General features: G+C 72.5%; 48 protein-coding genes and 1 pseudogene. 31 read left to right on the top strand and 18 right to left on the bottom strand.

Features of this window, described 5'->3' with window-relative positions:
* Positions 1-293: 293 nt before the first annotated feature.
* From trpD to NYF13_RS26195, 3 genes are read right to left on the bottom strand one after another with little or no spacing between them, the layout of a single operon-like run.
* On the bottom strand, positions 294-1,337 hold the full coding sequence (gene trpD / locus NYF13_RS26205; RefSeq protein ID WP_315660294.1) for an anthranilate phosphoribosyltransferase: 1,044 nt from the start codon (positions 1,335-1,337) through the stop codon (positions 294-296).
* A 7-nt stretch (positions 1,338-1,344) separates the two neighbouring features.
* The gene (locus NYF13_RS26200) at positions 1,345-1,755 is read right to left on the bottom strand and encodes a hypothetical protein (RefSeq protein ID WP_315660293.1); all 411 of its coding nucleotides are present in this window, start codon (positions 1,753-1,755) and stop codon (positions 1,345-1,347) included.
* 60 nt (positions 1,756-1,815) lie between these two features.
* Positions 1,816-2,241 carry a hypothetical protein gene (locus tag NYF13_RS26195; RefSeq protein ID WP_315660292.1) on the bottom strand — a complete coding sequence of 142 codons (426 nt, stop codon included), beginning with the start codon at positions 2,239-2,241 and terminating at the stop codon, positions 1,816-1,818.
* Between the two features lie 95 nt (positions 2,242-2,336).
* Between NYF13_RS26195 and NYF13_RS26190 the strand changes: the two genes are divergently transcribed.
* The 4 genes from NYF13_RS26190 to NYF13_RS26175 are packed head-to-tail and all read left to right on the top strand — an operon-like array spanning position 2,337 to position 6,726.
* Positions 2,337-2,963 (top strand): heme-copper oxidase subunit III, encoded by a 627-nt coding sequence (locus NYF13_RS26190; protein ID WP_315660291.1) that lies wholly within the window; start codon positions 2,337-2,339, stop codon positions 2,961-2,963.
* A gap of 57 nt (positions 2,964-3,020) precedes the next feature.
* Positions 3,021-3,839, top strand: a complete 819-nt coding sequence (locus NYF13_RS26185; RefSeq protein WP_315660290.1) for a c-type cytochrome — start codon at positions 3,021-3,023, stop codon at positions 3,837-3,839.
* Positions 3,836-4,987 carry a ubiquinol-cytochrome c reductase iron-sulfur subunit gene (locus NYF13_RS26180; protein WP_315660289.1) on the top strand — a complete coding sequence of 384 codons (1,152 nt, stop codon included), beginning with the start codon at positions 3,836-3,838 and terminating at the stop codon, positions 4,985-4,987. The genes NYF13_RS26185 and NYF13_RS26180 overlap by 4 nt, the downstream gene beginning before the upstream one ends.
* Positions 4,984-6,726, top strand: a complete 1,743-nt coding sequence (locus NYF13_RS26175; RefSeq protein ID WP_315660288.1) for a cytochrome bc complex cytochrome b subunit — start codon at positions 4,984-4,986, stop codon at positions 6,724-6,726. The genes NYF13_RS26180 and NYF13_RS26175 overlap by 4 nt, the downstream gene beginning before the upstream one ends.
* Before the next feature lie 70 nt (positions 6,727-6,796).
* Here NYF13_RS26175 and NYF13_RS26170 read toward each other — a convergent pair whose 3' ends face one another.
* Positions 6,797-7,081 carry an Lrp/AsnC ligand binding domain-containing protein gene (locus NYF13_RS26170; RefSeq protein ID WP_315660287.1) on the bottom strand — a complete coding sequence of 95 codons (285 nt, stop codon included), beginning with the start codon at positions 7,079-7,081 and terminating at the stop codon, positions 6,797-6,799.
* 50 nt (positions 7,082-7,131) lie between these two features.
* On the bottom strand, positions 7,132-8,850 hold the full coding sequence (locus NYF13_RS26165) for a DEDD exonuclease domain-containing protein (RefSeq protein ID WP_315660286.1): 1,719 nt from the start codon (positions 8,848-8,850) through the stop codon (positions 7,132-7,134).
* A 96-nt stretch (positions 8,851-8,946) separates the two neighbouring features.
* Between NYF13_RS26165 and NYF13_RS26160 the strand changes: the two genes are divergently transcribed.
* The 4 genes from NYF13_RS26160 to NYF13_RS26145 all read left to right on the top strand — a co-directional run bounded on the left by NYF13_RS26160 (position 8,947) and on the right by NYF13_RS26145 (position 13,940).
* Complete coding sequence (locus NYF13_RS26160; RefSeq protein ID WP_315660285.1) at positions 8,947-10,329, top strand: NYN domain-containing protein; 1,383 nt, start codon at positions 8,947-8,949, stop codon at positions 10,327-10,329.
* A gap of 90 nt (positions 10,330-10,419) precedes the next feature.
* Positions 10,420-10,689 (top strand): hypothetical protein, encoded by a 270-nt coding sequence (locus NYF13_RS26155; RefSeq protein WP_315660284.1) that lies wholly within the window; start codon positions 10,420-10,422, stop codon positions 10,687-10,689.
* Between the two features lie 953 nt (positions 10,690-11,642).
* Positions 11,643-12,701 carry an NlpC/P60 family protein gene (locus NYF13_RS26150; protein ID WP_315660283.1) on the top strand — a complete coding sequence of 353 codons (1,059 nt, stop codon included), beginning with the start codon at positions 11,643-11,645 and terminating at the stop codon, positions 12,699-12,701.
* Between the two features lie 81 nt (positions 12,702-12,782).
* Complete coding sequence (locus NYF13_RS26145) at positions 12,783-13,940, top strand: glycosyltransferase family 4 protein (protein WP_315660282.1); 1,158 nt, start codon at positions 12,783-12,785, stop codon at positions 13,938-13,940.
* 13 nt (positions 13,941-13,953) lie between these two features.
* Here NYF13_RS26145 and NYF13_RS26140 read toward each other — a convergent pair whose 3' ends face one another.
* Positions 13,954-14,586 (bottom strand): uridine kinase, encoded by a 633-nt coding sequence (locus NYF13_RS26140; protein ID WP_315660281.1) that lies wholly within the window; start codon positions 14,584-14,586, stop codon positions 13,954-13,956.
* A gap of 188 nt (positions 14,587-14,774) precedes the next feature.
* Here NYF13_RS26140 and NYF13_RS26135 point away from each other — a divergent pair, with 188 nt between their 5' ends.
* The 8 genes from NYF13_RS26135 (at position 14,775) to NYF13_RS26100 (ending at position 24,861) form a co-directional block, all read left to right on the top strand.
* Positions 14,775-15,944: a cytochrome P450 gene (locus tag NYF13_RS26135; RefSeq protein ID WP_315660442.1), complete on the top strand. Its 1,170-nt coding sequence runs from the start codon at positions 14,775-14,777 to the stop codon at positions 15,942-15,944.
* A 22-nt stretch (positions 15,945-15,966) separates the two neighbouring features.
* Positions 15,967-17,253, top strand: coding sequence for an adenosylmethionine--8-amino-7-oxononanoate transaminase (locus NYF13_RS26130; RefSeq protein WP_315660280.1), 1,287 nt, complete (start codon positions 15,967-15,969; stop codon positions 17,251-17,253).
* A gap of 217 nt (positions 17,254-17,470) precedes the next feature.
* Positions 17,471-19,726 (top strand): SulP family inorganic anion transporter, encoded by a 2,256-nt coding sequence (locus NYF13_RS26125; RefSeq protein WP_315660279.1) that lies wholly within the window; start codon positions 17,471-17,473, stop codon positions 19,724-19,726.
* 193 nt (positions 19,727-19,919) lie between these two features.
* Positions 19,920-22,106: a bifunctional SulP family inorganic anion transporter/carbonic anhydrase gene (locus NYF13_RS26120; protein ID WP_315660278.1), complete on the top strand. Its 2,187-nt coding sequence runs from the start codon at positions 19,920-19,922 to the stop codon at positions 22,104-22,106.
* 60 nt (positions 22,107-22,166) lie between these two features.
* The gene (gene bioD, locus NYF13_RS26115) at positions 22,167-22,886 is read left to right on the top strand and encodes a dethiobiotin synthase (RefSeq protein WP_315660441.1); all 720 of its coding nucleotides are present in this window, start codon (positions 22,167-22,169) and stop codon (positions 22,884-22,886) included.
* A gap of 75 nt (positions 22,887-22,961) precedes the next feature.
* Positions 22,962-23,987, top strand: coding sequence for a biotin synthase BioB (gene bioB / locus NYF13_RS26110; RefSeq protein ID WP_315660277.1), 1,026 nt, complete (start codon positions 22,962-22,964; stop codon positions 23,985-23,987).
* Entirely contained in the window at positions 23,974-24,180 is a 207-nt protein-coding gene (locus tag NYF13_RS26105) for a hypothetical protein (RefSeq protein ID WP_315660276.1), read from the top strand. The genes bioB and NYF13_RS26105 overlap by 14 nt, the downstream gene beginning before the upstream one ends.
* Positions 24,181-24,255: 75 nt before the next feature.
* A complete protein-coding gene (locus NYF13_RS26100) occupies positions 24,256-24,861 on the top strand; it encodes a DUF2567 domain-containing protein (protein WP_315660275.1) in 606 nt (201 codons plus the stop codon).
* Positions 24,862-25,026: 165 nt separating this feature from the next.
* On the opposite strand, the gene NYF13_RS26095 is transcribed toward NYF13_RS26100, so the two are convergent.
* Together NYF13_RS26095 and NYF13_RS26090 are read right to left on the bottom strand one after the other, a co-directional pair.
* Positions 25,027-25,743 (bottom strand): LON peptidase substrate-binding domain-containing protein, encoded by a 717-nt coding sequence (locus tag NYF13_RS26095; protein WP_315660274.1) that lies wholly within the window; start codon positions 25,741-25,743, stop codon positions 25,027-25,029.
* Between the two features lie 39 nt (positions 25,744-25,782).
* The gene (locus tag NYF13_RS26090; protein ID WP_315660440.1) at positions 25,783-26,418 is read right to left on the bottom strand and encodes an NUDIX domain-containing protein; all 636 of its coding nucleotides are present in this window, start codon (positions 26,416-26,418) and stop codon (positions 25,783-25,785) included.
* 124 nt (positions 26,419-26,542) lie between these two features.
* On the opposite strand from NYF13_RS26090, the gene nadA reads away from it, so the two are divergent.
* The 5 genes from nadA (at position 26,543) to NYF13_RS26065 (ending at position 31,853) form a co-directional block, all read left to right on the top strand.
* Complete coding sequence (gene nadA / locus NYF13_RS26085; protein ID WP_315660273.1) at positions 26,543-27,553, top strand: quinolinate synthase NadA; 1,011 nt, start codon at positions 26,543-26,545, stop codon at positions 27,551-27,553.
* Positions 27,550-29,193 carry an L-aspartate oxidase gene (locus tag NYF13_RS26080; protein WP_315660272.1) on the top strand — a complete coding sequence of 548 codons (1,644 nt, stop codon included), beginning with the start codon at positions 27,550-27,552 and terminating at the stop codon, positions 29,191-29,193. Before nadA ends, NYF13_RS26080 begins: the two co-directional genes overlap by 4 nt.
* Entirely contained in the window at positions 29,190-30,080 is an 891-nt protein-coding gene (gene nadC / locus NYF13_RS26075) for a carboxylating nicotinate-nucleotide diphosphorylase (RefSeq protein ID WP_315660271.1), read from the top strand. Before NYF13_RS26080 ends, nadC begins: the two co-directional genes overlap by 4 nt.
* 90 nt (positions 30,081-30,170) lie before the next feature.
* Entirely contained in the window at positions 30,171-31,328 is a 1,158-nt protein-coding gene (locus NYF13_RS26070) for a S8 family serine peptidase (protein WP_315660270.1), read from the top strand.
* Between the two features lie 162 nt (positions 31,329-31,490).
* Positions 31,491-31,853: a hypothetical protein gene (locus tag NYF13_RS26065; protein WP_315660269.1), complete on the top strand. Its 363-nt coding sequence runs from the start codon at positions 31,491-31,493 to the stop codon at positions 31,851-31,853.
* A gap of 5 nt (positions 31,854-31,858) precedes the next feature.
* On the opposite strand, the gene NYF13_RS26060 is transcribed toward NYF13_RS26065, so the two are convergent.
* The 6 genes from NYF13_RS26060 to NYF13_RS26035 form a co-directional block, all read right to left on the bottom strand.
* Positions 31,859-32,230: a hypothetical protein gene (locus NYF13_RS26060; RefSeq protein ID WP_315660268.1), complete on the bottom strand. Its 372-nt coding sequence runs from the start codon at positions 32,228-32,230 to the stop codon at positions 31,859-31,861.
* A complete protein-coding gene (locus NYF13_RS26055; RefSeq protein WP_315660267.1) occupies positions 32,227-33,546 on the bottom strand; it encodes an alpha/beta hydrolase in 1,320 nt (439 codons plus the stop codon). Before NYF13_RS26055 ends, NYF13_RS26060 begins: the two co-directional genes overlap by 4 nt.
* Positions 33,547-33,580: 34 nt before the next feature.
* Positions 33,581-34,891 carry a WXG100 family type VII secretion target gene (locus tag NYF13_RS26050; RefSeq protein ID WP_315660266.1) on the bottom strand — a complete coding sequence of 437 codons (1,311 nt, stop codon included), beginning with the start codon at positions 34,889-34,891 and terminating at the stop codon, positions 33,581-33,583.
* On the bottom strand, positions 34,888-35,286 hold the full coding sequence (locus NYF13_RS26045; RefSeq protein WP_315660265.1) for a hypothetical protein: 399 nt from the start codon (positions 35,284-35,286) through the stop codon (positions 34,888-34,890). The genes NYF13_RS26050 and NYF13_RS26045 overlap by 4 nt, the downstream gene beginning before the upstream one ends.
* A gap of 104 nt (positions 35,287-35,390) precedes the next feature.
* A complete protein-coding gene (locus NYF13_RS26040) occupies positions 35,391-35,693 on the bottom strand; it encodes a hypothetical protein (protein ID WP_091617569.1) in 303 nt (100 codons plus the stop codon).
* 19 nt (positions 35,694-35,712) lie between these two features.
* Positions 35,713-36,054 carry a WXG100 family type VII secretion target gene (locus tag NYF13_RS26035; protein ID WP_315660264.1) on the bottom strand — a complete coding sequence of 114 codons (342 nt, stop codon included), beginning with the start codon at positions 36,052-36,054 and terminating at the stop codon, positions 35,713-35,715.
* 296 nt (positions 36,055-36,350) lie between these two features.
* On the opposite strand from NYF13_RS26035, the gene NYF13_RS26030 reads away from it, so the two are divergent.
* Positions 36,351-37,775, top strand: a complete 1,425-nt coding sequence (locus NYF13_RS26030) for a long-chain fatty acid--CoA ligase (protein WP_315660439.1) — start codon at positions 36,351-36,353, stop codon at positions 37,773-37,775.
* Between the two features lie 19 nt (positions 37,776-37,794).
* Here NYF13_RS26030 and NYF13_RS36800 read toward each other — a convergent pair.
* The 3 genes and pseudogenes from NYF13_RS36800 to eccCa all read right to left on the bottom strand — a co-directional run.
* Positions 37,795-38,214, bottom strand: a pseudogene (locus NYF13_RS36800) (nucleotidyltransferase domain-containing protein); the annotation flags it as partial.
* A 57-nt stretch (positions 38,215-38,271) separates the two neighbouring features.
* Positions 38,272-38,985: a trypsin-like serine protease gene (locus NYF13_RS26025; protein ID WP_315660263.1), complete on the bottom strand. Its 714-nt coding sequence runs from the start codon at positions 38,983-38,985 to the stop codon at positions 38,272-38,274.
* A gap of 335 nt (positions 38,986-39,320) precedes the next feature.
* A complete protein-coding gene (gene eccCa, locus NYF13_RS26020) occupies positions 39,321-43,268 on the bottom strand; it encodes a type VII secretion protein EccCa (RefSeq protein WP_315660262.1) in 3,948 nt (1,315 codons plus the stop codon).
* Between the two features lie 133 nt (positions 43,269-43,401).
* On the opposite strand from eccCa, the gene NYF13_RS26015 reads away from it, so the two are divergent.
* The 9 genes from NYF13_RS26015 (at position 43,402) to NYF13_RS25975 (ending at position 55,751) form a co-directional block, all read left to right on the top strand.
* Positions 43,402-44,178 (top strand): WXG100 family type VII secretion target, encoded by a 777-nt coding sequence (locus NYF13_RS26015; protein WP_315660261.1) that lies wholly within the window; start codon positions 43,402-43,404, stop codon positions 44,176-44,178.
* 29 nt (positions 44,179-44,207) lie between these two features.
* Positions 44,208-45,347, top strand: a complete 1,140-nt coding sequence (locus NYF13_RS26010; RefSeq protein WP_315660260.1) for a hypothetical protein — start codon at positions 44,208-44,210, stop codon at positions 45,345-45,347.
* A 3-nt stretch (positions 45,348-45,350) separates the two neighbouring features.
* The gene (locus NYF13_RS26005; RefSeq protein WP_315660259.1) at positions 45,351-46,706 is read left to right on the top strand and encodes a hypothetical protein; all 1,356 of its coding nucleotides are present in this window, start codon (positions 45,351-45,353) and stop codon (positions 46,704-46,706) included.
* Between the two features lie 100 nt (positions 46,707-46,806).
* Entirely contained in the window at positions 46,807-47,316 is a 510-nt protein-coding gene (locus tag NYF13_RS26000) for a hypothetical protein (RefSeq protein WP_315660258.1), read from the top strand.
* Positions 47,313-47,636, top strand: a complete 324-nt coding sequence (locus NYF13_RS25995) for a YbaB/EbfC family nucleoid-associated protein (protein WP_315660257.1) — start codon at positions 47,313-47,315, stop codon at positions 47,634-47,636. Before NYF13_RS26000 ends, NYF13_RS25995 begins: the two co-directional genes overlap by 4 nt.
* Positions 47,633-49,015 (top strand): type VII secretion integral membrane protein EccD, encoded by a 1,383-nt coding sequence (gene eccD, locus NYF13_RS25990; protein WP_315660256.1) that lies wholly within the window; start codon positions 47,633-47,635, stop codon positions 49,013-49,015. Before NYF13_RS25995 ends, eccD begins: the two co-directional genes overlap by 4 nt.
* A gap of 123 nt (positions 49,016-49,138) precedes the next feature.
* A complete protein-coding gene (locus NYF13_RS25985) occupies positions 49,139-53,968 on the top strand; it encodes an RHS repeat-associated core domain-containing protein (RefSeq protein WP_315660255.1) in 4,830 nt (1,609 codons plus the stop codon).
* 59 nt (positions 53,969-54,027) lie between these two features.
* Positions 54,028-54,552: a type VII secretion system-associated protein gene (locus tag NYF13_RS25980; RefSeq protein ID WP_315660254.1), complete on the top strand. Its 525-nt coding sequence runs from the start codon at positions 54,028-54,030 to the stop codon at positions 54,550-54,552.
* Between the two features lie 419 nt (positions 54,553-54,971).
* The gene (locus NYF13_RS25975; protein ID WP_315660253.1) at positions 54,972-55,751 is read left to right on the top strand and encodes a class I SAM-dependent methyltransferase; all 780 of its coding nucleotides are present in this window, start codon (positions 54,972-54,974) and stop codon (positions 55,749-55,751) included.
* A gap of 26 nt (positions 55,752-55,777) precedes the next feature.
* On the opposite strand, the gene NYF13_RS25970 is transcribed toward NYF13_RS25975, so the two are convergent.
* Positions 55,778-56,794 (bottom strand): type VII secretion protein EccE, encoded by a 1,017-nt coding sequence (locus NYF13_RS25970; RefSeq protein ID WP_315660252.1) that lies wholly within the window; start codon positions 56,792-56,794, stop codon positions 55,778-55,780.
* Between the last annotated feature and the right edge of the window lie 877 nt (positions 56,795-57,671).

The raw sequence follows: 57,671 nt of genomic DNA, 5'->3' as shown, positions 1-57,671 counted from the left end.
GCGGCCTCCGGGCCGCCCGGCCGATGGTCACCACCGCGCCGGATGACGCCGTGGTGGCCGGTATCCCGGAGTGGCTGGACCGGTCGTCCGCCGAGCCGGTCCGGGTGCGCGCCCGCCTGGCCCCACGCTCTCGCGTCATCACGCCTCAGCGTCCTAGTGCCCCTGTGGCCGCGTTACGGCTTCAGCTCACCCGCTTTCGGCTCCAACCACCTCTAGCGCCTACTGCGCCGCTCTCGGTCTTCCTGAGGCGTCGCAAACGCTCGTGAGCGACGGGGGGCCTGGGCCCCCGCCGCTCACGAGCGGGAAAAGGCGATCCAGCGGTCCAGCAGTGCCGCCGCGGCCCCGGAGTCGATGGCGTCGGCGGCGCGGTCCAGGCCGGCGGCCAGATCGTCCTCCAGGGAGCCGGAGAAGCCGGTGAACGCGGCCAGCGCGGCGGCGGCGTTCAGCACCACCGCGTCGCGCACCGGGCCGGTCTTGCCCGCGACCAGCTCGCGCACGACCTCGGCGTTCGCCGCGGCGTCCCCGCCCCGCAGGTCCTCGGCCGTGGCGCGCGGGAGGCCGAGCACGGCCGGGTCGAAGGTCCGCTCGGTCACTTCGCCGCCGGAGACCGTCCAGACCGAGGTGGTCGTGGTGGTGGTGATCTCGTCCAGCCCGTCGTCCCCGCGGGCCACCAGCACCGACATCCCGCGCCGGGCGAAGACCTCGGCCAGCACCCGGGTCTTGTCGCGGTAGGCGCAGCCGATCAACGCGCTGCGCGGCTGCGCCGGGTTGGTCAGCGGGCCGAGCAGGTTGAACGTGGTCGGCACGCCGAGCTCGCGCCGCGGCGGCCCGGTGTGGCGGAAGGCCGGGTGGAAGGCGGGCGCGAAGCAGAACCCGATGCCGATCCGGTCGATCGACCGGCGCACCGCCTCGGGCGGCAGGTCGATCCGCACGCCGAGCGTTTCCAGCACGTCGGCGGCGCCGGACTTCGACGAGGCGCTCCGGTTGCCGTGCTTGGCCACCGGCGCGCCCGCGGCGGCCGTGACGATCGTCGCCATGGTGGAGATGTTGACCGAGTCCGAGCGGTCGCCGCCGGTGCCGACGATGTCGACCGCGGGCCGGGACAGCTCGATCCGGTGCGCGTGGGCCAGCATGGTGTCGGCCATGCCGGAGATCTCGTCCGCGGTCTCGCCCTTGGCGCGCAACGCCACGGCGAACCCGCCGATCTGCGCCGGCGTGGCCGCCCCGGACATGATCTGGTCCATCGCCCACCCGGTGGCCTCGGCCGAGAGGTCCTCGCGCGCGATCAGCCGGTTCAGCAGGGCCGGCCAGGTGGAGGGGGCCGGGGCCGCACTCATCGCGGGCTCAGCCGTGGACGACGGGCACACGCCCGGCGCGCAGCACGCCGGCGACGGTCTCCGCCGCGGTCAGCGGGTCGAGCGGGTGCACCAGCACCGCGTCGGCCTGCGACCAGGTGGCCAGCCAGCGGTCGTCCCGGCGCCGCACGGCGACCACGATCGGGGGGCAGTCGGCGATCTCGTTCTTCAGCTGCCGGGTCAGCCCGATGCCGCCGGTGGGCTGGGCCTCCCCGTCGAGGATCGCGAGGTCGACGGTGCCTGCGTCCATTTCGGCCAGCACGTCGGCGATCCCGGCGGCCTCCACGTACTCCACGCGGCCGAGGTCGGTGGCCGGCCGGCGGCCGACGGCGTTCACGATCGCGTCGCGCACCTCGGCCTTGTGGCTGAACACCAGGATCCGCTTCGCCTGCTCGCCCATCAAGCACGCCTCCGTCTCGTCGGGGTGGAACTGCCGCGATGGTATCTGCCGAGATGCTCGTCACGCCGACGCGGTCGGTGACTCACCCGGTTGCCGCGCGTCCCAGCCGAGCGCGTCGCCGCCGAGGCGCTGGGCGAGCCCGGCCATCCGGGACCGCTCCTGGGCGCAGTGCAGCGCGTCGAGCACCTGCACCCGCACCGCGTGCGCGAGGACCCGATCGCCGTCCGGCCCCTGTTCCCGCAGCTCCCAGCCGTCCTGCGCGAGGATCGAGGCCGCTTCGGCCAGCCGGCCCGGCGGAAGGCTGAGGTGGTGCACGAGAACGGCGGGCGCGGCGGCGACCCAGGCGGGTGAACTCGCGAGCGCCGCGGAGTCCGCCACGGCCGGGTCGAACGCCGTCACGACGATCTTCAAATCGGGCGTGTCGGGCGTCAGACCGGGCTTTTCCCGTTTTCCGGCCAGGTCACGAAGCCGATCCAGTAAACCCATGAGTAACTCTCACGTCCGCCGGTCGAGGGTGTGATGCGAAGCTCCCACGCCCCGCCGTGGACCCGAACGGCGGGGTGCCCGTGCGGGAGGACATAATGCGATTCGTGACAACGGCAGCTCCCACCATCAGCCAGCGGGTCCACTCGCTGAACCGGCCGAACATGGTCAGTGTCGGCACCGTCGTGTGGCTGTCCAGCGAACTGATGTTCTTCGCCGGACTGTTCGCCATGTTCTTCACCGTGAAGGCGCAGAACCCGGTCGGCGCGGCCTGGCCGCCGCCGCTGCACGGCGAGGAGTTCCACCTCAACGTCGGCTACGCGATCCCGTTCACGGTGATCCTGGTGCTGTCTTCGCTGACGTGCCAGTTCGGGGTGTTCGCGGCCGAGCGCGGCGACGTCTACGGCCTCCGGCGCTGGTACATCATCACGCTGATCATGGGCGCGATCTTCGTGTTCGGTCAGGCGAACGAGTACCACAACCTGGTCGAAGAGGGCCTGACCATCCCGTCCGGCCCGTTCGGCACGGTCTTCTACCTGGCCACCGGATTCCACGGTCTGCACGTGATCGGCGGCCTGATCGCGTTCGTGTACCTGCTGATCCGCACCAAGCTCAGCAAGTTCACGCCCGCGCAGGCCACCTCGGCGATCGTGGTGTCGTACTACTGGCACTTCGTCGACATCGTGTGGGTGGGCCTGTTCGCGGTCATCTACATCCTTCCCTGATCCGCGCCCGCCACCACAGCCCCATCGGCCCGAACTGACAGCAAGGGTTGCCGAAAGATGACCACCAGCAATAAGTCCCCGGAGCGCCGCTTCCGCGCGCGCTCGAAGCTGCGCAGGCGCTTCGCCGGCCTGCTCGCACTCGGTGTCGCGTTGGTGGGAGCCGGCGCGCTGTACGCCGTGTTCGCGCCCGAGCCGCAGACGGCGCAGGCGCAGGGTGACCCGGCGCTGCTGCGCCAGGGGGAGCAGGTCTACAACAACACCTGCATCGAGTGCCACGGAGCGAACCTCGAGGGCGTCAAGGACCGCGGTCCGAGCCTGATCGGCATCGGCGACGCGGCCGTGTACTTCCAGACCTCGTCCGGCCGGATGCCCGCCGTCCGCCAGGAGGCGCAGGCCGAGCGGAAGCCGCCGAAGCTGAACTCGAACGAGATCGACGCGGTCGGCGCCTACGTGCAGGCGCACGGCGGTGGCGTGCAGCGGCCGGCCGAGACCGGCGAGGCGCTGCGCGGCAGCAACCCGGCCCGCGGTGGTGAGCTGTTCCGGCTCAACTGTGCCTCGTGTCACAACTTCACCGGCCGTGGTGGGGCGCTGTCGGCGGGCAAGTACGCGCCCAACCTCGACCCGGCCACGGAGGAGCAGATCTACGACGCGATGCTCACCGGGCCGCAGAACATGCCGAAGTTCTCCGACCGGCAGCTCAACCCGGACGAGAAGAAGGACATCGTCGCCTACGTGAAGTCGGTGTCCGACGGCAACAACGACCCCGGCGGCAACGGCCTCGGCGGGGTCGGCCCCGCTTCGGAGGGCCTGATCGCTTTCGTTGTCGGAATCGGCGCGCTGATCGGCGTGACACTGTGGATTGGATCGAAGGCATGAGTGCCGAAGGGCCCCAGCCGCCCTCGGAGGCGGAGCTGGCCGGGATGGACCGCGACCAGCTGGTGAAGCTGGGCGGACAGCTGGACGGCGTCGAGATCATCGACTACCCGGAACCGTGGCCGGTCAAGAACACCCGCGCCGAGCGGCGCGCGGAGCGCCTGGTCGCGTTCTGGTTCGTGCTGTCGGCGATCGCCGGGCTGGCCTTCGTGGTCGTGCTCGCCTGGCCGAAGTGGTGGGAGTACAAGGCGCCGAGTGACCCGTCCGGGCACGAGACCTACAGCCTCTACACCCCGGCCCTGGGCGTCACGCTCGGCCTGGCCGTGCTGTCGCTGGGCATCGGCGTGATCCTGTACACCAAGAAGTTCGTGCCGGCCGAGACCTCGGTCCAGCAGCGCGGCGACGGGCCGTCCCAGGAGGTCGACCGCGCGACGATCCTGGCCCAGCTGGCCGACGCCGGCAGCCGCAGCACCATCGCCCGCCGGTCGCTGATCAAGCGCACCGCGATCGGCGGCGCCGGCGTGCTCGGTCTCGCGGCCGCGGCCCTGCCGATCGCGTCCTTCATCAAGGACCCCTGGAAGGACACGAACAACAAGGACTCGCTCTGGCACACCGGCTGGCAGCCGGAGTTCAAGGGCGAGAAGGTCTACCTGCGGCGCAACACCGGCAGCCTGGACGAGGACGTGGAGAAGGGCGTCACCCGCGTGCGGGTCGAAGACCTCGACGCGGGCGCCATGGAGACGGTCTTCCCCTACCGCGATTCGGAGAAGGGCGACCGCGAAAAGCTGGCCGCCGCGCTGACCCGGGTGGACAACCCGGTCATGCTCATCCGGCTCCGCCCCACCGACTCCGCGCGGGTCGTGAAGCGGCAGGGCCAGGAGGACTTCAACTTCGGCGACTACTACGCGTACACGAAGATCTGCAGCCACGTCGGCTGCCCGACCTCCCTGTACGAGCAGCGCACGAACCGCATCCTCTGCCCGTGCCACCAGTCACAGTTCGACGCGCTGCACTACGCCAAGCCCATCTTCGGCCCGGCGACCCGGCCGCTCGCGCAGCTGCCGATCACGGTTGACGAAGAGGGATACTTGGTTGCGCGGAGCGACTTCATCGAGGCCATCGGTCCGGCCTTTTGGGAGCGTAAGTCATGAGTTCTCTCACCACGCCCACCAAGGGTACGAGTGCGCTGGAGAAGCAGCTGGGTCTGGCTGCGGACAGCGCTGATCAGCGTTATCACATGGCGAAGGGTTTGCGGCACCAGTTCAACAAGGTGTTCCCGACGCATTGGTCGTTCCTGCTGGGTGAGATCGCGTTGTACAGCTTCATCATTTTGTTGCTGTCGGGTGTGTATTTGACGTTGTTCTTCGATCCCTCGATGGAGGAGGTCGTCTATCACGGCAGTTTCCAGAACATGCAGGGTCTGGAGATGTCGAAGGCGTTCGCGAGCACGTTGGACATTTCGTTCGATGTGCGTGGTGGTTTGTTCGTGCGGCAGTTGCATCACTGGGCGGCGTTGATCTTCGTGGCGTCGATGATGGTGCACATGCTGCGGATCTTCTTCACGGGTGCGTTCCGGCGTCCGCGTGAGGCGAACTGGGTGATCGGCAGTTTGTTGCTGGTGCTGGGTATGTTCGAGGGTTTCTTCGGCTATTCGCTGCCGGATGACCTGCTGTCGGGGACGGGGATCCGGGCGACGTTGTCGGGGATCGTGTTGTCGGTGCCGGTGATCGGTACCTGGATCCATTGGGCGTTGTTCGGCGGGGAGTTCCCGGGCACGGAGATCATCCCGCGGTTGTACACGATCCACATCCTGCTGGTGCCGGGGATCATGCTGGCGTTGATCGGGGCGCATCTGGCGTTGGTGTGGTATCAGAAGCACACGCAGTTCCCGGGGGTGCGGCGCAAGGAGACCAATGTCGTCGGTATCCGGATCATGCCGGTGTTCGCGCTCAAGGGCGGGGCGTTCTTCACGCTGGTGATCGGGGTGCTGGCGTTGATGTCGGGGTTGTTCCAGATCAACCCGGTGTGGAATTTCGGGCCGTACAACCCGGCGCAGGTGTCGGCGGGGTCGCAGCCGGACTTCTACATGGCGTGGGCGGACGGGATGCTGCGGATCTGGCCGGCGTGGGAGGTGTATCTGGGGAATTACACGATTCCGGCGGTGTTCTTCCCGGGTGCGGTGGGGATGCCGGTGCTGATCGGGTTGCTGCTGGCGTATCCGTTCCTGGAGCGGCGGTTGTCGAAGGACACCGCGCATCACAATCTGCTGCAGCGTCCGCGGGACGCGCCGGTGCGGACGGCGCTGGGGGCGATGGCGCTGGGGTTCTTCCTGGTGATCGAGTTGTCGGGGTTCAACGACATCATCGCGGATCAGTTCGACATTTCGCTGAACGCGACGACGTGGGCGGGGCGGATCGGGGTGCTGCTGGTGCCGCCGGTGGCGTATTACCTGACGTACCGGTTGTGCCTGGGGTTGCAGCGGGCGGATCGTGAGGTGCTGGAGCACGGGGTGGAGACCGGGATCATCAAGCGGTTGCCGCATGGTGAGTTCATCGAGGTCCACCAGCCGCTGGGCGGGGTGGACGGGCACGGTCACGCGGTGGCGCTGGCGTATCAGGGTGCGAGTGTGCCGAAGAAGATGAACAAGCTCGGTACCGCCGGGCACGCGGTGCCGGGGTCGTTGTGGACCCCGGACCCGCCGGAGGAGTCGGCTGCGCTGCACCGCGCTTCCCACACCAACGGCAACGGGCACAACGGCAACGGCAATGGGCACAACGGGAACGGGCACGGGCCCGGCAGCAACGGTTACGGTCACGCCGGGCAGGACGACATCGGCGGAACCCCCCAGGAAGCCCACCCCGAAACCCACCAGATCGGTTCCGGGCACTAGCGGTTTCGGATACCAGGAAGGCCCCTTCACCCCGGCGGGTGGAGGGGCCTTCCTGGCATCCGGTGGCCGTTCAGGCGCCTTCGACGCCGATCTCGAACGCCGAATCGGTGTCCGCGCTCGAGTAGGAGCGGAACGCGATGTGCGTGACCGTGTCCAGCACCCCGTCGACCTTGCCGATGCGGCCGGGCACGAGGTCCGCCAGGTCCTCGTGCGCCTTGACCCGCACCTTGGCGATCAGGTCGACGTCGCCGGCGCAGGAGTAGACCTCCGCCACCCCGTCCAGGTCCGCGATCTTCTGCGCGGCCTCCGGAATCGCGTCGGCCTCTAGATTGATCAGCACGATCGCCGTGATCACAGCGTTCCTCCACTCCCTGGCGGTAACCGACGAGCGCGATCGTAGCCGGGTCAGCCCGCCACCCGCTCCAGCGTCCGGGCGCCCGCGGCGAGGTCGAGCCAGCCGCGCCAGCCCGCGACGGCAGCGGGCTCGGCCCAGGGCCGGGTGGTGCGCACCAGCCGCACCCCGGGCCGCGCCAGCCAGCGCAGCAGCACGCCGACTTCTTCGCCGGACGCGCCGCGCAGCGGCCCTTCGCCCGGCAGCACGGTCTCGGCCGCCGCGACCAGTTGCTCCACGACCGGCATGGGCGGCACGCCCCGGCGCGCGACCCCTGCGGACGCGAGCTTGCCGTACCGGATCACCGACAGTTCCCAGCCGCCGCTGCCGTCCGGGGAGGCGGCGATCAGCTCCGCGATCGAGGCCAGCGCGGACTGGCGGTGCGCCCGGCCGACCGCGCGGACCAGGTCGGCCAGCTCGTCGCGGTGGCGGGCGGCCTGCTCGTAGTGCCGGCCGCCGGAGAGCCGCTCGAGCTGCGCGGCGGCGGAGTGCAGCGGGCTGCCGTCGCGGCCATCGATCAGCTCGAGGGCGGCGGAGACGCCGGGGGAGTACTCCTCGACCGTCTGCCGGCCTGCGCACGGCGCGCCGCAGCGGCCCAGCTCGGCCAGCACGCAGGGGGTGCCCGAGGGCGACTTCGCCGAGATGCGCTGGGTGCACGTGCGCAGCCCCGCGGCGCCCGCGAGCGTGTCGGCCGCCGTGCGGGCGTCGGCCTGGCTCCGGAACGGCCCCAGCGTGCCCGCGCGCGGCAGGCGGACGACCGAAAGCCGGGGGAAGGCCTCGTCGGTCAGGCCGACCCACCAGACGCGGTGCGGGTTCTTCGAGCGCCGGTTGTACATCGGCCGGTGCGCCGCGATCAGCCGCAGCTCGCGGATCTCGGCCTCCAGCGAATGGGCGCACTCGATGGTCTCGACGCGCTCGGCCAGCCCCACCATCTCGCGGATCCGGCCACGGCTCTCCGAGCCGGTGAAGTACTGCCGCACCCGCCTTCGCAGGTCTCGCGCGGTGCCGACGTACAGCACCTCCTCCCGCGGCCCACGGAACAGGTAGACGCCCGGGCGCGCGGGCAGATCGGCCGCCAGGTGCCGTTTGCGGCGCTGGGCGGCGGTGACCTCCGGCAGGTAGTCCACGAGTTCTTCGACCGTGTGCACGCCCAGGTTGCCGACTCGCTCCAGCAGGGCGTGCAGCACGTCGACCGTGGCCCGGGCGTCGTCGAGGGCGCGGTGGGTCGGCCGGGTGCGGGCGCCGAGCAGCATGGCCAGCGACGAGAGCCGGTAGCTGTGCGCCTCCTCGCGCGGGATCACGCGCCGGGCGAGCTTCACCGTGCAGACCACGGTCGTGCGCGGCCAGACGTAACCGTGGCCCTCGCAGGCGGCCCGCATGAAGCTGGTGTCGAAGCCCGAGTTGTGCGCGACCAGCACGGCACCGGCGATGAACTCCAGGAACGCGGGCAGCACCCGCTCGATCCGCGGCGCGTCGTAGACCATGGCCTGGGTGATCCCGGTCAGCTCCACGATCTGCGGCGGGATCGGCGCCCCCGGGTTGACCAGCGTGGCGAACTCGCCCAGCACCTCACCGGAGCGGACCTTGACCGCGCCGATCTCGGTGATCCCGTTCGGTCCGGGCTTGGTGCCGGTGGTTTCGAGGTCGAACACGACGAACGTGGTGTCCCGCAACGGGGTGCCGAGCTCGTCGAAGGCCAGCTGTGCCTGGCCGGGCCGCGGTCCGGTGTTCATGATGGCGCACCCTAGGACGGGGCACCGACAATCCCGGGACGTGAGCGGCGGGTGGCGCGCGGCGCGCGATCCGCCGCCGGGGCCTACCCTGGACCAATGCAGCCACAGCCCGTGGAACCGGACGAAACCGGGGAGGCCTCCGGCCCCTCGGTGGTTCCGGACCGGGCCGGGGAGGCCGCGCCCGATGCGACCGAGCCCGTCACCTGGTCGGCGCTGCCGGACGCGGTGCGCGAGCGGATCGCCGAGCTGGCCGCCGCCGCCGTGGCGAAACTGCCGGTGGCGGACGTGCCGCGCCAGCTCCGGCCGGTCGCCAAGTTCGCCCCGGCCAAGCGGGCGAAGCTGGGCGGCGCGGCGCTGCTGGCCGCCCTGGGCGATTCGGCCCAGTTCCGCACCGCGGTGCTCGAATGGCTGCGTGAGCACCGCACCGACGCGCTCGACCCGAACGCGGCCGATTCGGTCTTCGCCGCGGCCGCCGCGGTGCTGCTCGGCGAGTCCGGCGCGGCCGGCCGGGTGCGGCTGATCGCCAAGAACGCCGAGGAAACCGCGCTACGGGCCGAGCGGGACGCCGCGCTGGCCCGCAATCAGCGGCTGGAGGCCGAAGTCGCCGAGCTGCGGTCCGAGCTCGACCAGGCGCTCCGGGCGGCCGACAGCGCCCGTGGGGAGCGTGAGGCCGAGGTCGAGAAGCTGCTGCGGCGGTTGCGGGAGCAAGGAGTGCAACTGCGCCAGGCCCGCGACGCCGCCGAAGCGGCCCGGAACGAGGCCGACCGTGGAGACGTGGCTCGAGCCGTCGAGCTGGAGGCGCTGAACGCCCAGCTGGTCCGGGAGCGGCAGCGGGTGGCCACCGAGCGGTCTCGGGCCGAACGGGCGTCCGCGGACGCCGAGATCGCCCGTCAGTCCGCGCGCGAGGCCCGCGAGGCCGACGAGGTGCGCTTGGGCCTGCTGATCGACACGATCGGCGGCGCGGTCGGCGGGCTGCGCCGGGAACTGGCCTTGGGCGACCGCGGCGCACGGCCCGCGGACCTGGTGCGCGGCGTGACGTCCGGGCTCGGGCCGGGCGGCCGGATCCAGGACGTGCCGGCGCTGGACCGGCACCTGGCCCTGCCGAACGTGCACCTGATCGTGGACGGCTACAACGTCACCAAGACCGGCTACCCCGAATTGGCCCTGGCCGACCAGCGCGACCGGCTGATCCACCAGCTCTCCGCCCTGGCCGCCCGCACCGCGGCCGAGGTGACCGTGGTCTTCGACGGCGCCGGGGTGCTGTCCGTGCCCGCCGCGGTCCCCCGGGGCGTGCGCGTGTTGTTCTCCGACCGCGGCGTGCTGGCGGACGACGTGATCCGCGCGCTGGTCGCGGCCGAGCCGAAGGGCCGCCCGATGGTGGTGGCGACCTCCGACCGGGCGGTGGCCGACTCCGTGCGCGCGGCCGGGGCGCACCCGGCGGCTTCGGCGCTGCTGGTGAGCCGGCTCGGACGGGTCTGAGACCCCCTCCCGGCTCGCTTCGCGCCGGAAATTGTCGGTGGTGGCTTCTACCGTGATTTCCGATGAGCACGGCTGAGTGAGGAGGCCCACGTGGAGAATCCGTCGCACCGCCCGCCCGGCGCCTTGGACGTCGATCTGGCGGACATCGAAGACCTGGTGATCGATTGTTCTCGCTGCGCGGTGCGCGGCGAGGCGTGTCACGACTGCGTGGTGAGCGCACTGCTCGGGCCACCGGCGGAGCTGGCTTGGGACGCCGATGAACGACGCGCGGTGGACGCACTGGCGGAGGCGGGGATGGTGCCCCGGCTGCGTCTGGTGCCGCAGGAGGAGCGGAGGCGGGAGGGGCGGAGGTCGGCCTGAGGGGAGGGCCCGGGGAGTGGGGGAGCCCGGGGCGTGGCCGGCTGGCGCGGGAGCCGGTGGTCGGAAGCCGGGAGGGTGGCCGGGCCGCTGGGTGGCCGCGCTGGTGTGGGTGTGTGGTGGGATTGGTATGGGGGTGTGCCGGGGTCGCTGGGTGGCGGGGCTGGTGTGGGTGTGTGGCCGGGCCGTTGAGTGGCGGGGCTGGTGTGGGTGTGTGGCGGGTCTGCTGGGTGGTGGGGTTGATGTGGGTGTGTGACTGGGTCGCTGGGTGGCAAGGCCGGTGTGGGTGTGTGGCCGGGCTGGTGGGTGGCGGGGCTGGTGTGGGTGTAGAGCTGGGCTGGTGGGTGCCGGGGAGCGGAATCCTTTTTTCCGGCAGTGCGGAAATTGCGGGCGAAGTCCTTTTGATTCAGGTGTGCGAAGGTTGCGGACCAGAACTCGTGATCCGGTCGGGTGGACGGTGCGAACGGTGCTGTCGGCTCGGCCGAGCGGACCCTCGAACGGAGGGCAGTGGGGCCTCGGGTGGGATCTGGTCACTCGGACAGGTGGCGAGTTGGCGGCGAGTGGTCGATCTGATCGGGTGAACGGTCGGTAGCGGATTCGTGCCCGAGGGGCAGCGAAGAGTATGACCGTCGTCACATCTTTTCTCTTCTGCTGGTCCGATGGTGTTTCGCCGAACTACGGAGAGTTTTTACGGGGGGCGTGGTGGACGGGCTCCCGGTCTTTTCGTAACCTGTCCGAGATCTCGTGGCCAGTAGCCGTCGGCAAGACGGCGACGCGGGATCGCCGCCGGACCGGCTTTGTCGGGGAGCAGGTACCGGGACCACACCGTTCGCGTGAGGCTGATGGGTTGAAGCACGGCCGGGAACGCGGGTGGTGAGGCGCGTGGAAGAGCCCCCCGTCTCTTCGGCGCCGAGAATCCGGACGGCGGCCCGACAGCAAAGGAGACCCGCGCGACCGTGCAGTCGCATCCAGTCAAGCGCGTGGTGTCAGGCGCCCTCGCGGCGGCTTCGGTGTTCGCCATCGTCGCCGCGGCCCAGCCAGTCGCCACAGCCAACGCCGCTCCCTCCCCCTCCCTCCAGGCCCCGCCCGACTCGAGCTCGGACGCCCTCGCCAAGTACCGCGACCTCGCGGCACAGGCGGAGAAGGCGAACGAAGACCTGCTGAAGGCGCAGGACGACCTCACCGCCAAGCAGGGTGAGCTGGACAAGGCCAACGCCGGTGTCGCCACGGCCAAGGACCAGGCCACGCAGGCCGCCGGCAACGAGAAGAAGTACCGCGTCGACGTCGACAAGTTCGCCGGTGCCTCGTTCCTGTCCGGTGTCCAGATGAACAAGCTCTCCGCGCTGCTCGCCGGGACCTCCACGCAGGAGTTCCTCGAACGCTCCTCGGCGCTCGACCAGATCGCCGCCGAGAAGGACGCCGCGCTCGACGGGCTGTCCGGCGCGGTGAAGCAGGCGCAGGGTGCCGAGCAGCTCGCGTCGGACTCCGCCAAGAAGGCCACCGACGCCCGCGACGCCGCCGCGAAGCTGACCGAGGACATCAAGGCCAAGCAGAAGTCGCTGAAGGACCAGACCGACGCGCTGACGAAGCAGTACAGCTTCCTCACCAAGTCGGACAAGGCTTCGCAGAGCGACACCGGGGGCGACGCGCCGAACGTCGCAGCCCCCGGGCCGCAGGCGCAGCAGGCCATCAACGCGGCGCTGTCCAAGCTCGGCAGCGCCTACGTGTGGGGCGCCACCGGCCCGTCGACGTTCGACTGCTCGGGCCTGATGCAGTGGGCCTACGGCCAGGCCGGCATCACCCTGCCGCGCTCGAGCCGGGAGCAGTCGACCTTCGGCAGCCCGGTCTCGCGCAGCGATTTGCAGCCGGGCGACCTGGTGTTCTACTACACGCCCGTTTCGCACGTCGGCATGTACCTGGGCGCGGGCAAGATGGTGCACGCGCCGACCAGCGGTGACGTCGTGAAGATCTCGCCGCTGCAGAGCCAGTACGTCGGCGCTCGCCGCGTGAGCTGAGCCGGACCCTTCGGACGGGGCGGTACCGCGACTGCGGTGCCGCCCCGTTTCGCGTCCGCGGACCTCAGTAGCCTTCGGAGTGTGCTGAGGACGCTGCTCGTGACCAACGACTTCCCGCCGCGCCCCGGCGGGATCCAGAACTACCTCAACTCGCTGGCCACCCGCCTGCCCGCGGACGAACTGGTCGTCTACGCCCCGTCGTGGGCGGGGAAGTCCGGCTCGCACGACGAGTTCGACGCTGCCGCGCCGTTCGAGGTGGTGCGCCACCCGACGTCGCTGATGCTCCCGACGCCCGACGTGCTGCGCCGCGCGAAGCAGATCATGCGCGCGAGGGACTGCGAAGCCGTGTGGTTCGGGGCTGCGGCGCCGCTCGCGCTGCTGGGGCAGCCGCTGCGACAGGCCGGTGCGCGCCGGGTGGTCGCCTCCACGCACGGGCACGAAGTCGGCTGGTCGATGCTGCCGGGCTCGCGCCAGGCGTTGCGGCGCATCGGCGACACGGCGGACGTGCTCACCTACGTCAGCAAATACACGCGCCGGCGCTTCGCCGCGGCCTTCGGACCGTTGGCGGGACTGGAAATGCTGCCGTCCGGAGTGGACACCACGCTGTTCGCCCCGGACGCCGGCGCGCGGGAGGAGATCCGCGCCCGCCACGGCCTCGGCGACCGGCCGACCGTGGTCTGCGTTTCGCGGCTGGTGCCGCGCAAGGGCCAGGACATGCTGATCCGCGCGTGGCCCGGGCTGCGCGAGCGCGTGCCGGACGCGGCGCTGCTGATCGTCGGCGGCGGGCCGTACCGCAAGCGCCTGACCGAGCTGGCGGCCGAGCTGGGCGTGTCCGGGCAGGTGGTGATCACCGGCTCCGTGCCGTGGTCCGAGCTGCCCGCGCACTACAACGCCGGTGACGTGTTCGCGATGCCCGCGCGCACCCGCGGCAAGGGCCTCGACGTGGAAGGCCTCGGCCTGGTCTACCTGGAGGCCTCGGCGACCGGCCTGCCGGTGGTGGCGGGCACCTCTGGCGGCGCCCCCGAAACGGTGCTGGACGAGGTGACCGGGCACGTGGTCGACGGCCGCGACGTCGGGCAGCTCCGCGAAACGCTCGCCGCGCTGCTGGCCGACCCGGTGCGGGCCCGCCGGATGGGCGAGGCGGGCCGCGCCTGGGTCAAGGAGAACTGGCGCTGGGACACGATGGCGGACCGGCTCGCCGGACTGCTCGACGGTGAGCCGGTGTCCTCGGTGCGGTGACGCGCGGCCCCGGTCAGGCCCCGGGCTCGTAGACCGCCGGGTGGCGGGGGTCGTCCACCCGGACCACGACGTCGGCCAGCGTGCCGGGGCCGACCTCCTCCTCGTACCGCGCGTAGGCGGGGAGGGCCCACGCGGACTCCTCGGGCACGCGCCGGCGCAGGGCGGGCGGCGAGAGCCACAGGTGCACGACCAGGTCGAAGGCCAGTCCGGCGCCCAGCAGGAACTCGCCGTCCACCAGCACCACGCCGCGTTCGGGCACCGGCACCCGCGGCAGCCGCGTGGCGCGGTCGCGCCCGGGGTCCCACAGGGCGGGCAGGACCTCGCCGGTGCCGCCTCCGGCCAGCGGGTCCAGCACCTCGCGGCGCAGTCCGCCCAGGTCGAGCCAGTCGGAGTAGCGCGCGTCCGGGTTCTGCCGGCCGTGCTCGAACCTCAGCGACGCCGGGCGCAGGAACCCGCGGGCCGGCACCCGCACGGCCGGGCGGCCCAGCAGGCGCAGCGGGCCGGCCAGTGCGTCGGCCAGTTCGGCGGTCCCGGCGGCGGTGTCGGCGCCGTCCACCGCGACCGCGATCCGGCGCTGGTCGAGCGCATCGATGCGGGCGGTCAGCTCGGTGACCAGCGAGGAGGGGGAGATGGGTCGGTAGCGCACACCGGTGATCCTGCCCCCTCGCGGCCGGGCGCCCGCCGACAGCTCCGGGGTGGGCAGACAGTTGGCGGGCCACTGCGGCGAGCCGATCCCGGTACCGTGGTTTTCGGAGCCGAGACCGAGCCGAGGCGATGAGGAGCCGCGTGACCGTCGAAGAAGAAGTGCCGTTTTCCGTGGCGGGCGAAGACTTCATGCAGCGCACCCACGCCACCCTGGAGCGGTTGCGGGCCGGGGGCCGGGTGTGTCCGGTCAGCATGCCGCGCGGTACGCCGTCCTACCTGGTGACCGGGTACGAGGACGCGCGGGCGCTGCTGAACGACCCGCGCCTGAGCAAGGACGCGAACGGCGCGTACGAGCTGATGACCGCGAAGATCGGCCCCGAGCACAGCATGTCCGACTTCGGCCAGTCGCTCGGCGCGCACATGCTCAGCGCCGATCCGCCGGACCACACGCGGCTGCGCAAGCTGGTCAACAAGGCGTTCACCGCGCGCACGGTGGCCCGGCTGCGGCCGCGGATCGAGGAGATCACCGCGGGGCTGCTCGACGCGATGGCGGTGCACGACCGGGCCGATCTGGTCACGGCGTTCGCCGGACCGGTGCCGATCACGGTGATCTGCGAGCTGCTCGGCATCCGCGAGGCCGACCGCGGCGAGTTCACCGGCTGGTCCACCACGCTGCTGTCCTCCGGCGCGCCGGAGGACGTGCGCCCGGCCTCGCAGGCGATGCACGAGTACCTGGTCGGGCTGGTCGGGCGCAAGCGCGCCGAACCGGGGGAGGACCTGCTGTCCGACCTGGTGCTGACCACCGACGAGGGTGACTCGCTGACCGAGGGGGAGCTGGTCGCCATGGCCTTCCTCCTGCTGGTCGCCGGGCACGAGACCACGGTGAACCTGATCGCGAACGCCACGCTGGCCCTGCTGCGCGCGCCGGAGCAGCTGGCGAAGCTGCGGGCCGACCCGGGCCTGATGCCCGGCGCGGTCGAGGAGTTCCTGCGCTTCGACGGCCCGATCAACATCGCGACCCTGCGCTTCACCACCGAACCGGTCGAGGTCGGCGAGACGACCATCCCGGCGGGGGAGTTCGTCCAGGTCTCGCTGCTGGCCGCGAACCGGGACGCGCAGCGGTTCCCGGACCCGGACCGGCTGGAGGTCACCCGCCGGGCGGCTGGGCACGTCGGGTTCGGCCACGGCATCCACCACTGCGTCGGCGCCCCGCTGGCCCGGCTGGAGGCCGAGATCGCGCTGGGCGCGCTGATCGCCCGCTTCCCGGAGCTGCGGCTGGCCGTCGAGCCGGAGCGGTTGCGGTACCGGCAGAGCACGCTGGTGCACGGGTTGGTGGAGCTGCCCGTGGTGCTGCGCTGAGCCGGCGTCGTAGGGTCGGCGGGTGGAGAACCGCGCCGCCGAACTGCTGGCCCTTGACGCCGCCCACGTCTGGCACCCGTACGCGCCGATGCCCGGGCGGGTGGCGCCGCTGCTGGTCGCCGAGGCGAGCGGGGTGCGGCTGAAGCTGGCCGACGGCCGGGAGCTGGTCGACGGCATGTCGTCCTGGTGGGCGGCGATCCACGGGTACCGGCACCCGGTGCTCGACGCCGCGCTGATCGGGCAGGCCGGGCGGATGAGCCACGTGATGTTCGGCGGGCTCACCCACGAGCCCGCGATCACCCTGGCCGGCACGCTGGTCGACCTCACGCCCGAGGGCCTGGAGCACGTGTTCCTGTGCGACTCCGGCTCGGTCTCGATCGAGGTCGCGGTGAAGATGTGCCTGCAGTACCAGCGTTCCCTCGGGCGGCCGGCCAAACGGCGGCTGCTGACCTGGCGCGGCGGCTACCACGGCGACACGTTCACGCCGATGAGCGTGTGCGACCCGGACGGTGGGATGCACTCGCTCTGGCGCGGGGTGCTGCCGGAGCAGGTGTTCGTGCCCGAGCCGCCCGCGGGTTTCGCCGCGCCGCCGCGGCAGTCCTATGTGGACCAGCTCGACGCGGCCCTGGAGGCCCACGCCGGGGAGTTGGCCGCGGTGGTCGTGGAGCCCGTGGTGCAGGGTGCCGGCGGGATGCGCTTCCACCACCCCGGATACCTGCGCGCGCTGCGGGAGCTCACGCGCCGGCACGACGTGCTGCTGGTGTTCGACGAGATCGCCACCGGTTTCGGCCGCACGGGCCGGATGTTCGCCGCGGAGCACGCCGGGGTGACTCCCGACGTGCTGTGCCTGGGCAAGGCGCTGACCGGCGGGTACCTGACGATGGCCGCGGCCCTGTGCACGCCCGAGGTCGCGGGCGCCATCGCGCAGGGCGAGCTGCCGGTGCTCGCGCACGGGCCGACGTTCATGGGCAACCCGCTGGCCTCCGCCGTCGCGAACGCCTCGCTCGGGCTGCTGGCCGACGGGACCTGGGCCGCCGACGTCGCCCGCATCGAGACCGGCCTGCGGACCGGCCTGGAGCCGGCGCGGGAGCTGCCGGGCGTGCGTGACGTCCGGGTGCTCGGCGCGATCGGGGTGCTGCAACTGGATCACGAAGTGGACCTGAGCGTCGCGACGGAGGTGGTGACGGCCCACGGCGCGTGGCTGCGCCCGTTCCGCGACCTGATCTACACCATGCCGCCGTACGTGACCGGGGACGACGACCTGGCCGTGATCACCACCGCGATGCTCGCCGCGGCCGGGAAGGCCTGAATTCACCCCAAGGCGTGGGCTCGGGCCGGCCGTCACCCTCCGTTGTGGAATGACGAAGGGAAAACCGGGTTCTGCCACGCCATCGGGGTGTTCCTCCTGGTCGCGATCGAGCATTTCGGCCACGAATATCCGTTTTCTCCGGTTGACGCCTTGGTGTGCGAATCCGAAGGTCGCTCGCGTAGCGGACTTCTGGCCGGTTTTCCGCTTTCCTACCGGCATGATCGAGATCGTTCGCGGAGAGCACGACACCGGACCCCCGCCCCGGACCGCCCGTACCGCGCGGAACCTCCTGCGCCACGACCTGCCGGCCTCACTGGTCGTCTTCCTCGTCGCCGTGCCGCTCTCCCTCGGCATCGCGCTCGCCGCCGGCGCTCCGCTGCTCGCGGGACTGGTCTCCGCCGTCGTCGGCGGGCTGGTCGCGAGCCTGCTCGGCGGGTCCGCGCTGCAGGTCAGCGGTCCCTCGGCCGCGTTGACCGTGGTGCTCGCCGACACCATCGCCAGCCACGGCTGGGCCGTCACCTGCGGCATCACCGTCGGCGCCGGGCTGCTCCAGATCCTGTTCGGGCTCACCCGCGTGGCCCGCGCCGCGCTGGCCATCTCACCCGCCGTCGTGCACGGGCTGCTCGCGGGCATCGGCGTGACCATCGTGCTCGGCCAGCTGCACGTGGTGCTCGGCGGCCGGGCGCAGGGCTCCGCGGTGGCCAACCTGCTCGCGCTGCCCGGGCAGTTCGCCGGCCACCACGACCAGGCCGTGCTGATCGGCCTGCTCACCATCGCCGTCCTCGTGGCCTGGCCGAAGCTGCCCGCCGCGGTGCGGAAGGTGCCCGGCCCGCTCGCCGCGATCACCGTGGCCACCGGGCTCTCGGTGGCCACCGGTATGACGCTGCCGCGGATCGAGCTGCCGGGCGCGCTGCCTCCGCTGGGCCTGGTGCCGCGGCTGCCCTCGGGCGGCTGGGCGGGCGTGGGCGTCGCGGTGGTCACCATCGCGCTGATCGCCAGCCTGGAAAGCCTGATCTCGGCCGTTTCCGTGGACAAACTGCGGGGCGGCGAGCGCAGCGACCTCGACCGCGAGCTGATCGGCCAGGGCGCGGCGAACCTCGCCTCGGGCGCGCTCGGCGGGCTGCCGGTGACCGGGGTGATCGTGCGCAGCACGACCAACTACGAGGCGGGCGCCCGGACCCGCGCTTCGGCCATCCTGCACTGCTGCTGGATCCTCGCGTTCGGCCTCCTGCTCACCGGGGTGCTGGCCCGCGTCCCGCTCGCGGCGCTGGCGGGCCTGCTCGTCCACGTCGGGGCGAAGCTGGTGAACGGGGCGGCGCTCCGGGAAATCCGGCGCCACGGCGACCTCGCGGTGTACGCGGTGACGGTGGCCGGTGCGGTCGCGGTGAACCTGCTGACCGGGGTGGCCGCCGGGGTGCTGCTCGCGCTCGCGCTCATGCTGCGGCGGATGGTCTACTCCGGCTTCCACGTCGAGACCGGGGACGGCCGGGCGCGGGTGGTGATCGAGGGCGCGCTGACCTTCCTGTCCGTGCCCCGCCTGACCCAGGTGCTCGGCCGGGTACCGCCGCGCGCCGAGGTCACCCTCGAACTGCAGGTGGACTACCTCGACCACGCGGCGTTCGTCTGCCTCGGCGACTGGCGGCAGGCCCACGTCCGGGCGGGTGGGCAGGTGACCGTGGACGAGATCGGGCACCCGTGGTTCCAGCGCGGCGGCTCGGCGGAGCCCACGGTGCGGCGCAGCGCCGCCGCCCGGGTGGTGCCGCGGTGGCTCGCGCCGTGGTCGCAGTGGCAGGCCGGGACCGCCGTGGTGCCCAGGCCGCGGACCGGGTCCCCGCTGGGCCGCGGGACGTCGGAGTTCCAGCGCCGCACGGCCCCGCTGCTGCGGGACACGCTCAGCGGGCTGGCGCACGGCCAGCAACCGCACACGTTGTTCCTCACCTGCGGCGACGCGCGGATCGTGCCGAACCTGATCACCACCTCCGGACCGGGGGACCTGTTCACCGTCCGCAACATCGGCAACCTGGTGCCCGCGGTGTCGGACTCCTCCGAACCCGCCGATTCCTCCGTCGGTGCGGCCATCGAGTACGCGGTGGGCGTGCTGAAGGTGCCGGAGATCGTGGTGTGCGGGCACTCCTCGTGCGGCGCGATGAAGGCGCTGCTCGGGCGGGCGCCCGAAGGGCTGGACCGGCTGGGTAGCTGGCTGCGCCACGGCGAACCGTCGCTGCACCGCCGCACGACCGGGTCCCCGCTGCTGCTCGACGGCCGCCGCCCGGCCGCCGAGGCCGACCAGCTCGCGTTGCACAACATCGTGCAGCAGCTCGAGCACCTGCGCCGGTACCCGGTGGCCGCCGCGGCGCTGGATCGCGGCGAGCTGACGCTCACGGGCATGTACTTCGACGTCGGTGCGGCCCAGGTGTCGCTGCTGGACCGGGCCGGGCGCGACTTCGTGCCGACGGGCGCCTTCACGCCCTGACGGGTCTCGTGAGTGGCCGGGAACCGGCCCGGCCGCTCACGAGACACTTGAACGACGTCTGTCACGGTAGGTGAGAGGCTTTTCCCATCCCTTGGTTGATCGCGCAACCTGATAGTGGGCCATGCAATACGAATTCACTCCATCGAGTTAGACATAGCGGACATTTCACACGGGGGTCGGTTTCCTGATCGGCATGAGACCTCTTGCCGTGCTGCGTCACGACGTACCCGCCTCACTGGTGGTGTTCCTGGTCGCTGTCCCGCTCTCCCTGGGCATCGCGCTGGCCTCCGGGGCCCCCATCGTCGCGGGGCTGATCGCCGCGGTCGTCGGGGGTGTGGTCGCGGGCGCCCTGGGCGGGTCCGCCCTGCAGGTCAGCGGGCCCGCCGCCGGCCTGACCGTGATCATGGCCGAGACCATCGACACCTTCGGCTGGCGGGTGACCTGCCTGATCACGGTGGCCGCCGGCGCGCTGCAGGTGCTGCTCGGGCTCAGCCGGATCGCGCGCGCCGCGCTGGCCATCTCGCCCGCGATCGTGCACGGCATGCTGGCCGGCATCGGCGTGACGATCGTGCTGGGCCAGCTGCACGTCATCCTCGGGGGCAAGGCGCAGAGCTCGGCGATCGAGAACGTCGCCGAGCTGCCCGCGCAGATCGTCGCCCACCACGACGCCGCGGCCGTGATCGGCCTGTTCACCATCGCCGTCCTGCTGCTCTGGCCGCGACTCCCGGCCGCGGTGCGGAAGGTGCCGGGGCCGCTGGCCGCCATCGCGCTGGCCACCGTCGTCTCCGTGGTCGCCGGGATGACGCTGCCGCGCGTGGAACTGCCCGGCGACCTGCTCCGGATCCGCTTCGCGCCCGAGCTGCCCGGAGGCGGCTGGGCGGACGTCGCCGTCGCCGCCGTGACGATCGCGCTGATCGCGAGCGTGGAGAGCCTGCTGTCCGCGGTCGCCGTGGACAAGCTGCACACCGGCCCCCGCGCCAACCTCGACCGTGAGCTGGTCGGCCAGGGCGCGGCCAACCTGGTCTCCGGCGCGCTCGGCGGACTGCCGGTGACCGGCGTGATCGTGCGCAGCTCGACCAACGTCGCCGCCGGGGCCCAGACCCGCGCGTCCGCCGTGCTGCACGGGGTGTGGGTGCTGCTGTTCGTGGTGGCGCTCGCCGGGCTGATCCAGAACATCCCGCTGGCCGCGCTGGCCGGGCTGCTGGTGCACGTCGGGGCCAAGCTGGTCAACCCCGGGCACCTCAGGCAGGTGCTCCGCCACGGCGACCTGGTGCTGTACCTGGTCACGCTGGCCGGGGTGGTGGTGTTCGACCTGCTCACCGGCGTGGTCGCCGGGATCGTGCTGGCCCTGCTGCTGATGCTGCGCCGCACCGTGTGGTCGGGCATCCGCGCCGAGCGCGAGGGGGAGCACTGGCGCGTGGTGGTGGAGGGCGTGCTCACCTTCCTGTCCGTGCCGCGGCTGAGCAAGGTGCTCGGCAGCGTCCCGGAGGGGACGACGGTGACCCTCGAGCTGATCGTGGACTACCTCGACCACGCCTCGTTCGAAAGCCTGGTCAGCTGGCAGCAGGCGCACGAACGGGCCGGGGGCACGGTGGTGGTGGACGAGGTCGGCCACCCGTGGCTGGCCAAGGGCCGGGCGGGGAGCCCGACGCTGCGGCGCACCGGAGCGGCCGGCTCGGTGCCGCGGTGGCTCGCGCCGTGGTCGGACTGGCAGGCGGCCGACGTCCACGGGTCCGGCCCGTGCGCGCACCCGACGCGCCGCGGAACCACGGAGTTCCAGCGCCGGGCCGCGCCGCTGCTGCGGGAGACGCTCAGCGGACTCGCCGACGGCCAGCGCCCGCACACCATGTTCATCACCTGCGGCGACTCCCGGATCGTGCCGAACCTGATCACCACCAGCGGCCCGGGCGACCTGTTCACCATCCGCAACATCGGGAACCTGGTGCCGCCCGCGCAGGCCGACCCGTCGATGAACGCCGCGGTGGAGTTCGCCGTGGGGGTGCTCGGCGTGCGCGAGATCGTGGTCTGCGGCCACTCCGCCTGCGGGGCGATGGGGGCGCTGGCCGAAGGCCCGCCGCCGGGCACGGCGCTGGAGACCTGGCTCGGCCACGCCGGGCCGAGCAAGACCCGCCGGGGCCCGGTCACGCTGGACGGCGAGCGGCCGGCCCGCGAGCCGGACCGCCTCGCCCTGCACAACGTGCTCCAGCAGCTCGACCACCTGCGCCAGTACCCGATGGTCGCCGAGGCCGAGCACAGCGGCGCCCTCGTGCTCACCGGGCTGTACTTCGACGTCGGCGCGGCGCAGGTCTGGCTGGCCGGAGCGGAGGACGGGGCGTTCTTCGCCGCGGGCACCCCGGCCGTGGCCCGGTCCGCGAACTGACGGTTCGGCCGGGCCGTGGTGGGCCCGCGGCGGGGGCGACTAAGTTGGTGGCCCGTGACCATGCTGGTGATAACGGGGACCGGGACCGGTGTCGGGAAGACGATCACCACGGCGGCGATCGCGGCCCTGGCCCTGGGGCAGCGACAGCGGGTGGCCGTGCTCAAACCGGCCCAGACCGGGGTGGACCCGGGCGAGCCGGGTGACCTCGCCGAGGTCGAGCGCCTGGCCGGGCCCGGTGTGACCACCCGTGAGCTGCGGCGCTACCCGGATCCGCTCTCCCCGGAGGCGGCCGCGCGCCGCAGCGGGCAGCCGGTGCTCGGGCCGGCCGAGATCGCGTCCGCGGCCGGCGAGCTGAACGCCGGGCACGAACTGACGCTGGTCGAGGGCGCGGGCGGGCTGCTCGTCCGGTTCGGCCCGGACGGCAGCGGCCTCGCCGACGTCGCGTGGGCGCTCGGCGCGCCGCTGGTCGTCGTCGCCGAGGCCGGGCTCGGCACGCTCAACGCGACGGCGCTGACGGCCGAGGTGGCCACGCGGCGCGGCCTGAACGTGGCCGGGGTGGTGATCGGGTCCTGGCCGGCGGTGCCGGACCTGGCCGCCGTGGAGAACCTGCGCGACCTGCCGGAAGCGGCCGGCGCCCCGCTGCTGGGGGTGCTGCCCGGCGGGCTGGGCGAGGCGGACCGCGATACCTTCGCCGAGCGGGCCCGCCACGGGCTCTCGCCGTGGTTCGGCGGCGAGTTCGACCCCGAGACCTTCGCGGGGAGCGTGTCCGCGCAGAAGTGACGGTTGTCGCAGCCCGGCCCCTGGGCGCTCGGGCACGATGACGGGTGAGAAGACCACCACGGACGAGGAGAAGTCGTGACCGCTGCCCCCGGGAAGACCGAAATCGGTGACGTGCTCGCCGTCGCCCGCGAACAGGTCCTCGACCGGGGCGTGGGGCTGTCGGAGCAGCAGGTGCTGGCCGTGCTGCGGCTGCCCGACGAGCGGCTGACCGACGCGCTGCAACTGGCCCACGAGGTCCGCGTGCGCTGGTGCGGGCCGGAGGTGGAGGTCGAAGGCATCATCAGCCTGAAGACCGGCGGCTGCCCCGAGGACTGCCACTTCTGCTCGCAGTCCGGCCGCTTCCCCTCGCCGGTGCGCTCGGCCTGGCTGGACGTGCCCGGACTGGTCAAGGCCGCGCGCCAGACCCGGGAGACGGGCGCGACCGAGTTCTGCATCGTGGCCGCCGTGCGCGGACCGGACCGGCGGCTGCTCTCGCAGGTGCGCGAGGGCGTGCGCGCGATCCGCGAGGACGGCAACGACATCCAGATCGCCTGCTCGCTCGGCATGCTCACCCAGGAGCAGGTCGACGAGCTGGTCGAGATGGGCGTGCACCGCTACAACCACAACCTCGAGACGGCGCGCTCGCACTTCCCCGACGTGGTCACCACGCACTCCTGGGAGGAGCGCTGGGACACCCTGCGGATGGTCGCCGAGGCCGGTATGGAGGTCTGCTGCGGCGGCATCATCGGCATGGGGGAGACGATCGAGCAGCGGGCCGAGTTCGCGGTGCAGCTGGCCGAGCTGAACCCGCACGAGGTGCCGATGAACTTCCTCATCCCGCAGCCGGGCACGCCGTACGAGCACTACGAGGTCGTCGAGGGCAAGGAAGCGCTGCGCACCGTCGCGGCGTTCCGGCTCGCCCTGCCGCGCACGATGCTGCGCTTCGCCGGCGGCCGGGAGCTGACGCTGGGCGACCTGGGCGCGGAGCAGGGCATGCTCGGCGGGGTCAACGCGATCATCGTCGGCAACTACCTGACCAACCTCGGCCGTCCGGCCGCCGCCGACCTGAAGATGCTCGACGAGCTGAAGATGCCGGTGAAGGCGCTCAGTGACAGCCTCTGAGCCCCCCGGCTACTGCGTCCACTGTGGACAGGCGTCGGAGGCGGGCCGGGACCACGCGGCCTGCCGCAACCCGCGCACCGAGCTGGAGCCGCCGCGCTACTGCGGGCCCTGCGCGCGGCGGCTGGTGGTGCAGGTGACCCCGGTCGGCTGGACCGCGCGGTGCAGCCGGCACGGCGAGACCGCGAACGCCTGAACCTGACCGCGGGTGACCCTCCGGGCCGCCACCGGTTACGCTCGGTCCGCACAAGCTCAGGGGAGGGAGTCCGGGGTGGTCGATTCCGCGGGGAAGGCCGCACACCGTTCGTCCGGCGTGGCCGAGGCCTGGTCGGTGCCGATGCTCTTCCCGCCGCACCGGCTGCGGTCCAAGGTCGTGGTGAAGGCGGATCTGCTGCCCGCGGTGAGCGTGCTCTCGACCGCCGGGCTGCTGGGTATCCCCCTGGGCTGGCTGTGGTCGCTGCTGGCCCCGGCCGAGCGCGTGCGCGTGGTGACCGCCGACGGCCAGCTCGCCCCGCTGGAGCTGGAGAGCTGGCACCGCTTCGACGACCTGGCCGTGTACGGCTTCCTCGCGCTCGCCACCGGGCTGCTGATCGGCATCGTGGTGTGGCTGCTGCGGGAGCGCCGCGGCCCGGTGATCCTCGTGGCCGCGGCGGGCGGGGCGGCGCTGGCCGCCTGGCTGGGCACGCAGCTCGGGTCGGCGTTCGTGAACTCGAAGTACGCCGTGGACAGTGCCCCGGCGCTGGGCGCGGTGGTGCTCCAGGCACCCCGGATCGAGTCCGCCTGGGTGGTGCTGGCCGCGCCGCTGATGACCTCGCTGGTGTACGCCCTGCTCACGGCCTGGAACGGCCGGGAAGACCTCGGCCGCCGGCTCGGCTGAGCCGGGCTCGGGAAGCCGGGGGAACCGCCCCGGTCCGTACGGGGTTTCGCCCTGAGGCGTGTCCTCGAAGCTGGCGCATTGCGGGGCCGGGTGATCGCCGAGGCGCCCGGTGAAACCGAGACACGATCGACCCGGCCACGCTGCCCCTGGCGCTGAAGGACACGCCTAGTTCAGGTTGGCCGGCTTGGTGTAGTCGGCCAGCTCGGTGGGCGGCAGCGGTACGGCGCTCAGCGTGGAGAGGAACCCGGCCTCGCGGGTGAGCAGACGGCAGACGATCCGCAGGCGGCGCAGCGGATTGGTCTCCTCTAGCAGGAGCTGGCGGTCCTCGATCGGCAGCAGGCAGTCCGCGGCCAGGCGGTAGGCCAGCTCGGTGATCTCGACGTCGTCCTCGGGGGCGTGCCAGTCTTCAGCGTGCCAGGCGGCTTCGCAGTAGCGCTCATGGGCCGCGCGGGCGACTTCGGCCAGCCGGGCGGCGGGGTCGGTCGCCGCGGCCGGGGTCAGCTCGTCGGGCAGCCACTCGACCTCGCCGATCAGGTAGGGCGCCGCCGTGTGGTCGATCGCCCGCAGCCGGAAGCGCCGGCTGGCCTTGGTGACCACGTCGTAGCGGCCGTCGGGCAGGCGCTTGGCCTCGCGCAGCACCGTGCCGCAACCGACGTCGTACACGTGGTCCAAACCGGTCACCTCACGCACCAGGGGGGCGCGGAGCGCGACGACGCCGAACTCACGGCCGGGCACCCCGCCGCTGACCAGATCCGCGATGAGCTGCCGGTAGCGCGGCTCGAAGATGTGCAGCGGCAGGTGGGTGCCGGGAAGCAGCACGGTCTGCAACGGGAACAACGGCAGGGTCGCCGTCCCGCTGGGGGTCTGCTCCGGCTCGGTCACGCGTCCACCGTACGGGTACCCGGGCCCGCTCGCAGTCCGTCACCGCTCGGGGGGCGGCTTGAGCACGGCGAACGGATCGGTGACCTGCATCCCTTTGCCCGCGAAGGAGAATTGCGCGGCGGGACGGCCCCCGGCCCGGCCGGGGGCCGTCGTGTTGCCGGTCGGCACGAGCAGACCGCGGCGGGAGAGCACGCGCTGCAGGTTCGTCGCGGAGACCTGGTAGCCCAGCGCCGCGGAGTACAGCCCGCGCAGTTCGGAGACGGTGAACTCCTCCGGCGCCAGCGCGAAACCGAGGTTGGTGTAGCTCAGTTTCGAGCGCAGCCGGTCCCGCGCGCGCAACACGATCGCCTCGTGGTCGAACGCGGTTCGCGGCAGGTGGTCCACGTCGTGCCATTCGGTGTCCTCGGGTACTTCGGGGTCGACGCCGGCGGGAACCAGGCCGAGGAACGCCGTCGCCACCACCCGCGGGCCCGGCACGCGGTCCGGTGCACTGAACACCGAAAGCTGCTCCACGTGCTTGAGCCGGCGCACGTCGACCTTCTCCGCGAGCTGGCGCCGGACCGAGGTCTCCACGTCCTCGTCGGGGCGCAGCCGCCCGCCCGGCAGGGACCAGCGGCCCAGGTGCGGATCGAGCGCCCGGCGCCACAGCAGCACCCGCAGTGTGTCCGAGCGCACTTGGAGGACCGCGCCCAGAACCTCGTGGGCCAGGGGGGTCTGGGTGTTAATATGGCTTCGCACGGTTTTCGATTGTAAGGCGAAAACCAGCCACCGGTCCAGCGGGTCCATAGGAGGGCCAGACATGACTATCACGGTCGGAGCAGACCTCACGCCCTACGGCGGGATCGAGGCCAACGCCGAATGGGCCGACGAAGTGCGCGCCCTGGCCCGCGAGCGCGACGCGGTGCTGCTGGCGCACAACTACCAGGTCCCGGAGATCCAGGACATCGCCGACTTCACCGGCGACTCCCTGGCGCTCAGCCGGATCGCGGCGAGCAGCGACGCCTCCACCATCGTGTTCTGCGGCGTGCACTTCATGGCCGAAACGGCGAAGATCCTGGCCCCGGGCAAGACGGTGCTGATCCCCGACGCGCGGGCCGGCTGCTCGCTCGCCGACTCCATCACCGGCGCCGAGCTGCGGGCGTGGAAGGCCGAGCACCCGGGCGCGGTGGTGGTCTCCTACGTGAACACCACGGCCGAGGTGAAAGCCGAGACCGACATCTGCTGCACCTCCTCCAACGCGGTCGACGTGGTCGCCTCCATCCCCGCTGAGCAGGAGGTCCTCTTCCTGCCGGACCAGTTCCTCGGCGCGCACGTCAAGCGGGTGACCGGCCGGGAGAACCTGCGCGTCTGGGCCGGGGAGTGCCACGTGCACGCCGGGATCAACGGCGCCGAGCTGGCCGCGCGGGCCGAGGAGAACCCCGACGCCGACCTGTTCATCCACCCCGAGTGCGGCTGCGCGACTTCGGCGCTCTACCTGGCCGGGGCCGGCGCGGTGGCCCCGGAGCGGGTGAAGATCCTCTCCACCGGCGACATGGTGCACGCGGCGCGCGACACCGAGGCGAAGTCGGTGCTGGTGGCCACCGAGATCGGCATGATCCACCAGCTGCGCAAGGCCGCGCCGGAGATCGACTTCCGCGCGGTGAACGACCGGGCCTCGTGCCGGTACATGAAGATGATCACCCCCGCGGCCCTGCTGCGGAGCCTGCGCGAGGGGGCGGACGAGGTGCACGTCGACCTCGAAACGGCGGCGAGGGCCCGCGCTTCGGTGCAGCGGATGATCGAGATCGGGCAGCCGGGCGGCGGCGAATGAGCACCCCGGTTAATGCCTGGGAAGCGAAAACTCCGGCCTGGGAGGCCCGCGCCGACCTGGTCGTGGTCGGCAGCGGGGTGGCCGGGCTGACGGCCGCGTTGCGGGCCCAGGAACTCGGGCTGCACGTGCTCGTGCTCACCAAGGCCGCGGTCGCGGACGGCAACACGCGCTGGGCGCAGGGCGGCGTCGCGGTGGTCCTGGAGGGCGAGCACGACCGGGGCGACTCGGTCGCCAAGCACGCCGAGGACACCTTCACCGCGGGCGCCGGCCTCTGCGACGAGCAGGCTGCGCGCTCGATCCTCGACGGCGGACCGGCCGCGGTCGAGCGGCTTCGCCGGGGCGGCGCGACCTTCGACGCCGGGCCCGAGGGTCTGGCGCGCACCCGTGAAGGCGGCCACAGCGCGTTTCGCGTGATCCACGCGGGCGGGGACGCCACCGGCGCGGAGGTCGAGCGCTCGCTCGTAGCCCAGGCGGGCACGCGGCGGGTGCCGGTGCTGGAGCACCACATCGCAGTGGACGCGCTGCGCACCCCGTCGGGCGCGGTGGCCGGGGTGACGGTGCTGGACCGCGACGGCGTGTCCGGGGTGGTCCGGGCGTCCGCGGTGCTGCTGGCCAGCGGCGGGTCCGGCCAGCTGTACCAGGCCACGTCCAACCCGGAGATCGCCACCGGCGACGGGCTGGCGCTCGCGCTGCGGGCCGGCGCGACCGTGGCCGACGTCGAGTTCGTGCAGTTCCACCCGACGGTGCTCTACACGCCGGGGGCCCGCGGCCGCTGCCCGCTGGTGACCGAGGCCGTCCGCGGTGAGGGCGCGACCCTCGCCGACGGCGCGGGCGCGCCGGTGATGCACGGCGTGCACCCGCTGGGCGACCTGGCCCCGCGCGACGTCGTCTCGGCGGCGATCACCCGGCGGATGGGGCTCGCGCCGGGCGGGGTCGACGACCACGTCTTCCTCGACGCCACCGGCGTCCCCGGCTTCGCCGGCCGCTTCCCGACCGTGTTCGCCGCGTGCGCCGAGCTGGGCATCGACCCGGCGCGGGACGCCATCCCGGTGACCCCCGCGGCGCACTTCGCGTGCGGCGGGATCGTGACCACGGTGGACGGGCGGTCCGGCGTGCGCGGGCTGTACGCCGCCGGCGAGGTGGCCCGCACCGGGCTGCACGGGGCGAACCGGCTGGCGTCCAACAGCCTGCTCGAAGGGCTGGTCGTCGGGCACCGGGCGGCCCAGGCCGTGGCCGAGGACCTGGCCGCCGGCCTGCTGCCCGACCCGGCCCACGGCCGGTGGCCGGACCGCGTGGCGGCACCGACGGCCGAGCGGGACGTGCTGCAGCGGGTGATGAGCCGGTACGCGGCCATCGGCCGCGACGCCGACGGGCTGGCCGCGGCCGGCTCGGCGCTCGACCTGTCCACTCAGGACTGTCCGCTGTGGACTCACGCCGCGGTCGAGGACGCCGCGCTCACCGTGGTGGCGCAGGCCCTGCTCACCGCGGCGGCCCGGCGCACCGAATCACGCGGCTGCCACGTGCGAAGTGATTTCCCCGAACGGGACGAGCGGGGCCGCCGGCGCAGCCAGCTGCTCCGGCTCGGCCGGTCCGGCCAGCCGGTGCTGGCCGAGAAGATCCCCCTGGAAGGTGTGGCATGAACGAGATCTCTGCGGCCGTGGAACGCGGGCTGGTCGAAGCCGGGCTGGAGCCGGCCGACGTCCGCCGCGTGGTCACCACGGCGCTGGGCGAGGACCTGCGGTACGGGCCGGACGCCACCACGGCGGCCACGGTGCCGGCCGAGGCGCGGGCGCTGGCCGAGCTGACCCCGCGGGTTCCGGGGGTGGTCGCCGGGATCCCCGTGGTGCTGGCGGTGTTCGACGCGGTGCTGGGGGCGGACTACGAGGTGGTCGCCCGGCGCGCCGATGGTGAGAGGCTGGCGCCGGGCGAGCCCGCGCTGGTCGTGCGCGGGCCGGTGCGCGGGCTGCTCACCGCGGAGCGCACGGCGCTGAACCTGCTGTGCCACCTCTCCGGTGTGGCCACCGCGACCGCGGCCTGGGTGTCCGAAGTGGACGGAACCGGTGCGGCCATCCGCGACTCCCGCAAGACGATGCCGGGGATGCGACTGCTGGAGAAGTACGCGGTCCGCTGCGGCGGCGGGGTCAACCACCGGTTCGGCCTCGGCGACGCGGTGCTGATCAAGGACAACCACGTGGTCGCGGCCGGTTCGGTGACCGCCGCGCTGGCCGCGGCCCGCGAGCACGCGCCGGAACTGGCGTGCGAGGTCGAGGTCGACGACCTGGCCCAGCTGGACGAGGCGCTGGCCGCGCACGCGGACGAGGTGCTGCTGGACAACTTCAGCCCGCAGGAGTGCGCGGAGGCGGTGCAACGCCGTGACCGGGTTTCGCCGAAGACGCGGCTGGAATCCTCTGGCGGGCTGACCCTCGACCGTGGTAGGGCCTACGCCGAGTCCGGTGTGGACTACCTCTCGGTGGGCGGGCTGACCCACTCCTCACCCGCGCTGGACCTCGGGATGGACCTGCGCTGACGCCTGTTCCCGCGGCGCCCCCTCCACTAGGATCCGGGAGCTGGCAGGGAAATCCCGACGGGGAGGGGCGTGGCCGTGAGGTGGCAGGCAGTGGTTGCGGCGGCCGGACTGCTGGCGCTGGGCCTGCCGGTCACCGCGGCGCCGGCGAGCGCGCTGGGCCAGTGCGCCGACCCGACCGGCACCTACACCGGCGCGGTGCCCTGGGGGCAGCGACTGGTCGACCCGCAGCGGCTCTGGCCGCTCTCGCGGGGCGAGGGCCAGGTGGTCGCCGTGATCGGCACCGGCGTGGACGGGCAGAACGCGCAGTTCGCGCCCGGGCAGGTGCTCGGCGGCCCGGGGACGGCACCCTCGGACTGCGACGGCCGCGGCACGATCGCCGCCGGGATCGTCGGGGCGCAGCCGGCGGACGCGACCACGTTCACCGGTGTCGCGCCGGCCGCGAAGATCCTTCCCCTGCGCTACACCGAAAGCAACGGCTCCTCGGCCGAGGGCGGCGGTGACCCGGGAGCGCTGGCCGGCGCGATCGACACCGCGCTGAACCGGGGCGCGGGCGTGCTGCTGATCGCCGTTCCGGCCGGTTCCGACAGCCCGGGCCTCGACACGGCGGTGGAGCGCGCGCGGGCGGCCGGGGCGGTGGTCGTGTCCCCGGCGGCCGCGACGCAGCAGGGCGCGCACTCCTACCCCACCACGTCCTCCGGCGTGCTCGCGGTGGGCTCGACCAACCAGGCGGGCCAGCCCGTGCAGACCGAGACCGGGGACTACCTCGGCGTGGCCGCGCCGGGCGCGAACCTGGTGAGCACTTCGGCGGGCGGCGGCGGCTCGGTCGCGCACCGCTGGCCGGTCACCGATCCCGGACTGGCCGCGGCCTACGTGGCCGGGGTCGCGGCGCTGGTGCGCGCGGCCCATCCGAACCTCACCGGCGACCAGGTGGTCACCCGGCTGACCCTGACCGCCTCCCGGCCGCCGTCCGGCGCGCACGACCCGCGCCGCGGCTGGGGCGTGCTGGACGCGTATGCGGCGGTTTCCTCCACGCTGCCGGCCGACGTGCCCGGACCGGGCGCGCCGGTCCGCCCGGTCTCGCTGCCCGCGGTGGTCCCGGCCCCCGCGCCCACCCGCCCGGACACCGACCTGGCCGCGGGCCTGATCGCGCTGGGCGGGGTGGTGGCCGCCGCCGTGGCCGGGCTCGTGGTCGCCGCGGTCCGGCGGGGGAAGCGCCGCGCTTGGCGGCCGTCCCGCTTCGGTTCCTGAACGGGGTGACGGTCCACCCGTCCGGTGCACCGGACGCGGAGAGTGCGCACCGGCGGGGGATTCCGCGCTCTTGAAGGGCCTCGGGCACTGTGTCATCCTGGCGGGCCGGTGCCGTCCAGGCGGGACGGTCGGTGGCGCGCAGCACGGACGGAAGGCGTGGAAATGGTCCGTCGGGGACGAGTGCTGGTGATCGGTCTCGACCCGGTCCGGCTGGAGGAGTGGGATCCCGCGCCGGTCCAGGCGGCGATGGTGCGGGGCGACGCCCGGTTCGAGGCGTACGGCATCCAAGCCGACACCTGCCTGGTGGCCCTCGACGCGGATCCCGAAGCGACGGTCGAGGCGGCGCTGGACGGCGGCGAGTACGCCTGCGTGGTCATCGGCGGCGGGATCCGGGGCCACGAACCGCTACTGGAGTTGTTCGAGAAGGTGGTCAACCTGGTCCGGGTGCACGCGCCGGACGCGGCCATCGCCTTCAACCGCAGCCCCGAGGACAGCGCCGACGCCGCGTTGCGCTGGCTGAGGTGACGCGCTCAGGTCGTTTCGACGCAGCGGGTCGAACCCACGATCGCGACCCCCGCGCCCGCGCGCGCGACGTGCACGGTGAAATCCGCGCCCTCACGGCTGAATCGCGCGATCAGCTCCGTCGCGCTGCTGCGGTCGCGGGCCTGCCAGCCCGCGGACTCCAGCATCGGCAGCACGGCTTCGGCCAGCCGCCGCTCGCCCGAGGCGCACCGCTCCAGGCGCACGCCGTACTGCCAGCAGACGAGGCGGCCGGGCTCGGCCGGGTCGCAGTCCAGCTCGCCTTCGACCGTGCGCACGGCGCCTTCGCCGAACGCGCGCGCGACACCGTCGATCACGGCCGTCAGGTCGACGGCCAGGTCGGCCAGGCTTTGGGTGATCACGGAAGCACCACCTCCGGGGCCGGGGCCACGGGCGCGGGGGTCAGGTGGCCGCCGGTGAGCACCCCGTAGATGTTCTCCCACGAGTCCGAACCCGGTTTCAGCACCCCGCTGTGCGCCGAAAGGCCCCACTGCGTTTCCCCGGCCGCGTCCCGGCCGGTGGCGAGGTCGGTGACGCCGGGGAAGGTGTCCGGGTCGGCGCCGTGGCCGATGCCGGTCCACTCCGCGCCCCAGGCGTTGCCCTGCGCGACCACGATCGGGTCGAGCGGCGCGGTCATCGAATAGCGCTGCACCCCGGCCTGGCTCGCCGGCAGGTCGGCCGGGCTCCACACGCCGTGGCCCATGCCCGCCGACTCCACGTGCAGCACCCGGTCGACGGCGAGACCCTGCTGATCGGCCAGCCCGACGGTGGCGCCGCCGTAGCTGTGGCCGATCGCGGTGATCGTGGCACCGCCGCCGGTCCGGGCGTCGACCTGACTGCGCAGCTCGTCGCCGAAGGACTTGAGACCGGGCGCCATGGCCTGCGCGTAACTCGCCTCGGGGCCGTGGGTGACGGCGTTCTGCGGGAAGACGCCGTCGGCCCAGACCACCATCGCCGTGCGGCCGGCCGGGTCCGCGGCGATCAGGCTGCGGCCGAGGTCGGCGTAACCCTGGAAGGTGTCCATCCGGGTGTTCACCCCGGGTACGAACAACCCGACGTTGCGGGTGCCCGGCTCGATGTTCCCGACCAGCTCGGCGATCCGCCCGTTGCCGGCCGGGTCGAACCGCAGGATCTGCCGGTTGGTGGCCAGGATGTCCTGGTACAGCGCGATCTTGCGCTGCGAAGCGGCGATGGCCCGGGTGTCCGCACCGGTGGCCTGGAGCTGCTCGAGCCGGTCCTGCTCGGCGGTGAGGGCGTCGGACACCTTGGCGCGGTTGGCCCTGATCGCGCCCGCCCACGCCCCGCTCGTCGCGGCCCCGGCGGGAGTGCCCGCCTTCGGCAAGGGGGCTTCGGGCAGCAGGGCGCGGTACATCGCGGCCACCTGCTCGTCGGCCCGGCGGTACCCGGCCGCGGCCGCGGTCAGCCCGTTCCGGAGGGTCTGGGCGCGCCTGACCTGCTCGTCGATCTTCTCGCCCAGCTCGGCCATCGTCTTCGCGAACGTCGCCGCCGCGGCGGCCGAAGCGGACACCCGGCCGAACGCGGCCGCCTCCACCTTCTCGCCCGCCACGGCTTTCTGCGCCGTGGCGAGCGTGCCCGCCCGTCCGCCGAGTTCGGCCGCCGCCGCTTCAAGCTTCGCCGGGGCGACCCGGTAACCCCCGGCGGTGCCCACAGAAGTCACCGGGCCTGCAGAAGTCACCGAGCCGCCCGCCCCCTCAGTACGCTTCCGGCTCTTCGCCGATCACCGACGGAGCCACCGGGGCCTGCTGGCCCCAGACGTTCTCCGTCTCCACCAGCCACGCCGGGATCCGCCGGCCGGAGCCGAGGTCGCCGCCCGCGCCCATGCCGCCCATCGGCATCATGGGCATCATCGGCATCGCGCTCTTGGCCGCCGCGCCCGCGGCTCCGGCCGCACCGCCCGCGAGTCCACTCAGGACGTTCGACGCGCCGCCGTCGCCGGCCAGGCCGGAGTGCGCGGCCGGGGCGTCACCGGGGCCGGAAAGGCCGCCGCCGGTGGGGATGCCCCCGCCACCGCCACCGAGGGAAGGCGCGTCACCGCCGCCGATCGGGATGCCGCCGCCGACCCCGCCTTCGGTGCCCGCTCCGCCGCCGGACGCAGGGGCGGCCGGATCGTCCTTCTTGTCTTCCTGGTCCTTGCCACTGGCCCAGCCCGGGACCTTCGGCATGATCGAGCCGAACCGGCCGAAGGCGGCGGCCGAGGCCGCGGCGAGGCCGGCGGTGAACATGTCGCCGAACAGCGGGCTGCTCGGGGCCGCCGTGGCGCCGGGGCCCGGGGCGACCGGCGGCACGGAGCCGTCGACCGGCAGCGGGTGGGTGTCGACGGCCGGGTCGACGGCCAGGTTGGAGCCGGGCCGGGCGTTGCCCGTGACGGCGCCGCCACCCGAGGCCCCGCCGCCCGGGGTGGGCGAGGGCGGGGTGGCCGCGTTGGGCGAAACCGGGATCGAGTCCTCGGCCGCGGTGTAGTTGGTGGCCAGCTGGCTCATCACCACGATGGCCTTGGCGTGCGCGGAGCCCGCGGCGTTCGCGGCCTGCTGCTGCGCCTCGACGTTCGTGATGGCCTGCTGCCGCTGCTGGGCCGCGGCGAGCACGGTGGCCGGCGAGGAGTCCGGCGGCAGCAGCGGCGGGTTCACCGCGAGCGCGAGGTCGGCCGGGGCGACGTCCGGCACCGAAACCGGCGGCGGCATCTCGGTCTTGGCCTTGACCAGCGCCTCGGCGGCGTCTTCGAGCATGTGCTGCATGCCCTGCGCGGTCTGCGCGACCTTCCGGATGCCGCCGGCCAGGTCGGTGATCATGGTCTGGTACTGGTCGGCCGCGCCGCCGGTCCACGAGCCGGTGAAGTCCGACAGCTCCTTGGACAGGTTCTCGGCCTGCTCGTGCAGCCCGATCGCGGTCGAGTTCCACTGGTCGGCGGCGGACTGGGCGCTGTTCGGGTCACCGGCCTGGAGCATCGCGTACAACTGCTGGTGGGTGTACCCGGCGAAGTTGGTGTGCGCGGTCTCGGTCATCCGTGGGTCCCCCCGGAGTTCGCGTTGCTGCCACCGCCGAGGCCCAGCAGCGAAAGCAGCGGATCCAGCAGCCCGGTCTGCTGACCTGACTGGTGCAGGTCACCGGCCACGTTCTGGTCGGCCTGCTCGTAACCGTCGGCGACGGTGGTGGTCACGTCCTGCGCGAACGTGATCGCGCTGCGGACCTGGTCCAGGAGTCCCTGCATCTCCGCGACGGCCGCGTGGTGGGCGTCGACGAGCGAAGCGGCCTCGCCGAACTCCCCGAACAGCAGCGGGTGGTCGCCGAGGGTGAGCAGGAAGTCGTTCGGCTTGGACATCGCGTGGATCTGGGTCTCCAGCTCCCGCACGAAGTCCTTCAGTGATTGCAGATGCACGTAGTACGACTGGTCGGGCATCGTTCTCCAGACCCTCTCGTGGGGCGCGGGTACGGACCGGAAAAGCCGGCCGGCCCGTGCGAGCGGGGGGTACTCGCACCGGCCGGCCGACGTGAAGAGCGCCCTCAGCCCGCGAACAGGCCCTGGTTGCGGTTCTCCAGCTGCGACTGGAGGTCGTGGGCGTCGCCCACCTTCCCGCCGAACTGCGCGATGATCGCCACGATGTCCGCGGTGGCCTGCCGCAGCCGGGTCTCCGACTGGCGGGCGGCCTCACCGGCGGAGCTGCCGGAGGCGTACCAGGTCGAGGTGATCGGCTGCAGGTTCTGGTGCAGCTGCTCGAGCTGGGAGGTCAGCGCCTTGGCCTTGGCGGCCAGCGACGCCGAGCTGTACTGCAGCGCGGCGAAGTTGATTTCGACGACGTCAGCCATCTTCTCGGGTCCTTTCGGCTCAAAGGTTGAGTCGAGGGATCACATTGCCCTCGACGCTGTGGCTGACGCTCTGGAAGCTCTGGTGCACGTCCGAGTCGCCGCTGTTGTAGTTCGTGTGGCTCGTGTGCACCAGCTGGGACATGGTGTCCAGCTCGCGGACCGCGGAGGTCATCTTCTCCTGGAGCCGGCGCTGCAGGTCCCAGAACGCGACGGCCTGGTCACCCTTGTAGTTGCGCAGCGTTTCGGTCAGCTCCGATTCCAAGCTGGCCATGGTGGACTTGGCGTTGGACGCCGTCTCCTCGAAACCCTGGACGGCGCGCGTCATGGCAGCTGAATCTGCCTGGAATCCCGGACTGGACATCGGCGGGCCACCTCCTTCCCTCTCGCGGACGAATCCCGGTGCGCGGCAGGGCTCCCTGCCCGCGCGTTGTGAATGTCACGCTAGAAAAGCCGGGGTCTCGGTCAAACGGCACAACTGCCGGTCGCGTTGACGGCACTATTACCCACAGGGCCGTGGCGGTCCGGGTTGATCATCGCACGCTCGTCAACGCGCCGGTCCGGCCGAGCCCGCGGGGCGGGCGGCCGCCAGGGCCGGCTCTGACGGAATTCTGAGAACTCTCCGTTATCCATGTCCCCGGCGTAGGAAAGGGCGTGGACATGGTCTATCCGCAGGCACTGCTGGAGGTGCTCGCCCGGGAGCCGGGGCGCCCGGCGTTCGAGCACGGGCCGCGGGTGGTCACGCGGGCCGAGGTGCTCGAGCTGATCGGCCGGTTCACCGCCGGGCTGCGCCGGGCCGGGCTGGGACCGGGCGACGGCGTCGGCATCTCGACCGCGGTGACCCCCGAGGGCTGGGCCGCGCAGCTCGCGGCGCAGATACTGGGCTGCCGCGCGGTGGGCGTCCGCGCGGGCCTGCCGCAGGCGCATCTGCGAGCGGTGGTCGCGGACCTGGCCGCGGTGGTGGTGGACGAGCCCGGGGAGACGCCGCACCTGCGTGCCACCGGGGTCCGGATCCTTCGGATCGGCCCGGAATTGCTGGCCGCGCACGAGGAACCGGTGCCGCGGGGGCGGCTCGGGGACATCGGCTGGGTGGTGTTCACCAGCGGCAGCACGGGCTTGCCGAAGGGCGTGGCCTTCAGCTACGCGGCGCTGGCGGCGCGTGGCCCGGAGCACCGCGGGCCGTCGGGCTGGGACGTGACCGAGGCGTACCGGCGGTTCCTGCTGTTCGGAACGCTGAGCAGTGCGGTGATGGTGATGCACCTCGAAGCCTGCCTGCTGGCCGGCGGCACGGCCGTGATCCCGGACCGGCGGCCCGACTTCCCGCAGGTGCTGCCGCAGCTCGACGTCACCGCGGCGCTGATGACCGTGCCCCGGCTGTACCAGGTGCTCGACGTGCTGCGCGGCGCGGAAGTCGACTTGTCTTCCCTGCGCGCCCTGACCGTCGCGGGCTCGCCGGTGCCGGCGGGGCTGATGGCGGAAGCGTTCGAGCGGATCGGGCCGGGCCTGCAGCAGGGGTACGGCCAGACCGAGACCGGGAAGCTGACCATCCTGACCGCCGAGGACGTGGCCCGGCACCCGTCCGCGCTGGGCTCGGTGGGACGGCCGTGGGGGCCGGTTTCGGTGCAGGTGCGCGAAGGTGAGGTCTACGTGCGCACGCCGACCGCGTTCGCGGGGTACTGGAACGACCCGGGGCTGACGGAGTCGGTGCTGCGGGAGGGCTGGGTCCGCACGCAGGACGCGGGCCGGCTGGACGACGACGGTTTCCTGCACCTGACCGGGCGGACGCGCGACGTGGCCATCGTCAACGCGATCATCCACTACCTGGGGCCGATCGAGCGCGCCCTGGCGTCGGGCCCCGGAGTGGACCAGGCGTACGTGGTGGCGGCGCCGGACGAGCGGACGGGGGAGGCGATGCACGCGTTCGTCGTCGCGTCACCAGGCGGCTCGCCGGACTTCCGGGAGCTGCGCGCGCTAGTCGCGGCGGAACTGGGGGAGGCGGCCGTGCCCACGACGTTCCAGGTGATCGACGCCGTGCCGGTCGCGGCTTCGGGGAAGCCGGACAAGGCGGCGTTGCTCGGAGGGTGAACCGCCGACGCAGGTCGGCGAGGTCGCGGGGCTGGGGCTCGTAACCGCTGTGGAAGCACAGCTGCTGGGCCACGGAAAGACAGGGCACCGGCGTGCCCGCGATCTCGCCGGTGACGAAACAGCCGCCGTGGTCGTCGGCGGCCTGGGTGGCGGAGCCGTCGGGCGCGAAGTGCAACGGGTGCAGGTCCAGCTCGGCGCCGTCGTCTCGGCTGAGGACGAACCGCACCGGGAGGGCGTCCTCGGTCTCGCGGAAGTCGGGCAGGGCCTGAAGTACGGAGGTCTCCTGCTCGGCGCGGTGCAGCAGGTCGAGGTCGGCGTGCTCGCGGGTCTGGCGGCCGAACAGCGCGTCGACGCCCCAGCCGCCGGTGAGCCGGACGTCGAGGCCGCACGCCCGGAGGCGGTCGAGGATCTCCAGCACCGTGGCGGCGCTCAAGGGCATGGAGCGAGTGAACCGCCCGCCGCGACCGGGTTTCCGGCGCGGCGGGCGGCTTTCCGATCAGACTCCCGCGGTGGAGGAGATCCAGTCGCGGCTGGCGGCGACGCTGGCGTAGTTCTGCGTGCCGTTCTTGTCGCTGCCGGAGTTCTCGCCGGTGGAGCAGACGCCGACCTGGACGCCGTTGTTCAGCTCGGGGCCGCCCGAGTCGCCGTGCCAGGACGCGCCGTTGACGCCCTTGCTGGCGATCGCGGGGCCGTCGAAGGCGTCGGTGCTGGTGCCGGTGACCTTGACGTTGGCGGTCTTGAGGGTGGACGAGGGCGGGCTGTTGCCCTGGGTGCGGCCCCAGCCGTAGATCTGGTTGGTGGTACCCCGGGCCGGGTCACCGGTGCCCAGCTTCATGAACGTGGTGTCCACAGCGGACTCCAGGTGCAGCAGGGCGATGTCCCCGTTGGGCGAGGCCTGCTGCTGGTCCACGGCGACCTCGGTGCCCTTCCCGAGCGCGACGTTGCCCACCTTGACGTGCATGCCCGGGTCGTTCAGGCAGTGCTGCGCCGTGAGCACCCACTGCGGCGCGATGATCGTGCCGGAGCACTCGAAGCCGCCGAAAGTGGTGACGTCGTCCCAGAAGATCTGCGCGCCCCAGGGCGCCGAGCTGACGGTCGACCCGCCGATGATGTTCGTGCCCGCGGTCTCGGCCCCGGCCGTTTCCGCCGACACGATGCTCAGCGCCGCGGCCGCCCCGGCCGCGACAGCTACAGCCTTCGACAAACGCATGGAAATCCCCTTGGCTCAACGGAAATCGTCCCGGACGAAACGATTTCACCAACGTAGGAGAGGGGGCGGTGAGTTTGTAACCTACCGAAGTCGGGTCTGACTGCGAACTCCGTTGTGGGCCATTCGGAGTAACCGGCGGTCCGCCCCGCTGCCGAGCTGCGCCGCTCGGGCCGTAGCCGGTGTGTTGTCGCTTGTGGACCTGCGGTGCTTGGAGGCCGTCCAGGCGCCCGTCATCGAGCGCGGACCTGGCCCGCCGCGGAGTCCCCGCCGGCTGGGACGTGTCCTGTTTCGGCTGCCTCTCCGGCACCGAGACCGAGGTCGGCCGAAACCCCCGCTCAATCCTCCGGCTTGGTCCAGGCCACCTGGACCAGCCCGGTCCCGTGCCGCCGCGATACCAGGGTGCCGCGGCCCGGTGGTTGCGGTGAAGGCTTCACCTCGCCCATCAGCGCGCCCTCCTCCTTGGCGCCCGACATCACCAGGCCCGGCGAACCCAGCTCCCGCACGCGTTGCAGCACCGGCTCGAACAACGCCCGGCCCGCGCCGCCGGAAGAGCGGGCGATCACCAGGTGCAGGCCGATGTCGCGGGCCTGCGGCAGGAATTCCAGCAGCGGCAGCAGCGGGTTGCGGCCGACCGCCGCCACCAGCTCGTAGTCGTCGACCAGCACGTACAGGTCCGGGCCCCGCCACCAGGAACGGTTCCGCAACTGGTCCGGGGTCACCGAGGGGCCGGGCAGGCGGTTGCGCATCGCCGTCGCGCACTGGTCGACCAGTCCGGTCAACTGGTTCTCCGCGCCCGCGTAACCCAGCAGGTGCGGTTCGTCCACCACGCCCAGCAGCGCGCGGCGGTAGTCGGCCACCAGGATCAGGGCCTCATCCGGGGTGAACGTGGTCGAGATACCCTTCGCGATCGCGCGCAGCAAAGAACTCTTGCCCGACTCGACGTCGCCGAAGGCCACGAAGTGCGGGTCCGTCGCGAAATCCAGGTGGACCGGGCGCAGGCTCGACTCCGCGATGCCCAGCGTGACCTGCCGGGGCGGGGCGACCGGCAGCGCGTCCAGCGCCACCTCCGGAGGCAGCAGCCGGACCTGGGGGGCGCGGGCCCCGGGCCACGCCGCCGTCACGCGGCGGACCAGGTCCAGGCCGCCGGCGCCGATGGTGTCCGGGCGCTGGTCGCCATCGACGCGGGGGAGGGCAGCCAGGAAGTGCAGCTTGTCCGCCGTGAGACCGCGGCCGGGGCGGTCCGCGGGCACGTTCTGCGCCACCTTCCGGTCGATCGACGAGTCCGCCGGATCACCCAGGCGCAGCTCGAAGCGGGTGCCGATCGCGTCGCGCAACTGCGCGCGGGCGCCGATCCACTGGTTCATCGTGATCACCACGTGGATGCCGAATCCGAGCCCCCGCGCGGCCAGCCCGGTGATCTGCTCCTCCAGCTGCTCGTACTCCTGGCGGATCGTGGTCCAGTTGTCCACGAACAGGAACACGTCGCCGAACTCGCGGTCCTCGGTGCTTTCGGTGAACTCCGCACGCCGCTGGCGGAACGTGGCCATCGACTCGATCCCGTTGGCGGCGAAGAACTCCTCGCGCTGTTCCAGCAGCGTGGTCAGCTCCGCCACCACCCGGCGGCAGCGTTGTGCGTCCCGGCGGGTCGCGTAACCCGACACGTGCGGCAGGCCCGCGATCGGGGCCAGCGCGCCACCGCCCATGTCCAGCACGAACAACTGCACCTCGGCCGGGGTGTGCGTCAGCGCCAGCATCGCCGCGATGTCCTTCAGCAGAGTCGACTTGCCGCTTTGCGGCGCACCGACCACCACCGCGTGCCCGGCCCCGCCGGCGAAATCGGCCCACAGCAGGTCGCGGCGCTGCTCGAACGGCTTGTCCACCAGCGCCACCGGGACCATCAGCTTCCCGTTGCCGCCCCAGCCCAGCGGGCACAGCCCGCGTTCCGGGTCCTCGCCCAGCGGCGGCAGCAACTGGTCCAGGGTCGGCGGCTCGGACAGCGGCGGCAGCCAGATCTGGTGCGCCTCGGGGCCCCGGTCCTCCAGCCGCGAAAGCATCGCGCCGATGATCGTCTCTCCCGTGCCGGCCTCGGCGACGGGCGCGGCCGGCTGCGCCGAAACCGGCACCTCCACCGGGTTCAGCAGGAACGGCAGCACCCCCAGTTGCTGCCCGTCCTCCCGCACGATCCGGCTGCGCGGCGGCAGCTCGCTGGAGACGTAGGCGGCCTTGAGCCGGGTCAGCGTGTCGTTGTCGGACTTGAGGTAGGCCGATCCCGGCACCGGCGGCAGGTGGTAGGCGTCGGCGACCCCGAGCACCGCCCGGCTTTCCGAGGCCGAGAACGTCCGCAGCCCGATCCGGTACGACAGGTGCGAGTCGAGCCCGCGCAGCCGCCCCTCCTCCAGTCGTTGCGAAGCCAGCAGCAGGTGGATGCCCAGCGAACGCCCGAGCCGCCCGATCGCGACGAACAGGTCGATGAACTCCGGCCGTGACGAGAGCAGCTCGGAGAACTCGTCGATGATCACCAGCAGCGAGGGCAACGGCCGGAGCGCCACGCCGTCCGCCCGGGCCTTCTCGTAGTCGCGCACCGACGCGTAGTTGCCCGCCGAGTGCAGGAGTTCCTGACGCCGCAGCAGTTCGCCGTTCAACGCGTCCGCCATGCGGTCGACCAGGGCGAGGTCGTCGGAGAGGTTGGTGATCACCGCGCAGGTGTGCGGCAACCCGGTCATCCCGGCGAACGTGGCGCCGCCCTTGAAGTCGATCAGCGCCAGGTTCAGCTTCTCCGACGAGTGCGTGACCGCGAGCGCCGTGACGAGCGTGCGCAGCAGCTCGCTCTTGCCCGAACCGGTCGCGCCGATCACCAGCCCGTGCGGGCCCATGCCGCCCTCGGCCGACTCCTTGAGGTCCAGTTCCACCGGCCGTCCCTCGGGGTTCACGCCCAGCGGGATGCGCAGCCGGTCGCGCGCCGCGCGCGGCGCCCAGGTGACGGTGGTATCGGTGTCGCGCGGGTCGCCGATGCCGAGCAGCCCGGCCAGCCCGAACGTCGCCGACATCGGGGTCTCGCTGACCACGGTCGCCCCCTGGTACAGCGGGGTCAGCATCCGTGAGAGCGCTTCGGCCGCGCCGCGGTCGAGCTGGTCCGGCGTGCCGAGGAAGCCCAGCCGTGCTTCGGTGCCGCCGTCGAGCACGACCATGCCCAGCTGGTCCGCGCTGACGTGCAGGCTCAGCAGGTGCCCGGTGGACGCGGTCCGCGGCTGTTCGGCGCCGACCTCCAGCACGGTGATCCCCAGCCGGCCGTCCTCGGCCAGCAGCCGCGGTTCGCCGTAGGTGCCGCCGCCGTCGACCACCAGCACGATGTGCGGCAGCTCGGGCGTGGTGGCCGGGCGCCGGGTGAACGCCGGGCGCTCGCCCAGGTCCGGGCCCAGCAGACCGGCCAATGCACCGGCCTCGGCGGCGACGAGCCGGCGCGGGCCGGTCGCGTCGGCCTGCGCCGGGGCGGTGGCGTGCGGCAGCCACTTCGCCCAGTCCCAGTCGTGCGTCCGGTCCGGGTGCACGCAGAACGCCACGCGCAGGTCGGCCGGGGAGTGGAAGGTGACCAGCTGGGCCAGCACCGCGCGCACCTGGCCCAGCACCTCCGGCCGCCGTCCGGAGAGGGTGACCGCCGCGTACGACCGCAGTTGCAGCGAGACCGGCAGGCCCTCCACGGTGGAGTAGGTCCGGATGAAGTGCTTGAGGTTGGTCGAGGACACCGGGTCCAGGTCCTCCAGCGGCACGGTCTGCGGCGCGCGCAGCGGCGCGGCCAGCGGTTGCGGCCCGGTCGCCGCGCGCACCAGCGCGAAATGCCGATCGCCGCGGCGGCGGTCCCAGTGCTGCCCGGTCTCCACGTACGCCCACAGGTCCACCGGGTCCGGCTGCTGCGAGATCAGCGTCGCGCGCTGCGAGTCGGCGATCGTGCGCACCCGGGTACGCAGGCCCGCGAGGTAACGCTGGTAGTCGCGGCGCTCCTCGTTGATCTGCGCCTTCTTGGCCATCCCGCCGCGGCCCAGCGACATGACCACCATGCCGCCCATCGCGGTGATGAACAGCGCACCGAAGATCCAGGTCATCACCCCGCCGTCGCGTCCGATGTAGACGAACGACATCGCGCCCATGCCGAGCATCATCGGCAGGAACATCATGAGCTGCATCAGGCCGCCCGAACCGCTCTTGGGCAGCATCGGCGGCGACTGCAGCATGATCTCCCCAGGCTGCTCGCCGAGCAGGTCGAGGCGGTCACGGGACGGGCTCATGCCCCGTATTTTGGCCACCATCACCGCCGTCGCGGTGGGTACTTTTGCCGTCCGCCCGCCCCCGGGGGCGAACTTACCCTCGTCCGAGCCGCCTCCTGGGGGAGGCACCAGGACACGTCAGGGAAGGAGGGCCGTGGTCACGACCGGCGAGTACCGGGCGGAGCCCGAGGCCATGCGCTCGACCGTCGGCAACGTGGGCGCCATCATCGCCCACGGCATCAACGCCGTCTCCGACCTGGAGAAACTGGTGGTCCAGCCCGCCTCGTTCGCCACCTTCGGCAGCGCGGTCGCCGCGGCCGGCGCGGCGCTGCACTCGCGTCAGGTCACGGCCGTGCGCAGTCTGCTGCAGCTGCTGCAGCAGATCAACGGGCTGGTCAAGAGCAGCGCCGACGCCTACCAGGCGGCCGATCAGGCCGTGGCCGGCGGCTACGGCAGCCACTCCGCGCCCGCCCCCGCCTCCTCGTCGATCTGGGGCACCCCGCACGCCGGGGAGCTGGCGACGCTCGCGATCAACGACAGCACCGGCGCCCACGGTGAACCCGGCTCGGTCGGCAACGTCCTGCGCTACCTCGGCGACGCGAACTTCGGCCGGCTGGGCGAGCACCCGATCACCGGCACCCGCTTCCACGGCGTGTCCGACTTCAACGACTGGCTCGCCGGCGACACCGGCAACCAGGCCCGCGTGGGCCTCATCGAGGTCTACGCCGGCACCGCCCGCACCTTCGGCGACGTGCCCGGCGGCGTCCACTCGGGCGACGTCGTGGTGGTGGAGCCGCTGCGATCCGCCGGCTCGGCCCCGGTGATCGCCGTCGCCGGCGACGGCGGCGCCCTCTACAACCACGGCCTGGTCGACCCGGGCCTGCACGGCCTGGCCAAGGTCAGCGTCTACCGGCCCGCGGCCGTCGTCTGACTCCCCGATTCCCCACCAAGGTAGGTGCGATGCTGACTTTCCCGAACTCCAGCGCGATGGACGCCACCGCGTCCTCGGGCGGCCCGATCACCGTGCTGCCGCAGATCGTCACCGGCCAGCCGGAGCAAATCGCGAAGCACGTGCTGGACCTGCTGCACAAGGCGACCGAGTTCACGTCGCTCTACACGGAGCTGACGAAGGCCGCGGACGCGCTCGGCCAGACCTGGTCCGGCGCCGCGTCGGAATCGGCGCTGAAGAAGATCACCGACTCGCTCTCGCAGTTGACCAAGATCATCGGCGTGGTGCAGAAGGGTGCCGAACTCCTGGGGGTGTCCGGCACCCTGATCAAAACCGCGCAGGAGGCCTACCGCGCGGTGGTCTCGGCGGTCAACCCGACCGTCGCGTCGCTGATGTCGAACTGGTGGACCTACGGCGCCGCGGTGGCGCTGTCGACGGCGACGAGCGCTTCGCTGCGCGCGTTCATCACCTCGGTCGGCGCCTTGCTGAAGGCGCTCGGCGCGGTCGACCTGGCCAACCAGATCACGCAGGTCGCGCAGATCATCGGCGAGATCGAGAAGCTGTTCCACGGCGGGGACGCCGGTAGCGCGACCGCCGCCGGCTCCGCGGGCAACGCCACCGTGTCGGGCACCCCGGTCACCGCGCCCGTCACCCCGCCGCCGGTCGCCAGCGCATCCGGGCAGCAGGCGATCGGCGGCGCCACGGCGGGCGGCACGGGCGGCGGCAACGGCGTCCCGGGCGGGCCGCCGTCGTTCACCGACTACATCCCGCCCGCCCTGGGCACCACGAACGGCGCCACGCCTTCGCTGGGCACCACGAACGGCGCCACGCCTTCGTTGGGGACCACCCCGGCTCTGGGCACCACCCCGGCGCTGGGGACCACACCCGGGCTGGACCCGTCGAACAGCTGGATCGCGGTCGACCCCTCGGCCCACGCCCCGGCCGTGCCCAGTGCTCCGGCCGCCCCAGTTGCCCCAGTTGCCCCGGTCGTTCCCGCCGGGGCCAACGAGGTGGTCATCCACACCGACCTGTCCACCGGCCAGTCGACGGTCGAGGCCCCCTCGGGCCAGGACCTCGACATCAACCTGGACCTCACCTACGACGGCCGGCACTTCCAGCAGCACGTGGACATCGACGCGAAGGGCGCTTAGGCCGTGGCCGCCGTGGACGCCTCCGGGGTGGTCGGCTCCGTGCTGTCGGGCTACCGGCAGGTGCTGGTGGAGTACCGGCACCGGGTCACGGGCGAACCGGCGGAGCTGAACGCCGCGTCGCAGCGGTGCACCACCCAGGCGTCGACGGTGACCGGCAAGGCGGCCGAAATTTCCCGGTCAGCGAAGGAACTTCACGCTGACTGGGACGGAGACGCCTACATCGCGTACGCCACCGCGTCCGGCAAACTGGCTGAAGACCTCAACGACCACGCCAAGAAGCTGGCCGATCAGGGCCAACGACTGGCCGCCGCGGTGCAGTTGCTCCAGTCGGCCCGCGCCGCCGTGGATGCGGTGCTCGCGCAGTTCGACCAGTACGGCGCCCAGTTGACCAGCCAGGCCAAGGCCGCCGACGCGAACGCGGTCGGTGCGTTCATCTCCGCCGCCCGCCGGCTCGGCGAACAAGCGGTGGCCGCGGCGAAGCAGGTCTCCGAAGAGCTGGGCGAAGCCCTGGCCCGGCTGTTCCCGCCCGAAGGTGCGGGAAGGTTGGAGCACGAGCTGGGCAAGTGGGGCACGGGCGCGCTGCACTGGCTCAACGGCGAGCCGCTTGACGGCCGCAAGCGCCCGCGCACGGTGCCATCGTGGTTCGGCAATTCCGGCTGGAAGAAGCTCACCGCGGACGGCCTTGAGGGCACGCGCGCGCCGAAGAAGGCGAACACCCCTTTCGGCCAGCCCGAACCCGAGGGCCTGAAGAACAAGCTCGCCAAGAACACCGAGATCACCTACGCGAAATGGCAGCACGAGCAAGACGGCCTCGATCCCGAGTACGACGCGAAGGTCACTTCGCAGGGCTGGGACGCGAAGGCGTCCGGACACGCGGAGCTCGCCGCGCTGCACGGTGAGCTTCAGGGCAAGCAGGAGTGGGGCGTCGCGGAAGCCAGTGCGAAGGGCACGGCGTTCGCCGGCGGCGAGCTCTCCGGTTCGGCGCAGCTCGGGGCGCACGGCCTCGGCGTGCACGGTGACGTGTTCGTCGGCGGCAAGGTCGAAGGCGAAGTGGCGGCCGACGTCGCCGGGGTCGGCGTCGGCGCGAACGGCACGCTCCAGTACGGCCTCGGCGCCCAGCTCGACGGCCAGGCCGTGTACGACGCCGGGCACATCAAGGTCAACTTCAAGGCCGGTGCCGCTCTCGGACTCGGCGCGGGCGTGGGCGCGAAGATCGACATCGACCTGCCGAAACTGGGCCACACCATCACCGAGTACGGCGGCGCGGCGGTGGACGCGGTCGGCACCACGGCCGGCCAGGCCGCCGACGCCGTCGGCCACGCCTGGGACGACGCGGCGCACTACGTGGGATCGTGGTGAGCGGCGTGGACCGGAAAACCCGGGGTACCACCGAGATCCGGGGAGCTGACGCCGTAGCCCGCACCCGGGCCGCCGTCCGCGTGGACGCGGGGTGAGCGGCGTGGCTGCGGAGACGGTCTCGCTCCCGCTGGGCTTCGACGTCCCCGAGGGGTGGACGCCGCTCGCCCCGGCGGAGGCGGGCGCGCCGGGGGTGGTGTTCGTCGCCGTGCACCGCGAGGCGGGTGCGGGCTTCACCCCGAACATCACGCTCGGCGTGCGGCAGCGGCCCGATCCGGCGCCACTGTCCGACATCGCCGAGGAGGCCGTCGAGCGGCTCGGCCGGACCATGGCGCTGGTCGAGGTGGCCGGCCGGCATGAGCTCGGCGCCGCGGACGCGCCCGGCCTCACCCAGGTGCTGCGGCTGCGCACCGGCGAGGGCCAGGAGCTGGTGCAGACCCAGGTCCACCTCACCGTGCCCGGTCCCGACGGGCCGGTCGACCGCGTGGTGCTGGAGCTCGTCTTCACCGCCGCGCCCGAGGCCGCGCGCCGCCTCACCCCCGACTTCCGGCAGTTCGTCGCCAGCGTGCGCCTGCGCCGGAAAAACCCCGCAGGAGAAGGAGAACCGTGGTGACCGACCCCAATGCCGTGCCGGACATGGACGAGCTGCTGGCGCAGGTCCGCCGGCAGACCGACGAGGTCCAGCGCATCCAGCGCTCGGTGGAGGCGCTGGAGGTCAAAGCGGCCTCACGGCAGAACGAGGTCACCGTCGTCCTGCGCGGCGACGGCCGGTTCACCTCGATCGACATCGATCCGCGCGCGATCCGGGAGTACGACGCCCGCAACCTCTCGGAGATCGTGCTGGAGGCCGTGAACGCCGGCCTGCAGAAGCTGGCCGAGACGAGCAGCGCCAAGTTCGCCCCGGTGATCGAGGCGTCCAGGTCCGTGCAGTGAGCGCGCCCGCCCTGCTGGCCGGCTCGACCCGGCGCGTGACGATCGTGACGCCGCGGGCCCGGGTGGACGTCGCGCTGCCGCAGCAGAGCACCTTCGCCGAACTGGTGCCGCAGCTGGTGCGCCTGGCCGGGGCGTCCGGCCAGGCCGCGGCCGAGCACCCGGGCTGGGTGCTCTCCCGGCTCGGCGGTGCCCCGCTCGCCCTCGGCCTCACCGTCGCCGCCGCCCAGGTGCGCGACGGTGAGGTGCTGCACCTGACCCCGCGGGAGCGCCCGCGGGGCCCCCTGCTGTTCGACGACGTGGTGGACTCGATCGCCAGTGTCGGCGAGTCCACGTCGAACGCCTGGAACCCACGGGTCGCGCGCCGGTCCGGTATCGCGGCGGCCGTGGTGCTGCTGCTCGGCGGCGGGCTGCTGGTGCAGTCCGCCACCTCGGGCAGCGCGCTCGCGCCGATCTGCACCGGCCTGCTCGCGGTGGTGCTGCTGCTCGGCGGCGGCGCGCTGAGCCGGGCGTACGGCGATTCGGGCGCGGGTTCGGCCGGCGCGCTGGCCGGTGTCGGCGTGGCGCTGCTCGCCGGGATGTCGATCCTGCCGCCGCACCCGGTGTTCTCGCTTTCGGCCGGCCCGCTGGCCGCGGGACTGGCCGCGGTGACCGTCTACGGCGTGCTGGCCGCGGTGTCGGTGGCCGACCGGCTGCCGTGGTTCGTCGCGGTCACGGTCTCGGCGGGGTTCGGCGCGATCACCACGGGCGTGGTCCTGCTGGCGGGCGTGAAGCCGGTCGCGGCGGCCGCCGTCGCCGCCGTGGTGGCCACCGCGCTGGCCGCCGTCGCGCCGATGCTCGCCCTGCGCCTGGGCCGGCTGCCCCTGCCCCGCGTGCCGGACGATATGGAGTCCTTCCGCGCCACCGAACAACCGTCGTTCGGTGAGGACATGGTCGGCCGGACCACCCACGCGCAGGCCTTGCTGACCGCCCTGCTCGTGGCGCTCGGCCTGGTGGCGTTCGCGTCGGCGGTCACCCTCGCCGCGGCGGGCGGGCCGTGGGAGGCCGGACTGGCCGGACTGCTCGGCATCGGCTGGATCCAGCGTTCGCGCTCCTACGCCGGCCGCACCCAGCGCCTGGTGCTGGCGGCCTTCGGCGTCGTGATCCTGCTGACCGCCGGCGGCTGGCTCCTCTCGGACGGCAACCGGATGGCCATCCTGGTGACCGGTGTGGTGTTCGTGCTCGCCGCGGTCGTCTGCCTGAGCTACGCGACCCGCGTGGCCCGCGGCGTGCGCTCGCCGTACTGGTCCCGCCTGCTGGACGTCTCGGAGTTCCTGGTGCTGCTCGCGCTGGTGCCGTTCGTGGCCATGATCGCCGGGGTCTACCAGGCGGTGCGGGGCTGATCCTCCCGTTTCGGCCGCGCCGCCCGTTTCGGTCGCGCGCGCCTGCTTGATCCAGGGCCATAACCGCTGGTCTGGTAGCTTCGGCAACTGGCATTGGATCAAGCAGACGGGCAGGTCGTACGCGTGAGTAACCCGCTGGTTGCGCCCACGGAGGACTCCACCAAGGCGTACTCGGGCATTTCCCTGGCCGAGACGGCGGCCGGGCTGTCGGACGCGATCAAGTCCGGCGACTGGGCGTCGGTGGCGATGGGCGCGGTCGGCACCGCGCTGGACGCGCTGTCGATGGCGATGGACCCGTTCGGCGCGATCCTGGCCGCGGGCGTGAGCTGGCTGATGGAGCACGTCGGCCCGCTGAAGCAGGCGCTCAACGGCCTCACGGGCAACGCGGACGAGATCGCCGCGCAGTCGCAGACCTGGGCCAACATCGCGAAAGAGCTCGAAGGGGTCGGTGGCGACCTCGACGCCATGGTCAAGGCCGACACCCAGTCCTGGACCGGCCCGGCGGGCGACGCCTACCGCGAGCGCAGCCAGGACGTGGTGGCGTTGCTGCAGTCGGCGCAGAAGGGCTGCGAAGGCGCCTCGAGCGGGGTGAAGACCGCGGGCGAGATCGTCGCCGCCGTCCGCACCCTGGTCCGCGACATCATCTCCGAGCTGATCGGCCACATGATCAGCTGGGCGTTGCAGGTGGTGTTCACCCTCGGCATCGGCCTGGCCTGGGTCGTGCCGGAGGTGGTCGCCGCCGTCGCGAAGACCGCCTCGTCCATCGCGAACGTCACGACCAAGCTGGTCAAGGCGCTCAAGGCGCTGATCCCGCTGCTCAAGAAGGCCGGGACCCTGTTCGAAGACGCCGGCAAGGCGTTGAAGGGCATCAAGGGCGGCAAGGTCTCCGCCCCGCCGAAGACGTCGAAGATCGACGCCCCGCCGAAGGCCCCGACGCCCAAGAGCGGTGAGGGCGGCGGCACCCCCAAGAGCGGCGACTACTCGGTCACCACCTCCGGCGACCACTCCGGCTCCGGCGACCACTCCGGCTCCGGCGACGGCGGTTCGACCACGACCTCGGGGGCGCACCCGGACCCACAGCCGAGGGATCCCCACTCCTCGCCGGCGGAGAACCCGCCGGTGCAGACCAAGCCCGAGCCGGAGCCCTCCGACCGGCCCGGCGACCAGACGGCCAAGAGCCCGGCCGCCGATCCCCAGGCTCCGGCGGGGGCCGCCCGCGGCACCGCGGTCGGCAAGAACGGCCGCGTCTGCGAGACCGACCCGGTCGACGTCGCCACGGGCGAGATGGTGCTCGACCAGACCGACCTGGTGCTGCCGCTGACCCTCGAACTGGCCCTGGAGCGCCTGCACGTTTCCTCCTACCGCGCGGGCCGCTGGTTCGGCGCGTCCTGGGCGTCCACAGTGGACCAGCGACTCGAGGTCGGCGGCGAGGCCGTCCGCTACTTCTCGCCCGACGGCATGATCCTGGTCTACCCGCTGCCCGCCCCCGGCACCTCGGTCCTGCCGGTGGAGGGCCCGCGGTGGCCGTTGACCCGCCGGCTCGACGGCGGTTACGTGCTCGAAGGGCCCGTGCGCGGAACTCAGTCGCGGTTCGACCCCGTGCCCGGCGAGCGCGCCGGCCTGCTCCCGCTCACCACGGTGACCGGGGCCGGGCAGAGCTACCGCGTCGAGTACGCCCCGGACGCGAGCCCGTTGCGGATCCGGCACTCCGACGGCTACCAGGTCGAGTTCACCACCTCCCGCGGCCGGATCACCGCGATCTCCGTGGTGGATCCCGACGCGGGCGTGCGGGCGTCGGCCACCCGCTACGGCTACGACACCGAAGGCCGGCTCACCCAGGTGGTGAACTCCTCCGGTCGCCCGATGCTGTTCGACTACGACCTCCACGGCCGCATCACCGGCTGGCAGGACCGCAACGGCACCTGGTACCGCTACATCTACGACGCCGCCGGCCGCTGCGTGAAAACTGTGGGGGACAAGGGTTTCCGCGACGGCAGCTTCGCCTACGACCGGGAGCGGCTGGTCACCACCTACACCGACTCGCTCGGCCACCGCACCGAGTACCACCTCAACGAGGCCAACCAGGTCGTGCGCGAGGTCGACGCGGCGGGCCACGCCCGGGAGTCCACCTGGGACCGGTACGACCGGCTCCTCACCCGTACCGACCAGCTCGGACGCGTCACCACCTACGAGTACGACGCCGCCGGAGAACTGAGCCAGGTCATCCGGCCGGATGGCACCGTGGTGCGGGTTCACCTGCGCGACGGCGCGGTCGCCGCGATCAGCGTGCGCGACGCCGGGCGCACCTGGACCCGGGTCTACGACGAGGCCCCGGACCCGTTCACCGGTCAGCTCGGCGTCGCGTCCGGCTTCCGCCACCAGGGCACCGGCAGCATCGGCGCTGACGGCGCTGGCGCACCCCCGCCGGACGCGGTCGCCGAGGCCGCACAGCCTTCGGCGGGCTACGTCCCCGACATGTTCGGCCGTCCCGCGTTGCTCGCGGCGCCCGGCGGGCAGGTCCGCCTGGACTGGACCGTCGAGGGACTGCGGGCCGCCCGCGTCGGCCCGGGTGGCGGACGGGCCCAGTGGAGCTACGACGCCGAGGGCAACGACGTCGCGCACATCGACGAGGTCGGCGCGGTCACGCGGCGCGAGTACGGGCCGTTCGACGTCGTGGTGGCCACTGTGGACGCGGGCGGGGCGCGCACCACCTACACCTACGACACCGAGCTGCGGCTCGCGTCGGTGACCAACCCGGTCGGCTTGACCTGGCGCTACCTGCGCGATCACGAGGGCCGCATCACCGAGGAACGCGACTTCGACGGGCGCACGCTGCGCTTCGAGTACGACCCGGTCGGCCGCCTCGCCCGCTCGCTGAACGGCCTCGGCGAGCTGTCCGAGTACACCTACGACATCCTGGGCAACCTCGTGGAGCGGCGTACGCCGTCGGGGCGCACGAGCTACTCCTACGACCCGGTCGGCCGGCTCGTCCGCGCGGCCGACGCCGACGTGGTCATCGAGTACGAGCGCGACGAACGCGGCCGCGTGATCACCCAGGCCACCAATGGCCGCACCACCACCTTCGCCTACGAATCCGGCCGGGTGCACCGCCGTACTCCGTCCGGTGTGGACAGTGTTTGGTCCTTCGGCGACCAGGGTGCCCCGGTCGAACTGTCCGGCGGCGGCCACGTGGTGACCTTCGGCCGCGACGCGGCCGGCGGCGAGACCGGCCGGTCGGTCGACGGGCAGACGTTGCTCACGCAGGCGTTCGACGCCGAGCAACGGCTCACCGTGCAGGACACCCCGGCCCGGCAGCGCCGTTACGGCTACCGGCCGGACGGGAACCTGGTGCACACCACCGACAGCGTCACCGGTGTGGTGCAGTTCCAGCTCGACGCCACGGGCCGAGTCGTCGACGCGATCGGCCCCGACCGGCGCGAGGGCTACCGCTACGACGCGGCCGGGAACATCGTCTCCAGCGCCGCGGCCGGGGCCGGGGCGGGCTCGCCCGAGACCGGACCGCGCGGCTACGCGAGCAACACCCTCACCGGCGCGGGCTCCGTCGCGTACCGGCACGACGCCCAGGGCCGGGTCGTCCAGCGCCGGGCCGGCGAGCGGGTCTGGAGCTACCGCTGGGACGCCCAGGACCGCCTGACCGGGGTGACCACCCCCGAGGGCACGCGCTGGAGCTACCGCTACGACCCGATCGGCCGGCGGATCGCCAAGCAGCGCTTCGGTCATGGTGGCGAGATCGCCGAGCAGGTCGAGTTCGTGTGGGACGGCGGCAAGCTCGTCGAGGAGGCCCACTGCGGCCCCGACGGGACGACCCGGGTGCGCACCTGGGACTACGACCCGGATACCGACGCGCCGGTCGCGCAGCACGAGAGCACCGGCGGGATCCGGTTGTTCCACACCATCGTCACCGACCCCGTCGGCCGGCCCACCGAACTGCTCGACGCCGCCGGCGGCCTCGGCTGGCAGGGCCGGGCCACGGTGTGGGGCCGCGATCTGCCGGGCAGCGGCGGGGTGACGAGCACCCCGCTGCGCTTCCCCGGCCAGTACCTCGACGCCGAAACCGGACTGCACTACAACGTCTACCGCTACTACGACCCGGCCACGGGCCGGTACGTGAGCCAGGACCCGCTCGGCCTCGCCCCCGCGCCCAACCCGGTGGCCTACGTGGACAACCCGTTGCGGGTGGCCGACCCGCTGGGCCTGGCGCCGGGAAGCTGCTCCGAGGTCGACCTCGGTGACGGCACCCGTCCGGGCGCCTCGGACGACGCGGCCCACGTGCAGGACACGGGCAGCACCTCGAACCCGTCGCGTTCGCACGACTCCGATTCGGAGGACATCACCGACCAGGCCGCGCCGCCACCCGCGCACCAGCCCGCGCGGCCGGACTTCTCGCACAACCCGACGGAAGCGCCGGGCTACGTCTACCACGGTTCGGGAGCGCCACCCGAGGTCGTGTTCAAACAAGGTCTCACCTCCGACGCGATTCGCAACAACAAGCCGCCCATCTACGACATCGACACGCACCAGCACCGGTCCTACGGGTCCGGCAGCGGTTACGTGTCCACCTCGGGCAACTACAACACCGGGGTTCAGTTCGTCCCGATCAAGCCGGGTGCTCAGGTCACCGAAGGCGCCGATTTCTGGGGCAAGGGCGGCACCCAGTACCACGGCCACGACGGCTACGTGTACACGATCAAGGGCGATGCGGGCAGCATGGTCCACCTGCCCTCGCACCCGGGCCGGGTGCAGGCGTTCGACGGCCAGGACGAATGGGCCGCGGTCGACCACATCCCGGGCTCGCAGATCGCCGGCGCGAACAAGATCACCGGCAACTACAACGTGCAGCCGTTCGGCGCGCCCGGCGCCCCACCGAAGATCCTCCCGGGTAAGAGCGGCGTCCAGAGCACCTGGATCCCCAACCCGGACTTCCAGCCGTGACCGCGGCGGACCAACCCGACGGATCGGAGACCGCGGTGAAGGGCCCAGAGGACCCGCCCGTGACCCCGGAACTGCGCGAACGCGCGCGGCAGGCACCGGACAGCTGGCTCTACGTAGTGGATCCGGCCTACACCGGCACCGGTGACGTGCCGGGCTCCGCAGTCGCCGGCGCCTACTGCGTGGATGAGCACGGCGAGATCACCGGCGGCTTCATCCGTAACGCCGACTACCGGCCCAGCCCGCTGGCCTGGGGTTTCCCCGCCCCGGGCAACGAACTCGAAGCTGCGTTGCAGGCCGCCGTCACCGGCCGCGGTGACGACGCGGCCGTCCGGTCCGCTCTGCTGGCCGCGACGCTCTACACCCCTTCGGCTCCGGACCGGGCCACGATTCCCGTGCGGCACGACGAGGTCGAGGCCGTGCCCGCGTACACCTCGGAGGGCTATCTGCCGGAGTTGCCCCCGGGGCAGGCCTTCCGTCCGGTACCGGTGCGCGAGCTCGGGGCTGAGCTGGCCGGCCGGCACCTCCTGCTCAACCCGGGCAGTGCGCTGGAAGTATTGGTGCCGGGCGCGGATCTGGCCGACTGAAGCTTCCGCCCCGATCCTGCCGGGTTCAGACTGACTGAGCCGAAAAGGCCGGTGCGTAGAAGTCGGACGAGGTGACTTCGGTCTAAAAAGGACAGAGTTTTGTCCAGGGGTAGGTGATCGACATGGGCATGCCACTGCTGTCTTCTCGCCCAAATTTCCTGCTGGGTAATGACTTCTGTGGCTGGCTCTCGGTCTTCCGAATCTACTCGGATTGCGTCCTTTCCGTCTGCTGTGGACCTTGGCGGCTGAAGTGCTCGAGTTCGGGTTTTGCGTGCTTCGGGATTTCATATCACCAATCTACCTAGAACATTTGTTCGGATCATCACTCGAACGTGTGTTCTATTCGGTGGTACCGTGGTCGTATCGCCCATTGAAAAGGAGGTGAGGGCCGAATGGCCACAAGCGTAGGGTCGGTGGCCGTGATCAGTGAGGTGAGCGCGAGCGACAATCCGGAGGACGGCTGGTTTCCCGAGAGTGTGGCCATAGGCTACGACGACCCTGGCGGCGCGAACTCGCCCCAAGTGGTGATGCCCGCGGTGGACCTCCTCGAAAGCCTGGGTGACGGACCGGTGCTCGAGTTCGCGGTCGGAACCGGGCGCATTGCTGTGCCACTGGCCGCTCGCGGCGTGCCGGTGAGTGGTATCGAGCTGAGCCGGGCGATGGCGGCGCGGATCGCGGCCAGACCGGGCGGTGACGCGGTCGAGGTCACGATCGGCGATATGACGAGCACGCGGGTGGATGGTGAATTTTCGCTGGTTTACCTGGTGTACAACACCATCGGCAATGTGACCACTCAGGACGGGCAGGTCGAGGTCTTCCGCAACGCGGCTGCGCACCTGGGGCCCGGCGGTCTGTTCCTGGTCGAGGTGGGCCTGCCGGACCTGCGGCGCCTGCCGCCCGGGCAGGACGTCGTTCCGTTCGCGATGGCGCCTGGCGCCGAGGGCGGGGGCTACGTCGGCTTCGATCAGTACGACGTCGTCACGCAGCAGTTCACGTCGAACCACGTGACGGTGTCGCCGGATGGGGCCGGGAAGTTCCGGCGCATCCCCTTCCGCTACGCCTGGCCGGCCGAGTTGGACCTGATGGCGCGGATCGCCGGGATGAGGTTGAAGGACCGTTTCGCGGATTGGGACCGCTCGGAGTTCACCGGCGAGAGCACCAAACACGTGTCGATCTGGGAGAAGGGGGTGAGCGCCTGACGGAAGAGGTCGAGTCCGGACGCGGTTCAGGTCAATGCGAGTGGCAACGTCCGCCGCACTGCCGCTCCGTGCCCGCCGTGCAGTGGAACGGCCGAAACCCCTTTCAGCGCAGGTATTTCCTCTCCTGGCCGGGCGCCGACGCGGATCGTGACGTCGGTGCGCTCGCGGCCGCCGGGAGTGCGGCGGAGGGTGGCCGAGGTCGCGGTGAAGGTCGCGCCGGGGACCACGACGCCAAGCGCCTGGGCGAGGTCGAGCGGGGTGCCGGACAGCCCGGGCCAGCCGGAAAACCTGGGCGTGTAACAAGCTTGGGTGGCCCCGTGCCAGGACCAGGACTTCCACCCCTCGCCATCATTGTCCTGGGCCTGTAGTGCGGACTGGACGCCGAGTGCCACTCGCAGCTCGGTCGTCAGCTCGGCGGCTTCGAGCACCGTGGACGAATACCCCGCCTCGGCGAGGGCGACCATCAGGCTGAGCGCGGCGCTCGCGGTGCTGCGCAGCGCGCCCAGCTGTCCGCCGCCGCGGGCGAGGGCGGCGATCGGCGCGTCCTGCGGCCGGTAGCGCACGGCGAGCCAGCGCACACGGTAGACCTGGGGCCCGTGCGGGGCCGTCCAGGTCAGCAACTGCACTGCGGCCAGCGGGATGTCCGTGCCGTGGAAGGCGGTGTGCATGATCTCGACCAGCGCCTCCGTGGACGGCTCGGCCGGCCCGGGGGTGAGGCGGACGATCGCGCACCAGTCGCCGTCCAGCTCGGCGACGCCGAAACGGTTGCCGGCCCGGTCCACGTGCTGGCGCACCTGAACGGGCCCGGCCACGCGGTGCAACGGGTCGGGGCTGTCCTGACGGCTGTCGTGCCGCCTCAGCCGATAGCCGAGCCAGGTCCACATCCAGGCGGCGAAGTGACGTCCGGCGAACCGGACCGACGTCGCGAGCAGCAGCGCCCCGGCCACCGCGGCGACAGCGATCCGAACTGGCTGCGCGATCTGCGGCTGGGTGAAGACCAGCAGCACAACGATCGCAAGGATCTCCCACAACGCGGCCTGCATCGGCCGGATCGGCAACAGCCAGGGCAGCGCCGACTGAGTGGAAGAAGCCTTAGCGAGCTGGCCGGTATCGGCCGGATCCGGCCGGCTGCCGCGGGGGATTCCGCCGGTCGGTGATGCCGGACCGGCCGAGCCCGAATGGTCGCTGCGAGACCTTTCCCCGGTCGGTGACATCGGGCCGCCTGAGTCTGGCCGGGCACCGCGAGGCATTCCCTCGGCTGGCGTGGTGGGCTGGTCGCCGTAGGGTCTCCCGCCAGGCTTAGAGGTGGCTGGACCACTGGATTGGTTGCTGTTGCGGGGTGTTCCGCCTGGTGGTGTGGTGGTTGGACTGTGGGGCTGGTCGCTGCTGGGGGGCGTTCGGTCCGGTGGCGTGGTGGTTGAACCGGGGGGATGGGCGCGGCCGCTGCGGGGTGTTCCGGCGGGCGGTGTGGTGGCTGGGCCGGTGGGCTGTCCGCTGTGGCGTGCGCTGCTGGACGTCGTCGCGTTGGCTGGGCCGGTGGGCCCTCCGTCGCGGTGGGGTGAGGTGGGCGTGGCCGGGTCGCCGGGTTGGCCGTCGCGCTGTGGTTCGTCGCGTTGTGGACCGCCACGCGGCGTTCCCCCGGGTGGTGTCGTGGTTGGAGTGGCCGAACCGAGCTGACCTGAAGCCCGCTCGCTGTGGGGTGCCCCGGCGGCGTGCGTGGGCGCGCCCGGGCCGCGCCGAGCTGGGCCGGATGAAGCTGGGCCGGATGAAGCTGAGACGGACACGGGCTCCCCTTCCCCGGGCCCCCATCCCTGGCCCGGTGCCGTGACGCTAGCGTCCTGCGCCCCTTCGCGTGGGCGTAAAAATTACCCTCGTCGCCCTCGCCGCCGGCTTCTAGCCTCGGGCGCCGGTACAGGCGCG

The organism is Amycolatopsis sp. PS_44_ISF1 (assembly GCF_032335455.1).
Classification (GTDB): domain Bacteria; phylum Actinomycetota; class Actinomycetes; order Mycobacteriales; family Pseudonocardiaceae; genus Amycolatopsis.
This window is presented reverse-complemented; position numbering and strand designations above follow the sequence as displayed.

Excerpts from the sequence above, each read along its gene's own strand:
- nadC (WP_315660271.1), top strand. The coding sequence starts at position 29,190 with ATGAACGAGATCTCTGCGGCCGTGGAACGCGGGCTGGTCGAAGCCGGG.
- NYF13_RS26195 (WP_315660292.1), bottom strand. The coding sequence starts at position 2,241 with ATGGGTTTACTGGATCGGCTTCGTGACCTGGCCGGAAAACGGGAAAAG.
- NYF13_RS26065 (WP_315660269.1), top strand. The coding sequence starts at position 31,491 with ATGGTCCGTCGGGGACGAGTGCTGGTGATCGGTCTCGACCCGGTCCGG.
- NYF13_RS26030 (WP_315660439.1), top strand. The coding sequence starts at position 36,351 with ATGGTCTATCCGCAGGCACTGCTGGAGGTGCTCGCCCGGGAGCCGGGG.
- NYF13_RS26160 (WP_315660285.1), top strand. The coding sequence starts at position 8,947 with ATGCAGCCACAGCCCGTGGAACCGGACGAAACCGGGGAGGCCTCCGGC.
- NYF13_RS26080 (WP_315660272.1), top strand. The coding sequence starts at position 27,550 with ATGAGCACCCCGGTTAATGCCTGGGAAGCGAAAACTCCGGCCTGGGAG.
- NYF13_RS26040 (WP_091617569.1), bottom strand. The coding sequence starts at position 35,693 with ATGGCTGACGTCGTCGAAATCAACTTCGCCGCGCTGCAGTACAGCTCG.
- NYF13_RS26035 (WP_315660264.1), bottom strand. The coding sequence starts at position 36,054 with ATGTCCAGTCCGGGATTCCAGGCAGATTCAGCTGCCATGACGCGCGCC.
- NYF13_RS26200 (WP_315660293.1), bottom strand. The coding sequence starts at position 1,755 with ATGGGCGAGCAGGCGAAGCGGATCCTGGTGTTCAGCCACAAGGCCGAG.
- NYF13_RS26010 (WP_315660260.1), top strand. The coding sequence starts at position 44,208 with ATGCTGACTTTCCCGAACTCCAGCGCGATGGACGCCACCGCGTCCTCG.
- NYF13_RS26190 (WP_315660291.1), top strand. The coding sequence starts at position 2,337 with ATGCGATTCGTGACAACGGCAGCTCCCACCATCAGCCAGCGGGTCCAC.
- NYF13_RS26120 (WP_315660278.1), top strand. The coding sequence starts at position 19,920 with ATGAGACCTCTTGCCGTGCTGCGTCACGACGTACCCGCCTCACTGGTG.
- nadA (WP_315660273.1), top strand. The coding sequence starts at position 26,543 with ATGACTATCACGGTCGGAGCAGACCTCACGCCCTACGGCGGGATCGAG.
- NYF13_RS26175 (WP_315660288.1), top strand. The coding sequence starts at position 4,984 with ATGAGTTCTCTCACCACGCCCACCAAGGGTACGAGTGCGCTGGAGAAG.
- NYF13_RS26185 (WP_315660290.1), top strand. The coding sequence starts at position 3,021 with ATGACCACCAGCAATAAGTCCCCGGAGCGCCGCTTCCGCGCGCGCTCG.
- eccCa (WP_315660262.1), bottom strand. The coding sequence starts at position 43,268 with ATGAGCCCGTCCCGTGACCGCCTCGACCTGCTCGGCGAGCAGCCTGGG.
- NYF13_RS26180 (WP_315660289.1), top strand. The coding sequence starts at position 3,836 with ATGAGTGCCGAAGGGCCCCAGCCGCCCTCGGAGGCGGAGCTGGCCGGG.
- trpD (WP_315660294.1), bottom strand. The coding sequence starts at position 1,337 with ATGAGTGCGGCCCCGGCCCCCTCCACCTGGCCGGCCCTGCTGAACCGG.
- bioD (WP_315660441.1), top strand. The coding sequence starts at position 22,167 with ATGCTGGTGATAACGGGGACCGGGACCGGTGTCGGGAAGACGATCACC.
- NYF13_RS26050 (WP_315660266.1), bottom strand. The coding sequence starts at position 34,891 with ATGACCGAGACCGCGCACACCAACTTCGCCGGGTACACCCACCAGCAG.
- NYF13_RS26045 (WP_315660265.1), bottom strand. The coding sequence starts at position 35,286 with ATGCCCGACCAGTCGTACTACGTGCATCTGCAATCACTGAAGGACTTC.
- NYF13_RS25970 (WP_315660252.1), bottom strand. The coding sequence starts at position 56,794 with ATGCAGGCCGCGTTGTGGGAGATCCTTGCGATCGTTGTGCTGCTGGTC.
- NYF13_RS26165 (WP_315660286.1), bottom strand. The coding sequence starts at position 8,850 with ATGAACACCGGACCGCGGCCCGGCCAGGCACAGCTGGCCTTCGACGAG.
- NYF13_RS26025 (WP_315660263.1), bottom strand. The coding sequence starts at position 38,985 with ATGCGTTTGTCGAAGGCTGTAGCTGTCGCGGCCGGGGCGGCCGCGGCG.
- NYF13_RS26125 (WP_315660279.1), top strand. The coding sequence starts at position 17,471 with ATGATCGAGATCGTTCGCGGAGAGCACGACACCGGACCCCCGCCCCGG.
- NYF13_RS26135 (WP_315660442.1), top strand. The coding sequence starts at position 14,775 with ATGCAGCGCACCCACGCCACCCTGGAGCGGTTGCGGGCCGGGGGCCGG.